Here is a 57,671-nt window from a genome sequence, read left to right on the forward strand (position 1 = left end):
TGCCGTGCTGATCGACCATTTGCAGACTGCGTTCCAGGTCCGGGATCACCCCGTATTGCAGTTCCGCCATGCGATTAAGGTCGCCTTTGCGGCGGGCTGCTTCCAGTTCCTGACGAGACTGTTCGATTTTCTGCTGGATTTGCGCCGAACCCTGGACTTCGGCTTTTTCCGCGTTCCAGATTTCTTCGAGGTCCGAGTATTCACGTTCGAGGCGAGCGATTTCTTCCTGGAGTTTTTCCAGGCGTTTCATCGCCGCTTCGTCGCTTTCTTTCTTCAGTGCCTGAGACTCAACCTTCAGTTGAATCAGACGGCGTTCCAGACGGTCCAGCACTTCGGGCTTGGAGTCGATCTCCATGCGGATACGGCTGGCGGCTTCGTCGATCAGGTCGATGGCCTTGTCCGGCAGCTGACGATCAGTGATGTAGCGATGGCTAAGCTTGGCCGCCGCGATGATCGCGCCGTCGGTGATCGCGACTTTGTGGTGAACCTCATAGCGTTCTTTCAAACCACGCAGGATGGCGATGGTGTCTTCTTCGCTTGGCTCTTCCACCAACACTTTCTGGAAACGCCGTTCGAGGGCGGCGTCCTTCTCGATGTACTGGCGGTACTCGTTGAGCGTAGTCGCGCCCACGCAGTGCAATTCACCGCGAGCCAGTGCTGGCTTGAGCATGTTGCCGGCGTCCATCGAGCCTTCGCCCTTACCGGCGCCGACCATGGTGTGCAGTTCGTCGATGAACAGAATGATCTGCCCTTCTTGCTTCGACAATTCATTGAGCAACGACTTGAGGCGTTCTTCAAACTCGCCACGGTACTTGGCACCGGCAATCAGCGCGCCCATGTCCAGCGACAGCAGACGTTTGCCTTTGAGGCCGTCAGGCACTTCGCCGTTGATGATGCGCTGGGCCAGGCCTTCAGCAATCGCGGTTTTACCCACACCGGGCTCACCGATCAGCACCGGGTTGTTTTTAGTGCGCCGTTGCAGGACCTGAATCGTCCGGCGAATTTCGTCGTCACGACCAATCACCGGATCAAGCTTGCCTTCCTCGGCGCGCTTGGTCAGGTCGACGGTGTACTTATCCAGAGCCTGGCGTGACTCTTCGTGATTGGCGTCATTTACCGCTTCGCCGCCGCGTAAGTTAGTGATCGCATTTTCCAGCGCTTTTTTGCTGACGCCCTGGCCCAGCAGCAACTTGCCGAGCTTGCTGTTTTCGTCCATGGCAGCCAGCAGCACCAGCTCGCTGGAAATGAACTGATCGCCCTTCTGCTGGGCCAGACGGTCGGCCTGGTTGAGCAGGCGCGCCAAATCCTGTGACATGTTGACGTCGCCGGTGGGATTCTGGATTTTCGGTAGCTGGTCGAGCTCTTTGGTCAGTTCTTTACGCAGGCTGTTGACGTCAAAGCCAACTTGCATCAACAGCGGCTTGATAGAACCACCCTGCTGTTCAAGCATCGCTTGCATCAAGTGCGCGGGCTCAATACCTGGATGATCAAGGCCGACCGCCAGGGATTGGGCATCGGACAACGCTAATTGCAGCTTGCTGGTTAAACGGTCTATACGCATGGGTCACCTTCCTTTTGAGCAGGCCGGACCAAAGAAACCATCCTGAATGAAGAAGCCTGCCGGATACCTCACTAGATGTGGTCGATTCTGGGAGATTCAAGCGTTATGACGTTGATGCAGGTCAGACAACTCTAGAGTTCGTGGACTCAGCGCGACAACCAGACAAGGGAAGCGAACCGACCGGTACGTGGACTGCGGCGGTAAGAAAAGAAGCGAGGATCGGTCACGGTGCATAAACCGCCACCATACACAGCGGTGACTCCTTGAACAGCGAGACGCAAACGCGCCAGCTCATAGATGTCCGCCATGAATTTGCCGGCATTCTGACTCGGGACGAAGGCTTTGGCGGCTTCAGGCAACTGCTGGAGGAAGACGTCGCGCACTTCCGGACCGACTTCAAAGGCTTGCGGGCCGATGGCAGGGCCGAGCCAGACCAGCACCTCTTCCGGCGCCACGGCCAGACTGTCGAGGGTCGCTTCCAGCACACCCGCCGCCAACCCGCGCCAACCGGCATGGGCAGCGGCAACGCGAGTGCCGGCGCGGTCGCAAAACAATGCGGGCAAGCAATCCGCAGTCATCGCCGCGCAGGCGACCCCGGGGGTTGCCGTCCAACTGGCATCGGCAGTCGCTACCCGGCCTGGATCAGCAGGCGCCACGACGATGCCGTGAACCTGCTGCAACCAGGCCGGTTGAATAGAAAAATGATCGGTGAGGCGACGGCGATTTTCAGCGACAGCTTGAGGGTTGTCATCGACGTGATCGCCGAGGTTGAGGCTGTCGAACGGCGCCAGACTGACGCCGCCCGCACGGGTGGTGACGCAGGCTTTCACCCCGGCCGGCGCAGGCCAGTCAGGAATCAGCCAATCACTCATCCGATGAACGCCTCGCGATCTTGCTTGAGCAGCGTGAGCAACCAGACAAAATCGTCCGGCAGCGGCGATTCCCAGCTCATGCGTTTACCGGTCGTCGGATGATCCAGCTCCAGGAAGCGTGCATGCAGTGCCTGACGCGGGAACGCCTTCAGCGATTCGACCATGGTCACACTCGCGGCCGGCGGGATGCGGAAACGACCGCCATAGGCGGGATCTCCGACCAACGGGAAGTTAATGTGAGACATGTGTACGCGAATCTGGTGCGTGCGACCGGTTTCCAATTTCACCCGAACGTGGGTGTGGGAGCGGAAACGCTCGAGCACGCGGTAATGGCTGACAGCCTGCTTGCCACCTTCCATCACCGCCATGCGCTGGCGTTGCTGGCCGTGACGACCGATCGGCGCATTGATCTTGCCGCCGGCGGTGACCACACCAATCACGATGCACTCGTAGATCCGGCTGACGCTACGGCTCTGCAACTGTGTTACCAGTTGCGTCTGCGCCTGAATGGTCTTGGCCACCACCATCAGACCGGTGGTGTCCTTGTCCAGACGATGCACGATGCCAGCGCGAGGCACATTGATAATGTCCGGCACGTGGTGCAGCAGGGCGTTAAGCAAGGTGCCATCAGCATGACCGGCAGCCGGGTGTACCACCAGGCCCGCAGGCTTGTTGATGACCAGGATGTCGTCGTCTTCGTAGACGATGTCCAGTTCGATGTCTTGAGCGATCCATTCGCCTTGAGCTTCCTGCTCGGCATTAAGCTCAAGAATGGCGCCACCATGAACAATGTCTCGCGGGCGGATTACCGCCCCATCCACAGTCAGGCGGCCGTCTTTGATCCAGGCGGAAAGGCGCGAGCGCGAGTGCTCAGCGAATAATTGTGCGGCGACTTGATCGAGGCGTTGGCCGCCCAATTCGGACGGCACCTCTGCGCTAAGTTCAATTTTATCGGACATGCTCAGACTAGGCGTCGGCACAGCCTTTGGTTTCGGCTGCGCGCTTGTGGTTAAATACGGCGTCTTTTGCCCCGAGGCTATTCAACGGGGCGCTCATCATAACAGGACGGCCCCGCCCAAGACAGCGGCCGTCATAGGGACGCAAGCCGCCATGCAAGTGAAACACCTGCTGCTGATCGCCATCCTCGCATTGACCGCTGCTTGCTCATCGAAGGAAGTCGTAGACGAAAACCTGAGCGAAGTTGAGCTGTACCAGCAGGCTCAGACCGATCTGGACAATAACAGCTACACCAGCGCCACAGCGAAGCTGAAGGCTCTGGAGTCGCGTTATCCATTCGGCCGGTACGCCGATCAGGCTCAACTCGAGCTCATCTACGCCAACTACAAGAACGCCGAGCCTGAGGCTGCAAAGTCTGCCGCTGAGCGTTTCATTCGTTTGCATCCGCAGCATCCGAACGTGGATTACGCGTACTACCTCAAGGGCCTGACCTCTTTCGACCAGGACGTTGGCCTGCTGGCGCGCTTCCTGCCGCTGGACATGACCAAGCGTGACCCGGGCGCTGCCCGCGACTCATACAACGAGTTCGCACAGCTCACCAGCCGCTACCCCAACAGCCGCTACTCGCCGGACGCCAAGCAGCGCATGATTTATTTGCGCAACCTGCTGGCGTCCTACGAGATCCACGTCGCCGACTACTATTTGACCCGTCAGGCGTATGTCGCCGCCGCGAACCGCGGTCGTTATGTCGTGGAGAACTTCCAGGAAACCCCATCGGTCGGTGACGGCCTGGCGGTGATGGTGGAGTCCTATCAGCGCCTGCACCTGGACGAACTGGCTAACACCAGCCTCGAAACCCTGAAGCTCAACTTCCCGAACCACCCAAGCCTGGTGGACGGTCAGTTCAAGCCATCGGTCGCCGAAGCTGATAACCGTTCGTGGTTGAGCAAGGTCACCTTGGGCATGATCGAATCCCGTCCGCCGCTGCCGCCGGGCGAAACCCGCGCCAACCAAGACGTGCAGAAGCAGTTCCAGGACGCCAAGGACGCGATTCCCAGCGATCTCAAGCCTAAAGATGGCAACGGCGATGCCGTCGAAGAAGAGCAGCACGAAGCGGAAGGCAACAACAGCGACCGTTCCTGGTTCAGCTACATGACCTTCGGCGTGTTCGACTGATACCGCAACTCATGCAAAAAGGGAGACTCTCGAGTCTCCCTTTTTTATGGCCATTTTTTAGGGCGCACGCTTATTACGCTGTGCGCTGGTCATGTCCTTGGATAAACTGCCAGCTCACTCGTCAAAAAGCAGCTCACCATGCTTCGTTTAGTGTTCTGGATCGTCCTGATTGCCGCTGCGGTATGGTTTTGGCGAAAATTCAAGGGCTCGGCGTCTGCCAGCCGTCCCTCCGCAGAACTGGAAGCAGCCCCCATGGTTCGTTGCGCCCACTGCGGTGTACACCTGCCCCGCGACCGGGCGCTCAGCCTTCAACAACAGTGGTATTGCAGCCAGGCTCACCTTGAGCAAGGCCCGGGCACCCGTGATCGCTGATTCCAATAGCGTCGCCAGCAAACAGGCACAGCGACTGCTGCGCCTCTACCATCTTTACCGCTTAAGCATCGGCATCACGCTGGTGCTACTGATCTCCAGCAACATGGACAACCAGTTGCTGACGTTCTCCAATGGCAATTTGCTGCGCAATGGCAGTTGGTTCTACCTGGTGTTGAATATCCTGCTGGTGGTGTTCATGGAGAACATCCGGCGCCCAGTGCAACTGTTCAGCCTCGCCCTGACCGATGTGTTGCTGCTCAGTGGCTTGTTCTATGCGGCGGGCGGTGCCGCCAGTGCCGTTGGCAATTTGCTGATCGTGTCGGTGGCCATCGGCAACACCCTGTTGCGCGGAAGGATCGGCCTGCTTATTGCCGCAGTCGCCGCACTGGGCATCGTCGGCTTGAGCTTCCTCCTGAGTTTCAGTCGCCCCATCAGCCCCAACGACTACCTGCAAGCCGGCACCCTAGGCGCGCTGTGCTTCGCCGCCGCGTTACTGGTGCAGGGGTTGATCCGGCGCCTGGAAGTCAGCGAGCACCTTGCCGAGCAGCGAGCCAGCGAAGTGCTCGGGCTGGAAGTGCTCAATGCGCTGATCTTGCAACGCATGCGTACCGGCATCCTGGTGCTCGATGACCAGCGACGAGTACGACTGGCCAACCACAGCGCCCTGACCTTGCTTGGCCAGGACCGTCTCGACGGCGAAATAATCGATGACTATTCGCCGGCCTTGGTTGATCGTCTGCAATTGTGGTTCAGCAATCCGACCTTGCGCCCGCAAACCTTGAAAATCGCGGGCTCGGGACTGGAACTGCAACCGAGCTTCATTTCGCTCGACCAGGGCCCGCGCCACCAAACGCTGGTCTTTCTCGAAGACTTGGCGCAGGTCACTCAACAAGCCCAACAACTGAAACTTGTTGCCCTCGGGCGTCTCACTGCCAGTATCGCCCATGAGATACGCAACCCACTGGGCGCCATCAGCCATGCCGCTCAGTTGCTGTATGAGTCCGAGGAACTGACCAGCGCCGATCGACGCTTAAGCCAAATTGTTCAAGACCACTCCCAGCGAATGAACCGTGTGATCGAAAACGTCCTGCAACTGTCCCGCCGCCAGCAAACAACGCCGCAACGGCTGGATCTGCCACCGTGGCTGGAGCAGTTCGTCACCCAGGCCCGTGAGCAAGCCCGAGAGGGTCAGCACATTCACCTGAACATCGGCTCGGGAAACATCACAACTTTGATGGACCCGAACCAGTTGACGCAGATTCTCGATAATTTGTTGCGCAATGCCTGGCGTCATGGCGCGATGAGCGCGGGCCCCGCCGAGGTCTGGCTTGAGTTATTTATCGACCCCAACAGCCTGCTGCCAGTCCTTGAAGTGCTAGACAACGGCCCCGGTGTGGCGCCGGACCAGCAGGTTCATTTGTTTGAACCGTTCTTCACCACCAGCAGCCAAGGCACAGGCCTGGGACTTTATCTGTCCCGTGAGCTGTGCGAAAGCAACCAGGCCCGCCTAGACTTCAAACCACGCCAAGATGGCGGCTGCTTCCGCATCACTTTTGCGCACGGACGGAAACAAAGTTGAACATGAGCCCTCGGCAAAAAATCCTGATCGTCGATGACGAACCGGATATCCGCGAACTCCTGGAAATCACCCTGGGACGGATGAAGCTTGACACCCTCAGTGCCCGAAACCTCGGCGAAGCCCAGGCGTTACTAGCCAGGGAGGCTTTCGACTTGTGCCTGACCGACATGCGCCTGCCCGATGGCACCGGCCTGGAGTTGGTGCAGCACATCCAGCAACGCTACCCCCACGTGCCCGTAGCAATGATCACCGCCTACGGCAGCCTGGAAACCGCCATCAATGCGCTAAAGGCCGGAGCCTTCGACTTTCTGACCAAACCGGTGGACCTGACTCGCCTGCGAGAGCTGGTCACCAGCGCCCTGCGCCTGTCAGCTCCGGGTGGCGCCAGTAGCGCCATCGACCGTCGATTACTCGGCGACTCGCTGCCCATGCGCAGTCTGCGTAAACAAATCGACAAACTGTCCCGTAGTCAGGCTCCGGTGTACATCAGCGGCGAATCCGGCAGCGGTAAGGAGCTGGTGGCCCGACTGATTCACGAACAGGGCCCTCGCGCCAGCCGGCCCTTCGTCCCGGTCAATTGCGGGGCGATACCGTCAGAGTTGATGGAAAGCGAGTTTTTTGGCCATCGCAAAGGCAGCTTCAGCGGCGCCTACGAAGACAAACCCGGACTGTTCCAGGCCGCTCAGGGTGGCACGCTGTTCCTTGATGAAGTGGCTGATTTGCCGCTGGCGATGCAGGTCAAACTGCTGCGAGCGATTCAGGAGAAAGCAGTTCGCTGCGTCGGCGGGCAACAGGAAGTCGTGGTGGATGTGCGTATTCTCTGCGCGACCCATAAAGACCTTGAGGCCGAGGTTGCCGCCGAACGCTTTCGCCAGGATTTGTACTACCGCCTCAACGTCATTGAGCTGCGGGTTGCGCCGTTGCGCGAGCGCCGAGACGATATAGAGTCCCTGGCCAGTAATGTGCTCAAGCGCCTCGCCGTCGGCACGGGGCACCCTCCGGCAAAACTGCATCCGCTAGCCCTTGAAGCGCTCAAAAGCTACCGTTTCCCTGGCAATGTCAGGGAGTTGGAAAACATGCTCGAACGGGCTCATACCTTATGTGAGAACCAACAGATTGAGGCGGGGGACTTGCGTCTGGCCGAAGGTAACTGCGCCGCCGATGTCGGTGCAACGGACCTGACACGGATCGACAGCCTTGAAGACTATCTGGAAAACATTGAGCGCAAACTCATCCTCCAGGCCCTGGAGGAAACCCGCTGGAACCGCACGGCGGCGGCGCAGCGGTTGAATTTATCGTTTCGGTCGATGCGCTACAGGCTCAAAAAACTGGGCCTGGATTGACTCCCCATCGCGAGCACGCTCGCGATCGCCATCTGACAGGCCGTCAAAATTCCCCAGCTAGATCCGCCCAGCCGGCGCGTAAGGCGCTGGATCGATTATCGGCTCACGACCCAGCAGAACATCAGAAAACAACTGGCACGACGCAGGCGCCAGCACCAACCCATTACGGTAATGCCCGCAGTTGAGCCACAACCCGTCAAAACCCGGCACCCGTCCAATATAGGGAATTCCCTCTGGCGAACCTGGCCGCAGCCCGGCCCAATGCCCCACCACCTGCGCATGCGCCAATGCCGGAAGCAACTCCACCGCCGAAGCCTTCAGACTTTTTAGCGCCGAGTCGGTGGGCGTCTTGTCAAAACCTTCGTGCTCCAACGTGCTGCCAACCAGAATGTGACCGTCACGCCGCGGAATCGCGTAACGCCCCTTGGCCAACACCATGCTCGGCAGGAAGTCCGCTTCACACTTGTAGAGAATCATCTGACCTTTGACCGGTTCGACCGGCAGGTCCAGGTCCAGAGTCTTGAGCAAGTCACCGCTCCAGGCTCCCGCCGTCAGCACCACCTGCCCCCCACGAATAACGCCAGCCGAAGTATTTACTCCAACCACCGTGGTGCCTTCGCGAATAAATCCGCTGACTTCACACTGCTCGTGAATCGTCACATTCGGCAGTGCCAGCAAAGCGGCCTTAAGCGATTTCACCAGGCGCGGGTTACGCACATTGGCCACATCGGCCATGTAGATCGCCCGTGAAAAACCGGCGCCCAACACCGGCACGGCATCATGCACCGCCGAGATATCGACCCCACGTAGCGGGCGATTTTCCTGTTTGGCCCAGGCCAATGCCTCGGCCTCATCGTCAAGATCCAGCCAGTACAACCCGGTGGTGTGTACCTCGGGATCGACACCGGTGACGGCGAAAAGACGCTCAGCCAGTTGTGGGTAAAAATCCTGGGACCAGTGAGCCAGCGCAGTGACAGCCGGGCCATAGCGCCAAGGGTAAAGCGGCGAAACGATACCGCCACCCGCCCAGGATGACTCCTGACCGACGTTAGAACGATCCAGCAGCACAACGCTCTGCACCTCGGACGCGAGATTGAATGCCGTTAGCAGACCGATCACTCCGCCGCCGACAATCACCACTTGCTGTTGCCTGGTCATGTTCTGATCCAACAGTTAAATAGACAGAGGGCGTAAAAAGCGCCCGAAAATGAAGCTCAGCGACCCCAGCAATCTTTTGTGACCAACCCCGCCGTCGCGTTCAGCATGCCTCTGACCCCGGTATTGGTAATGGTGAAATCCCCGCATTTGTCATTGGACATGCTCGTACCGGCCTTACGCACCGCCGTCACCAGAAAGGTCTGATCGGTGATGGTCGGAGTAATCGTGTAATAGTCGTTACCGGCGCTCAGGCCTGTGACGTTGGTATAAACGTTATTCTTCGAATAAAACCGCTCAAGAATCTGCGCCTGATCGGAAAGCAGCCCGACAATGTCGGCGCGACGGCCCTTTTTCACGTACTCGGTGAGGCTCGGGTAAGTGATGGTGACGACGATCCCGATGATCGCAACCACAATCATCATTTCTATCAGGGTAAAACCTCGGTTTGATCTGCGCATGCCTCAACTCTCGCTCACTGTATTTGTCGCCACATGATGCGACGGCTACCGCCGCCGGATTTTTCCACCAGGCTGGTGATGGTGCCACTGGAGTCGTTTACGATCTTGCGGGAAGCACCGTTGATGATCGCGTTCAGGGTCGGAATACCGCCGGTGAAAATGACCCCGCTGGAAATCGTATCGTTGCTATCGACCACGCCATCACCGTTGGTGTCGAGAACGGCATAGTTGAGCATCTTACCGCTGAAGGCATCCAGCTCGATCAGTTTGCCAGTGCCGAAGCTGGCGCACGGGTCCGTGGTGTCTACACTGGCGGTGGTGAACACGATCCGACCAAGCACCAGGGCGGCCTGATTGATGACGCGCTCACCGGTCAGCACGTTGTTGTACACCAGCGGAAGAAACCATCCCTTCTGTGCAGGGTACGTCGTCGTATTCTGGGTGGTCGTTATGAACTGCCCGCCGGCGGTGCCGGTGAAGACTCCGGTAATCGCCTGGGCCTGTAAATTGGACACGGTGATCTGACCAGAGCCGCCAACGGCGTCCCATACCGCATAGAAGCCCTGCAAGTCCTTGGTGGTCTTGTCGGCCGTCTCGTTGAATTTACCGGTGCCAAAAAACACTTCTTTGCCACCAAGAGAGTTATCCGCCAGCAAGGGTTGCGCGGTGATCGGCTGAGTCGCGCCTCCGGGAGCTGTAAACAGTGGTGTACCGGAAAACGCGACCCCCCAAGTATCGGTAGTCGCTCCGCTCAGGTCGAATTTCCACAGACGTCCTTTCAGGTCGCCACCGTAGGCTGCCTGCACTACGTTCTGCGAGTTGACGGTGAGTTTCACGGAGGACAGGCCATTGGTGGTTTCTGTGGTGTCGATAACGATTTTCTTGATCAGCGAACCATCGCGAATATCCACCACGTACAACGCTGCTACCCCAGAGTTACTGCCATAACCGTTGGAAATGAATGCAGCCCAACGACCGTCGGCCAAGCGTGCCACTTCCGGACGGGCGTAGGCATAACCCAGATCATTGAAAGCGTTCGCCGTACTCGCAGTGGCTGGAGCACTGATTTCCCACAAGGCCTTGAAGGCGTTCCCAGCTGACGCATCGAACAATTGAACCGCATAAAACGTCTTGCCTCCCGCCCCGACCCCACCCAGCGCCACCGTTTTCCAGGCGCTGTTCAGTTGCGTGTCGTATACCCCGACCTGACCATCAACCAGAAATTTGTGGCTCACGCCATTGACGTAGTTGGGATCGGCGATGTAGTGCAACGACGGCAGCACACTCGAAGGCATGTAGGCATAAAGCCGGGCACCGTTGGCTGCGCTGATGACATTGAGAAAGCCATCATTGGCGTTCACCACCAGACTGGCGTTCATGTTGGCCGCTTTAGTCGCCAGATAAGCGGTGTAAGTGCTGTCGCCCACCAGGTCCGAAGCTGTTTGCACCGTTGGCGATGCCACTGCCAGCGGCGAGTTGATGATGTCGCCAAGCAATACCGTGCGCACTTTCAGACCGGTCTTGTTGGTGCCTTTGCTCCACTCCACCAGGTCGTTGCCGACGATACCGGTAGGCAAATTCTGACCCAGAGAGGTCTGCTGGGTCGGGGAAAAGTTGCTATAGGCCAGAGTGATCGCGGCATTGGTCAAGGTGTTCCAGGACTGATAGGTCGGTGCCGCGGCTCCGGGCACTATGGCCGTGTCGGTGGTCCAGAGCACCGACGCGGTATTGACCGAACCGCTGCTGGTGAAACCGAAGGACTTGATCGTCCCGCGCCAGTCCTTGGGGTCGTAACTGGTCTGGTAGTAGCTCGAGCCACTGGTCACTGTCGCGCCGCTGGAGGCACCACTACCGCCCGAGCCTGCCTTGGAGGTGATGTTGCTCAGGGCTGAAGACAATGCGGAATTCAGACCGGCGGCGTCGTTAGCCTGGGAATACAGCCCCTGGCCGTAAGCCGCCGCATCTTGCATCATTTGATTGGTAGAGGTGAAACCGACCGTGTAGGTGTTCATGTTCTGTTTGGGAAAGTCCGCCGCGTCCCAACTTTTGCCCGCGGCATCAGTGCCGGTCGAGCGCATGTCGATGTCGAAGGCAAACTTGGCGATATCGTCCAGATAAAGCGTATCGCCCTCGTTGTCGCCATTCAGGTTATTACCGTCGTTGTTGATACCGTCCCAGTTAGGCAGCCGGCTCCCGCCCAACGGATCATTGGTCGGGAACGTGCGGTCGTAGGTCGGCAAACCATCAGAAACCACCACGCCGTAGTTTTTCTGACAGCGGTACTGGATCGGGCTGGTGTAGGTCGTCGGTGTCGAGTTGTAGTAAGGCGTCATGCCTCGCATGTAACGTGTAATTTCGTAGTAGGTTTCGGCCAATGGCGTGTTGGCGATCGCACTCAGGCCATTGATAGAGTTGATTAGAGCGTTGTAATTGGCATCAGCCTGGGCCTGGGTCACGCTACCCGTAACGACCGCCAGATCGCTGATGGAACGCGCAATGTATCCGCCGTTGGCGGGGCTGTTGTTGGTCGGTGGATTGAAGGTTGAAAGACCGAAGCGCAGGTTACGGTTGCTGGTGACCAAGGCTGCCGACACTGTACGCGCTACGTTGATGCGGTAATCCGAGGGAATCGAGCCTGTGGTGAAGTCGCGGTTGCTGCCATTCGCCAGCCCACTCAGGTACGACAGGTAGTCACCGGTATACCGAGTGTTGCCGTTGCCAACGGGGTCGGGCAGTTTCAGGCATTGCGGGGTCAGGCTGTTGTTGTAGAACGCGTAGTAGCCGCTGGAACAACCCGAGGTTGGGAGACTGGACAGGAAAATCGTATCGCCGACTAGGGCAGAGCCGCTGAAGCAGAGCCCGAAAAAAGTATTGCACTGCTGCGCAGGCGTGCGCCCGGTCACGGTCGGATCGAAGCCGGCCGCGTAGATGATGGTGTTCATGCTCCCCGAGTCATCGATCAGCAACATCACGTTGGGCGGCACCGCTGCGGCGCTCAACAGCGGTGAGTCCGAGGGGGTGAACGCGAAGGCCGGTGCCGCCAGATACAGACTCAACAGCGCGCCTAACAGCCTCTGCATCCAGCGTCGGCGCCAGCCACCGCGGGCGTCAATATTTGGCATAGATGCTCTCCACCACACTGCGAATGTTGTTGCCGACGATGCCCACGGCCGTGACCCGATACAGCGTCGCGGAGGTGTTGCTCGGAACATTGACGGCGGTCAGCGTAGTGCCGATGTTCTGTACGCCGTAAAAACCGCTGCCGGCGGCGATCCAGGTGACCCCTGACGCGGAGTTGAGCCCGGCGCCAGCAACGGTCGAGGACTCCGCCGGGGGGGCGCACTTAGCGGGGGTTGCACACACCGCCAGCGTATAGGTCGATACCTGAACTGCGCTTTCACCGATGCGCAAGGTCGCCTCGGCCAGTTGAAACGATTGATTACGGAAGGTCACGCTACCGGCCATTTTTTCCTGGAGGGTCGCGTTCTGCATCGATGAAATACCGATCAGCGTCAGCAATAGCAGGAACACCAGACTGACCAGCAACGCCATGCCGCGCTGGGTACTGGCCATTTTTGTGGGCATCCTCATCCAGTCATTACCTACTGCAGCCGGTTGCGCAAAGCGGCAACCACATTAAAGATTTGATTGCGCACGCCCTTCTTCGGATCGTTCAGGGTCAAGGTTAGACGGACACTGCGAATCAGCGAAGGATCAGACGGGTTGGCGCTGTAGCTGGACGCCGCGACATCGGTCGTACTGACGGCCATGCCGAAAGTCACGCTGAATGCACTGACGTTATTCACCAGCACGGCTTGGGTTGGCGTCCCGCTGCCGGTGCCCATCAACAGTTGGTTATTGCTGAAGCTATAAACCAGTCGGCGAATCGGGAAAGCTACTTGCCCGGAGGCTGGCGCCTGGGCGCCGGTATACGCGGTGGCACTGTTTCGGCAGTCCGACACCACGGTCCACGTCGGTACCCCGCCATTGCCCCCGACATCAGTCGTCACCAGGGTAAGTTTGAGGTTGGCGTTGTCCCAACTGATCGGCGTGAGTTTGGCCGCATTGAAGTCCCCCGCCGAACTGGCATCAGTCACCGTTCCCAGACAACCGAACATGCCGACGCCGCGAATTTCCTGAATCATTTTGCTCAGCACAAAACGCGCATCTTCCTGCATCGCCGCAGAAGCGTTTTGACTGACGAAGGTATTTTTTGCCGAAATGAAGATTTGCACCACACCGAGAATCACGATCAGACTCAACGTCAGCGCGACCATCAGTTCGATAAGACCAAAACCACTGGATCGATTTTTCATGAGCCGGTCACCGGGTCCACCGTGGCACGGCTGGTCAACACGAAATTACGCAGGGTGCCGTTTGCACTCGCCGCCCGAGAGTCATTCCAGGTGATGGTGATGGTATAAACCCGCTGACTCAGGGTAATGGTGCCCGTCGCCGTGGCGCCGCCGAAGCTGACGATGTTGGTGGTGAAATCATAGAGGTCCTGATCACGGGCGACGCTCAGGTTGCCAGCAGTCGGTGGCGTGACGGTGTAGTCGGCACCGGAGTTGGCGCGGATGCGATCCATCATGTCGTAGGCGATAAAGCTCGCCTGACTGGTCATCAGCGAACTGTCGGTGTATTTCAACGCTTTAAGCTGGATCGCCGCTGCGCCCAGCAGCCCTACGGTCAGAATCACCAACGCGACCAAGACCTCGATCAGCGTCATGCCCTCCTGTGTACGCTTGCCCCTTCGCATCATCCGCAATTTCCACCCAATACGATTCGTCCGTTGAGGCAAACACTCAGCGTCCGGCTCTGTGCTCCCAGCACATAGTTGATAACCACCGCCGTGGACGGCGACGACAATCCACCCAGATTGTTGAAATCGATGGTGGTCACTCCTGAGGTTAGCGTGAGAGTCGCACCACTGCTCATCGCAGGAACAACCCGCAATATATTGGCCGTATTGCCAGTACTGTCGTAGACCGACAACTCCCCGGTCCAGACACTGCCGCCGGCAGTCGGCCGGATACGGGTGGTAATCCCGCGATCAATGGCCTCCAGTCGAGCGTAATTGAGCCCGCGCTGCAGATCGCTCATTTCCGTGTCCGCCCGAGAGCCCTGCACCGAACTGGTAAAAGCTGGCACTGCCAACGTCAGAAGAATAACCATGATCGCTAACGTGATCGATACCTCGATCAGCGTGAAACCTTTTGAACGATGATCCATCGGTGCGCTCCGCTGCCGTCGGCTATACCTGACCTACACGCTAGAACATTCGGCCGACTGTTGTAAGGTTGTTTTGCCATTACTCGCGCCAGGATCGCGTGAGCCGACACATTCCAGGAAGGAAAATGTCATGTCAGCACAAGGTTTCAGCCTGATAGAACTGCTCACGGGGCTGGCAATTGCCGGCACTGTTTTGCTGCTGGTCAGCCCGGCGTTTAAACCCCTTATCGACTCTACTCATCGCGAGCAGGCTGCGCAGTCGATTGCCAGCGGCATGCGCAATGCACGCACCGAAGCCATCGCACGCAACCAGACCATCGTCATTCACGGCATCAACGACGACTGGGGCCAGGGCTGGCGGATTATTCTGGATAAAAACGGCAAGGGGCACGAAGACAGCAGCAACCCGCTGCTCATCGAACGTCAGAGCAATCATCGGGTGTCGATTGTCGGGAATCGGCCGGTTAAACATTTTGTGCGATTCAGCAACCAAGGCGAGCCCCTGTTACCCAGCGGTGCGTTTCAAGCGGGAACGCTGCACATCTGCGCCGACCGCGAACCGATCAGTCAGCACCAGATAGTGTTGTCCCGGACCGGTCGCGTCAGCCTGCGCAGCGACCTGACCGAGCACGCATTGTGCGCAGCAGGTGAAGCGTCAGAGCAGAGAACGGACACGTAACTCTTTAGGCATCGAGAACGTGATGTTCTCTTCACGGCCGGCCAGCTCATCAGCACCGGTAGCGCCCCACGCCTGCAATTGCTGAATAACCCCACGCACCAGCACTTCCGGGGCGGAAGCACCCGCCGTGATGCCGATGCGCTCGACGCCATCGAACCAGCTCTGCTGCAGGTCTTCGGCACCGTCGATCAGATAGGCAGGCGTGGCCATGCGTTCGGCCAGTTCACGCAAGCGGTTGGAGTTGGAGCTGTTCGGGCTGCCCACCACCAGCACCACATCGCATTCATCGGCCAGCTGCTTGACCGCGTCCTGACGATTTTGTGTGGCGTAGCAGATGTCGTCCTTGCGCGGACCACCAATCGCCGGAAAGCGCAGGCGCAGGGCGTCGATGACGCGGCTGGTATCGTCCATGGACAGCGTTGTCTGGGTGACGAACGCCAGTTTTTCAGGGTTATGCACCGTCAACGCGGCCACGTCCTTTTCGTCCTCAACCAGGTAAATCGCACCACCATTGCTGCCATCGTATTGGCCCATGGTGCCTTCGACTTCAGGATGACCGGCATGGCCAATCAGGATGCACTCGCGACCGTCACGGCTGTAGCGCGCCACTTCGATATGCACCTTGGTCACCAACGGGCAGGTGGCGTCGAACACTTTCAGGCCTCGGCCGGCAGCTTCGGTGCGCACGGCCTGGGAAACCCCGTGGGCGCTGAAGATCACAATGACGTCGTCCGGCACCTGATCCAGCTCTTCGACAAAGATCGCCCCTCGGGCGCGCAGGTCTTCGACGACGAATTTGTTATGCACCACCTCGTGACGCACGTAAATCGGCGGCCCAAAGACTTCCAAGGCACGGTTGACGATTTCGATCGCCCGGTCCACACCGGCGCAAAAGCCACGGGGGTTGGCGAGTTTGATTTGCATGCTGTGCCTCGTGTCTTGCGCGCAAGAAATAGCGAAAACAGTGAAAAACTTACAACGGCAGCGAGGGGGCTCGCTACCGCCATGTTTTAAAGCGCTTTGACGCTGATGATCTCGACGTCAAAGGTCAATGTCTTGCCGGCAAGCGGGTGATTGAAATCGATGGTCACTTGCGCGTCATCGAACGCTTTCACCACGCCCGGCAGCTCAGTATTGGCCGCGTCGTTGAAAATCACCAACAACCCGTGCGACAGCTCCATGTCCTGGAACTGCGAGCGCGGGATGATCTGTACGTTTTGCGGGTTAGGCTGGCCGAAAGCGTTTTCCGGCAAGATCTGCAGGTTGCGCTTGTCACCAGACTTGAAGCCGAACAGGGCCGCTTCGAAACCTGGCAACAGGTTACCGTCACCGACCTTGAAGGTCGCCGGGGCTTTATCGAAGGTGCTGTCGACGGTGTCGCCATTCTCCAGGCGTAATGCAAAGTGCAAAGTGACTTCCGTGTTCTGACCGATGCGTTGCTCAGTCAATACCTGTTCAGTCATGAACGGTTTCTCCGGTCTTTTTACTTTTGAACATATCCAGCGCCAGCATTACCGCACCCACGCTGATAGCACTGTCGGCAAAGTTGAACGCCGGGAAATACCAGCGGTTCTGCCAATGCACCAAAATGAAGTCGATCACATGGCCCAGTGCAATGCGGTCATACAGGTTGCCCAGCGCACCGCCCAACACCAACGCCAACGCAACAGCCAGCCAGGTTTCGTTGCGTCCAAGACGCTTGAGCCAGACCACCAGCACCGCACTGACCACTACCGCGATCAGGGCAAACAACCAGCGTTGCCAGCCGGAGCTGTCGGCCAGGAAACTAAAAGCAGCGCCTGTGTTGTAGGCCAGGGTCCAGCTGAAGTAATCAGGAATTACGACGATTTGCTGGTACATGCTCAGCGAGCTTTCGAAGTGGAACTTGCTGGCCTGGTCAATGACCAGGACCAGCACGCTCAACCAGAGCCAGCTCAACCGTCCGAAACGACCCGTCGCATTAGGCATAGTGACGAACCTCGCCCGCACCGCTGATGTTATCGACGCAACGACCGCAGATTTCCGGATGCTCCGGGTTCACGCCGACGTCTTCACGGCAGTGCCAGCAACGGGCGCACTTGGCGAAGGCCGACTTGACGATCTTCAACTTCAGACCGCTAACTTCGGTGACCACCGCATCGGCCGGCGCCTGCACGAACGGTGCAACACTGGCAGTCGAGGTGATCAACACAAAGCGCAGTTCGTTGCTCAGTTGAGCCAGGTCAGCGCTCAGCGCTTCTTCGGCGAACAGCGTCACTTCAGCTTGCAGGTTGCCACCGACGGCCTTGGCCGCGCGCTGGATTTCCATTTCCTTGTTGACCGCAACCTTCACTGCCATGACACGCTCCCAGTAGGCGCGGCCCAGCTCGAAACCTTCCGGCAGTTCGGTGAGGCCTTCATACCAAGTGTTGAGCATCACCGAGTCGTTACGCTCGCCCGGCAGGTATTCCCACAGCTCGTCGGCGGTAAACGCCAGGATCGGCGCGATCCAGCGCACCAGCGCTTCGCTGATGTGGTACAGCGCGGTTTGCGCCGAACGGCGAGCCTTGCTGTTGGCGCCAGTGGTGTACTGACGGTCCTTGATGATGTCCAGGTAAAAACCGCCCAGCTCCTGCACGCAGAAGTTGTGGATCTTGGAGTAGACGTTCCAGAAACGGTATTCGCCGTAGTGCTCTTGCAACTCGCGTTGCAGCAGCAGCGTGCGGTCCACGGCCCAACGGTCCAGCGCGAGCATTTCTTCGGCGGGCAGGATGTCGGTGGCCGGGTTGAAACCGGTCAGGTTCGAGAGCATGAAGCGTGCGGTGTTGCGAATACGCCGGTAGGCGTCCGCACTGCGTTGCAGGATCTGCTCGGAAACCGCTATTTCACCCGAGTAGTCAGTGGACGCTACCCACAGACGCATGATGTCGGCGCCCAGAGTGTCGTTGACTTTCTGCGGCGCAATCACGTTGCCCAGCGACTTGGACATCTTGCGGCCGGACTCATCCACAGTGAAACCGTGGGTCAGCAGCTCGCGGTAAGGCGCGTGGTTATCAATCGCGCAACCGGTCAACAGCGACGAGTGGAACCAGCCGCGGTGTTGGTCCGAGCCTTCCAGGTACAAATCGGCACGCGGGCCGGTCTCATGCCCCATCGGGTGCGAACCGCGCAGTACATGCCAGTGCGTGGTGCCCGAATCAAACCAGACGTCCAGGGTGTCACTGATCTTGTCGTACAGCGGCGCTTCGTCACCGAGCAGCTCGGCAGCGTCCATCTTGAACCAGGCTTCAATACCTTCGACTTCAACACGCTGGGCGACGATTTCCATCAGCTCAACGGTGCGTGGGTGCAGTTCGCCGCTTTCCTTGTTGAGGAAGAACGGGATCGGCACGCCCCAGTTGCGCTGACGGGAGATGCACCAGTCGGGACGGTTGGCGATCATAGAGTGCAGGCGCGCCTGACCCCAGGCCGGAACGAACGCAGTTTCTTCGATGGCTTTGATCGCCCGCTTGCGCAGGGTTTCGCCAGAAGTCGGTTCTTTGTCCATGCCGATGAACCACTGCGCAGTGGCGCGGTAGATCAGCGGGGTCTTATGACGCCAGCAGTGCATGTAGCTGTGTTCGATCGTTTCGGTGTGCAGCAGCGCGCCGACTTCCGCCAACTTGTCGACGATGGCCGGATTGGCTTTCCAAATGAACTGGCCGCCAAACAATTCCAGCGACGGCACGTAAACGCCATTGCTTTGTACCGGATTGATAATGTCGTCGTTGACCATGCCGTACTTTTTGCAGGTCACGAAGTCGTCCACGCCGTAGGCCGGTGCGGAGTGAACCACGCCAGTCCCAGCGCCCAGTTCGACGTACTCGGCCAGGTAAACCGGCGACAAGCGATCATAGAACGGGTGACGGAAGTTGATCAGTTCCAGCGCTTTACCCGTGGTGGTCGCGATGACCGAACCTTGCAGGTTGTAGCGGACCAGGCACGATTCGACCAGTTCTTCAGCCAGTACCAGCAGCTTGTCGCCGACATCGACCAGGGCGTAGTTGAATTCCGGATGAACGTTCAGCGCCTGGTTGGCCGGGATGGTCCACGGCGTGGTGGTCCAGATCACGATCGAAGCAGGCTTGGCCAGCGACGCCAGACCAAAAGCGGCTGCCAGCTTGGCTTCGTCGGCAATCGCGAAGGCTACGTCGATGGTCGAGGATTTCTTGTTCTCGTATTCGACTTCGGCTTCGGCCAGGGCCGAACCACAGTCAAAGCACCAGTTCACTGGCTTAAGGCCCTTGAACACGAAACCGCCCTTGACGATTTCCGCCAGGGCGCGGATTTCACCGGCTTCGTTTTTGAAGTCCATTGTCTTGTACGGGTTGGCCCAATCGCCCAGCACACCCAGGCGAATGAATTCGGACTTCTGGCCTTCGATCTGCTCGGTGGCGTAGGCACGGCACAGTTCGCGGGTTTTGTCGGCGCCCAGGTTCTTGCCGTGGGTCACTTCGACTTTGTGTTCGATCGGCAGACCATGGCAGTCCCAGCCCGGCACATAAGGCGCATCGAAACCCGACAGGGTTTTCGAGCGGATGATCATGTCCTTGAGAATTTTGTTCAGCGCATGACCGATGTGAATCGTGCCGTTGGCGTAAGGAGGACCGTCGTGCAGAACGAACTTCGGACGATCCTTGCCAATCTCGCGCAACTTACCGTACAGGCCAATGCTGTCCCAGCGCTGCAGAATCTGCGGTTCGCGCTGAGGCAGGCCGGCCTTCATAGGGAAGGCAGTGTCCGGAAGGTTTAGCGTGGCTTTATAGTCGGTCATTTAAGGCTCTTCATTAGCGATTGGCGCTATGGGTACGTGCAACTTCGGCACGGGCGGCGGCGACATCCGCGTTGATCGCCGTCTTAAGCGCCTCCAGAGAGGCGAAACGCTGCTCTTCACGCAGCTTGTGGTGGAAAACCACCGTCAAACGCCGGTCATACAGATCGCCGGCAAAATCTAAAAGATGCACTTCCAGGTGAGCTTTTCCATCCCCCTGAACCGTTGGTCGCACGCCAATATTGGCGACGCCTGGCCAGGTCTTGCCGTCAATATCCACGTTAACCAGGTAAACCCCGGTCAACGGTACGCGACGACGCTTGAGTTGCACATTGGCTGTTGGCGTACCGAGTTGGCGCGCCAGCTTCTGACCGTGCAGAACCCGCCCGGCAATGCGGAACGGACGACCGAGCAAACGCTCGGCCAAGGCAAAATCGGCAGCCGCCAGGGCATTGCGGACCTGAGTGCTGCTGACACGAATGCCGTCCAATTCCACCGTCTGCGCGGCTTCGACAGTGAACCCTTGAACGATACCCGCCTGTTGCAGGAAATCGAAATCCCCTACCCGGTCGCAACCGAAACGGAAGTCGTCACCGACCTCCAGGTGCTGCACGCCCAGACCGTCCACCAGAATCGTATCGACGAATTCGCTGGCGCTGAGCTTGCTCAGACGCTGGTTGAACGCCAGGCATAGAACCCGGTCGACGCCTTCGTCGGACAACAGTTGCAGTTTGTCCCGCAACCGGGCCAAGCGGGCAGGCGCCGTGTCGGGGGAGAAAAACTCCCGTGGCTGCGGTTCAAAAATCACCACGCAGCTGGGCACGCCCAACTCGAGCGCACGCTCACGCAGCCTCGCCAGAATAGCCTGGTGACCACGGTGAACACCGTCAAAGTTGCCAATAGTGGCGACACAGCCCCGATGCTGGGGGCGCAGATTGTGGAGGCCTCGAACCAGCTGCATAACGCGCTTCTTGCTCATAAAGTGGCCGATTATAACCACACCCGGCGGCCGACGACAGGCAACACCGTAACCCAAAGTGATCGAGCCGACAAAACCGCCGGCCCACCCTTGCTTATCGAGCCCGAAGCCTCAGCTCAGCGCCTTGCGATTAAAGTCGCGCAAACGGAAGCCCATCAACAGCAGCATGCCGAAATACACCACGACGCCCGCACCCACCAGAGCGCCCAAACGCAGGAATCGTTCGAGCATATGCCCCTGATCCCAGGCTGGCATGAAGTGCATCCCGAGCAACAACACAGCCGACATTACCAACACGGCCACCACCAACTTAGCGCCGAACTTGGCCCACCCCGGCTGCGGCTGATACATCTGCTGTTTGCGCAGTTGATAGAACAGCAAACCGGCATTGATGCAGGCCCCGGCACTGATCGCCAACGCCAGCCCGGCATGGGCCAGAGGACCGATCAGCACCAAGTTGAACAACTGAGTAACCACTAGGGTGAAAATTGCGATTTTTACCGGTGTACGGATGTTTTGTTGTGCATAGAAGCCCGGCGCAAGCACTTTGATCACGATAATCCCGAGCAACCCAACCGAATAGGCGACCAACGCCCGCTGGGTCATCGACGCATCAAATGCGCTGAACTGGCCGTATTGAAACAACGAAACCGTCAGTGGCTCGGCCAGAATCCCCAGCGCAAAAGAACACGGCAACACCAGTACGAAGCACAACCGCAAGCCCCAATCGAGAATTCGCGAGTATTCGTGACGGTCCTTGCTGGCGTAAGTCTTGGCCAGGGTCGGCAGCAGAATCGTACCCAATGCAACGCCTAGCACGCCGGACGGCAATTCCATCAACCGGTCGGCGTAGTACATCCAGGACACTGAACCGGCCACCAGGAACGACGCAAAAATAGTGTTGATGATCAGGGAAATCTGACTGACGGAAACCCCGAGAATCGCCGGCAGCATTTGTTTCATCACTCGCCAGACACCGGTATCGCGCAAGTTCAGGCGCGGCAGCACCAACATGCCAATCTTTTTCAAATGCGGCAGTTGATAGAGCAATTGCGCCAGGCCACCCACCAATACGGCCCATCCAAGCGCCATGACCGGCGGATTGAAGTACGGCGTGAGGAACAGCGAAAAGATGATCATGCTGACGTTGAGCAGGGTCGGCACGAAGGCCGGCACCGAGAACCGGTTATACGTATTGAGGATCGCACCAGCCAATGAAGACAGGGAGATCAGCAATATATAAGGAAAAGTCACCCGCAGCAGGCTCGAGGTCAGCTCGAATTTTTCCGGCGTATCGGTGAATCCCGGCGCGGTGGCCCAGATCACCCAGGGGGCGGCGAGCATGCCCAATACCGTGACAAGCGCCAGCACCAGTGTCAGGAGGCCCGAGACGTAGGCAATAAAGGTTCGTGTCGCTTCCTCGCCTTTCTGGCTTTTATATTCAGCCAGAATCGGCACGAAAGCCTGGGAAAAAGCCCCTTCGGCAAAGATCCGCCGCAGCAGATTGGGCAGTTTAAAGGCGATAAAGAAGGCATCGGTCGCCATCCCGGCACCAAATGTACGTGCGATAAGCGTGTCACGAACGAACCCCAGAACACGGGAAAGCATCGTGATAGAGCTGACGGCGGCCAACGATTTGAGCAGATTCATTGAAAGAGTTTGTGCCTGTCGATAAACAGCAGGCGAACAAAGCGCCTACTTATGCGATACTCCGCGCCGCAGCAGCACAGAGCCAAAGCTCGCGAGTTTACAGGTCAAGCGCCGGAAATAAATATCCCGCCTCTTTAGATCGACCACTCAGCGGAACGCATCAACCGCCCTTGACAACTCATCAACTCATCGGCATGATTCGCGGCCTATTTTGTTTGCTATTTCCTAAAAAGTCTTTCGAGGAGCTCGACGGTGGCCAACACACCTTCCGCCAAAAAACGTGCAAAACAGGCTGAGAAGCGTCGCAGCCACAACGCCAGCCTGCGTTCCATGGTTCGTACCTACATCAAGAATGTAGTTAAGGCCATCGACGCAAAAGACGCTGAAAAAGCTCAAGCTGCTTACGTTCTGGCTGTGCCAGTTATCGACCGTATGGCCGATAAAGGCATCATCCACAAGAACAAGGCTGCTCGTCATAAGAGCCGCCTGAACGGTCACGTCAAGGCTCTGAACCTTGCTGTTGCCGCATAAGCGATAAGCTTGTTAAAAAACCGACCCTAGGGTCGGTTTTTTATTGCCTGCGATTTATTGAATACACCGCAAAAAAAATGTGGGAGCGAGCCTGCTCACGAAAACAGTCCAACCAGCGACATTAATATCGACCGATAGACCCTCGTCGCAGGCAGCCTCACTCCCACATTTGGATTTTCGTTAACTTATTGAGCGTGCGCCCACGGCAAGATCGGAATCGCGGTCACCGCATTCTGTGGACTGCCCTCGATCAAGCGGTCGCTGTAGACCAAATACACCAGCGTATTGCGCTTCTTGTCGAGGAAGCGCACCACCTGCATGGTCTTGAACACCAGCGACGTGCGCTCCTTGAACACCTCTTCGCCCTCCTTGAGCTCGCCCTTGAAGCTGATCGGCCCGACTTGGCGACAAGCAAGGGAGGCTTCAGCGCGATCCTCTGCCAGGCCTAGCCCACCCTTCACACCACCGGTCTTGGCGCGCGACAGATAGCAGGTCACGCCATCAACCTTCGGATCATCGAATGCCTCGACCACGATCCGGTCATTGGGGCCGACAAACTTGAACACGGTCGATACCTGGCCAATTTCTTCAGCCGAGGCCAGCAGCGGCATTGCCAACAGCAGCCCCAATAATCCTTTTGCTATGCGCATGCAGTGTTCCCTCAAACCAGAATCAGGTTATCGCGATGAACCAACTCAGGCTCAGCCATGTAACCCAACAGACTCACAATCGCTTCAGACGACTGACCGATGATTTTTTGTGCTTCCAGCGCGCTGTAATTGGCCAAGCCACGCGCTATTTCGCGACCATCCGGAGCCACGCACACCACCATTTCACCGCGACGAAAGCTGCCCTGGACCAGCTTGACGCCCACTGGCAACAAGCTCTTATTGCCCTGGGACAGCGCCGTCACAGCACCAGCATCCAGCACTAGCGTACCGCGGGTTTGCAGATGCCCCGCCAGCCACTGCTTGCGCGCCGCCAACATCCCACGCTCAGGCGAGAGCAACGTGCCGATGCGCTCACCGACCTTAAGACGGTCCAGCACTCGATCAATGCGCCCACCGACGATGATGGTGTGCGCACCGGAACGCGCCGCCAGACGCGCTGCGCGCAACTTGGTCTGCATGCCACCACGCCCCAGCGCTCCGCCGGTGCCGCCCGCGACAGCATCGAGCGCCGGATCATCGGCGCGCGCTTCGTAGATCAGCTTGGCATCAGGGTTGTTGCGCGGATCGGCGTCGAACATACCGTCGCGATCAGTCAGGATTACCAGCAGATCCGCCTCGACCAAATTAGCCACCAATGCCGCGAGGGTGTCGTTGTCACCAAAGCGAATCTCATCGGTAACCACGGTGTCGTTCTCATTGATCACAGGGATGACCTTGAGCTCCACCAGCGCACGCAGAGTGCTGCGGGCGTTCAGGTAACGCTTGCGATCAGACAGGTCGTCGTGAGTCAGCAGAATCTGCGCAGTGCGCAAGCCATGCTCGCCAAAACTCGACTCCCACGCCTGCACCAGACCCATCTGACCGATGGCAGCAGCCGCCTGTAACTCGTGCATTGCACTGGGTCGGACTGTCCAGCCCAGGCGACTCATCCCTGCCGCAACCGCCCCTGAAGACACCAGCACCAGCTCGACACCAGCCTCATGCAAAGCCACCATCTGCTCGACCCAGACACTCATTGCCGCGCGGTCCAGACCTTTGCCGTCCGCCGTCAGCAACGCACTGCCAATCTTCACGACCCAACGCTGCGCACCTGTCACCTTGCTCCGCATCATCTTCAACCTTAGCTTGAGGACAGCGCGACCTGGCACTGCCCGTGACGTTAATCGTGGCTATTCGTGACCAACGATCGATTTCCAGATACTAAAACGCCGCTCAATTGAGCGGCGCTTAAGTTTACTGCAACGAATCAGTCACGCACGTAAATGATTTCCGGACCGTCTTCGTCATCCACATCTTCTTCATCCCAATCATCGTCACCGATGTCGTGGACCGATTTCACGCCGCTGCGACGCAGAGCACGCTGGTCATCCAGCGCCTGCAACTGGGCACGAGCCTCATCTTCAATGCGCTGATCGAGATCAGCCAACTCTTCCTTGTACGCTGGGTCATTAGCCAGGCGATCAGCACGATCTTCCATGTAACGCATGATGTCGTGGCACAGACGCTCAGTACCCAGCTTGGAGATAGCGGAGATCACATAGACCGGACCTTCCCACTCCAGACGATCAACGATTTCCTTGACGCGAGCATCGTGCTCTTCTTCAAGGATCTGATCGCACTTGTTCAGCACCAGCCAACGATCACGCTCAGCCAGGGACGGACTGAACTTGGTCAGCTCATTGACGATCACTTCAGCCGCATCCGGAGCACTGGCGTCATCCAGTGGCGCCATGTCCACGAGATGCAACAGCAGACGGGTGCGCGACAAGTGCTTGAGGAAACGAATCCCCAGGCCAGCGCCATCAGAAGCCCCTTCGATCAGACCCGGAATGTCCGCGACCACGAAGCTTTTCCAGCGATCGACGCTGACCACACCCAAGTTCGGCACGAGCGTGGTGAACGGGTAGTCGGCAACTTTCGGCTTGGCGGCCGACACCGAACGAATAAAAGTACTCTTGCCTGCGTTTGGCAAACCCAGCAAGCCGACGTCCGCCAAGACTTTCATTTCGAGTTTCAGATCACGCGCCTCACCCGGCTTACCCGGAGTGGTCTGACGCGGCGCACGGTTGGTACTGGACTTGAATCGGGTGTTACCCAGACCGTGCCAGCCACCATGAGCAACCAACAGACGCTGACCAGCCTTGGTCAGGTCGCCAATCACTTCCTGAGTCGCGGAGTCGATCACCGTGGTGCCGACCGGAACCCGCAGAACCAGCTCCTCACCTTTCTTACCGGTGCAGTCAGTGCTGCCGCCGTTGGAACCGCGCTCTGCATCGAAATGCCGGGTGTAACGGTAGTCCACCAAGGTGTTGAGGTTTTCGTCGGCGATCATGTAGACCGAACCGCCATCACCACCGTCGCCGCCGTTAGGGCCGCCATTTTCAATGAATTTCTCGCGACGGAAGCTCATGCAACCGTTGCCGCCGTCACCGGCCTTTACTCGAATCGATACTTCATCAACAAACTTCATAACAAAACGCCTCTCGCCATACGGACGAGCCGAAAAAACCTAGACATAAGACTCTTGCAAAAATGAGCGCAGCGACCTCAAGCAACAACCGCAGAATCCAGCTGCTTTCGCCCATTACAAACAGCTTTGCAAGAGACTCACCCCACAAACGAAAAAGCCCCGTCGCGAGACAGGGCTTTTCCAGCAACTACGTAATTATGCCGCGACGACTGCAGTCTTCGGGACGATGCTCACGTAACGACGACCGAAGGCGCCTTTTACTTCGAACTTGATCACGCCGTCGATTTTAGCGAACAGAGTGTGATCTTTGCCCATGCCAACGCCGTAACCAGCGTGGAATTGGGTGCCGCGCTGACGCACGATGATGTTGCCCGGAATGATAACCTGGCCGCCATACATCTTAACGCCAAGGCGTTTGGCTTCTGAGTCGCGACCGTTACGGGTACTACCACCAGCTTTTTTGTGTGCCATGAGTTCAATTCTCCTAGTGAGGAATTAGGCTGAAATTAAGCCTGAATACCGGTGATTTTGATCTCGGTGTACCACTGGCGGTGGCCCATACGCTTCATGTGGTGCTTACGACGACGGAACTTGATGATGCGGATTTTATCGTGACGACCTTGGGAGATCACTTCAGCCACAACGGTTGCGCCAGGAACAACTGGAGCACCGATATTCACGTCATCGCCATTGGCGACCAACAGAACGCGATCAAAAGTAACGGATTCGCCAGTAGCGAGTTCCAGTTTTTCAATCTTCAGGTATTCACCTGGGGCGACCTTGTATTGCTTGCCACCAGTAACGATTACTGCGTACGACATGGTATTTCTCCGATAATCCTGCTCACCCAGCTCTTTATAAGAAGAGGTATTGGCTGGCATGGCTGCATAGGGCTGGAAGGCCTGATTGCAATTGCGTAAGGCAGGTGCTGCCCAGGAAGTTCAGGGTGCGCGATTGTACGCAAGCTGCGAAGACGATGCAATAGGCCGTCTATCGCGCCTTGACAGGCCTGAACGTGGGTCCTAGCATGCCGCGCAACCCTTCTGGAGCAACTGTCACTGATGCAACCCCAAGCTTTCTACCGCGCGGTGGCGGACGATTTCAGCGCCGTCGACGGCATCATCAAGAAGCAGCTGACTTCCCGAGTGCCGCTGGTATCAAAAATCGGCGACTACATTACCTCGGCGGGCGGTAAACGCCTTCGCCCCTTATTAGTGTTGTTGTGTGGCAAGGCTTTGGGTCGCGAAGGCGACGACATGCGCCTGCTGGCAGCCACTATCGAGTTCCTGCACACCGCGACCCTGCTGCATGACGACGTGGTCGACATGTCTGGCATGCGCCGTGGCCGTTCGACCGCCAACGCTATGTGGGGCAACGCACCCAGCGTGCTGGTAGGCGATTTTCTTTATTCGCGCTCCTTCGAAATGATGGTCGAGTTGGGCTCGATGCCCGTGATGAAGATCCTTTCGCAAGCAACGCGCATTATTGCCGAAGGCGAAGTGTTGCAGTTGTCGAAGGTCCGTGACGCCAGCACCACCGAAGAAACGTACATGGAAGTCATTCGCGGCAAGACAGCGATGCTTTTCGAAGCCTCGACCCACAGCGCAGCAACCCTGGCCGGCGCGTCGCTGGAACAGAGCGAAGCGCTACGCACCTTCGGCGATCACTTGGGCGTCGCTTTCCAGTTGGTCGACGACCTGCTGGATTATAAAGGCGACGCAGAAACCCTGGGCAAGAACGTCGGTGACGATCTGGCCGAGGGCAAGCCAACCCTGCCGCTGATCTACACCATGCGCGAAGGCACTCCGGAACAGGCGGCACTGGTGCGCCGGGCCATTCAGAAAGGCGGCATCGAAGACCTGGAAAGCATACGTGAAGCCGTTGAGGCCTCAGGTTCGCTGGAGTACACCGCACAACTGGCTCGCGATTACGTGGCCCGCGCAATCAAATGCCTCGACGCCCTGCCGGCCAGCGAATATCGAGATGCGCTGGTTGAGTTGAGTGAGTTTGCAGTAGCCCGCACCCACTAAAACGAACCGCGGTGAGGCGAGCCTGCTCGCGAATGCAATCTGCCAGTCGAGATCATCGCTAACTGGCAAGCAGCTTTCGCGAGCAGGTCCGCCCCACAGGTTTTTCAGCGCCTCGCCTACCCCGCCTAAAACCCTATACAATGTGCGACTTTTAGCGATCCTCAAACCAAGGAGCTTTAGTGAGCACGTTGCCACCCTGCCCAAAATGTAATTCCGAATACACCTACGAAGACGGCGCACAGCTGATGTGCCCCGAGTGCGCCCATGAGTGGTCTGCCAGTGGCGAGGCTGAAGTAGCGTCCGACGACACCGTTAAAAAAGATTCGGTGGGCAATGTTCTGCAAGACGGCGACACCATCACCGTGATCAAGGACCTCAAGGTCAAAGGCACATCGCTGGTGGTCAAGGTCGGCACCAAGGTTAAAAATATCCGCTTGTGCGATGGCGATCACGACATCGACTGCAAAATCGACGGTATCGGACCGATGAAGCTCAAATCCGAGTTCGTCAGAAAAGTCTAAGCGCTACCTGCCATCCTGCGCCAGGCGCGGGATGGTGCTTCGCCCTCCTCTCATCGCCCGACACCTCTTCGCCGTAGCCCAATGCCAGTCGTTTTGATCTTCCGCAACCGTCCCTCAGAAAAAAAACAAACCGCCAATAGTCACTTGCTATTTGATGAATAAGAATTATTCTCATTGAAACCCTTCAATGGAGATGAGACTCATGACTTATTTGATCGATGCCTGGCTGGACCGCCCACACCCTTACCTCAGAATCCTGCATCGGGAAACCGGTGAAGTCTGTGCGGTGCTTGAAGAGGAAGCCTTGAACGAGCTACAGGATCAGGGCGACCTGGACGTCAATGGCTTGAGTTCCAGCGAGCCAGTGGTGCTCAAGGAACTGGTACGTAATCTGTTTTTATTCTGCTACGCCCGAGCATTGCGCCCGACCTGCGACCTGAACCATAAGATCGAGGTATGAGAAACCGTAAAAACTGTGGGAGCGAGCACGCTCGCTCCCACATTAGCCTGTCAATACCGAACAGGTCTTACAGAACGTCGAGCAATTCGACGTCGAACACCAGCACGCTGTGCGGCGCAATGCTGCCAACGCCTTGAGCGCCGTAGGCCAGTTCGCTCGGCACGTACAAACGCCATTTGCTGCCGGCATTCATCAGTTGCAGGGCCTCGGTCCAGCCAGCGATCACGCCGCCCACTGGGAATTCTGCAGGCTCGCCGCGCTCATAGGAGCTGTCGAACACAGTGCCGTCGATCAGCGTGCCGTGGTAGTGAGTGCGCACTTGATCTTCACGGGATGGCTTGGCGCCTTCACCCTGAGTCAGGACTTCAAATTGCAGGCCGGAAGCCAAGGTGGTGACGCCATCACGCTTAGCGTTGTCCGCGAGAAAGGCCAAGCCTTCGCCAGCAGCTGCTTCAGCCTTGGCGGCCGCTTCGGCTTGCATGATTTCGCGGATCACTTTGAAGCTGGCGGACATTTCTTCCTGGCCGACACGGCTTTCTTTGCCAGCGAAAGCGTCAGTCAGGCCAGCCAGAATGGCGTCCAGGTTAACGCCCGGTGGCGGGTTGTCGCGCAGTTGGTCGCCCAACTGGCGGCCGATACCGTAGCTGACACGGGTTTCGTCGGTGGACAGGTTTACTTCGGACATGACACTGCTCCGCTGTGCGGACGGCCCTGGAACTTGCCGTGCGTACACAGCGCGTCCCGGAGCGCGCCCGGAATCAAAAGGGCGAGCAGACTAGCACAGATGCCAGGGCCTTGATCAGGGCAGTCAAACCTGCCAGCGCGAATGAAAAGTAATCGGCAGCTTCAGACTTTGCTCAGCACTGGCACCGAAACCACACATTTCGTCGTGAACCGACGTGTGGACCAGGTGGAATGGCAGTTGAGGCGTTCCCTCAAGCATTTTGCGGGCATGCTCCACAGAGCGTAAGTGCAGCGTTTTGCCGTGACCATCGTCCAGCGGAAAAGCTGAGCCATGCATCCGTGCTTCAAGGACGTAGATCCCGCCTTCCAGCGAAATAAGATTAAGTTCATCAACCTTTCCGGCGATGGCGTATGCATTCAACTCTTGCAGATTCATAAAGACACCTCATGCAGTAGCGAGCAAAGACTCTTACAGGGATAGGCTTCGACGCATCAAAGTACAAGTCGCGACGACCACCGTTTGTCAGTTACCGCCGACTGGGTGACAGCGAGCCTGTCCGGATAAAGCCGCGTAGCCATCGCCAAATCCGCCAGGTTGCCGATCAGTGCTTGGTCAACTTATCCAGGTAACCCATCGCAAAGGCCGACACGACGAAGGTCATGTGAATGATTACGTACCATTTCAGGTGCTCGGGATCGACGTTTTTCGCGTCCATGAAAACCCGCAACAAGTGGATCGACGAAATCGCCACGATGGAGGCTGCCACCTTCATCTTCAATGAAGATGAATCCATGGTGCCCAGCCAGTTGAGTTTCTCTTTGCTTTCGTCGATATCCAGTTGGGACACAAAGTTTTCGTAACCGGAGATCATCACCATCACCAGCAGGCCACCCACCAGTGCCATGTCGATCAACGACAGCAGCACGAGGATGAGGTCCGACTCAGCAATCGAGAACACGTTGGGTATAACGTGGATGACTTCCTGGAAAAACTTCAGCGCCAGCGCCAACAGCCCTAAAGACAGACCGAAATAGATCGGCGCCAGAAGCCAACGGGAGGCATACATTGCGTTTTCGATAAAGCGTTCCATTCACTCTCACACCACGGTTGTTAAATGGGCGGCAGTATACCAGCGAGCGATCACGGCCCGGAAATCGCCCAAAAATCCGTAACCTGCGCGCGTGTAACAACGTTTTTCTGCTAGTGTCAAAAACATCGACAGGTCAGCGCTATCGGACAGGAAGAACGGAAATGGATGTGCGATTGCCTATAACGAGTGCCGCTCTTGGCTTGATGTTGCTGATCAACGGCTGCTCGGCCGACGATGAAAAGAAACCTGTCAGCCTCGAAGAAAAGACCGCGCAATTCGAAAAATCGCTCGATACCATTGCAGACCCGCCACTCAGAAGTGCTATTGCCGACCTCGGTGGCTCGCTGCTGCTGCTCGAACGGGCAGAGCTCAAGCTCAAGAGCAAGCCGATCGAAACCGAGTATGGCGAGGACGCCATGGTTCTGCTCAAGCACTACCCAACGCCACAAGCCCTGGTACACACCTACCTAAACGGCCTGTTTGTGCTACGCAAGGACTCCAGTTCGGATTACCTGACGGACCTGTCGCCGATGTTTCCGCTGAGCTTTAACATGCCGGCGCAATTCCCTTTCCCCCATGGGCTGGAGTGGCAGTCCGTGACCCTGAGCAACAACAAAGTTATCCCTTTCCAGCCAGAGTGGTCGGAAACCGACCCCGGTATTCAGCTCAGCCCCTCAAGCTCCAACGTCGACAATCCAGACGACCTGACGGTGACGTACCCGTTCATCGAGGGCCTGGAAGTCCCCAATAAAAGCCAGCCGCAACCGGTGATGCTCCAGGGCAAGGTTGAAGTCATCGCACCGCGCCGGGTTTTCACCCTGGTGCTGACACAACAGGATGTGGGCAAACCTCGCACCGACGACAACATCAGTGTCACGCTGCTTAGCCTCGGCGAGAACGTGGCAGAGCTCGAAGTCACCAACACGGCGGCGCTCATACCGGAAGTCAGCGAGACGCCGTTCAACCCATTGATCGTCCAGGCCAAGGACACCACTGGAGCATTCCTATCCCGCTCGGGATCGATCAATGAAAGCGCGGCACAAGTCGCGTTTTACAGAACGCAGCTCAAAGAAATGCAGCAGCAGAAAGCCTGGAGCGACACGTTCGAAAAACAGCTGCAGGATGAGCAGCAAGCCTTCGAGCAGCAACATCCCCGACACTACACCCGCGTGTATTTCAACGGGCCTGTGGACACTGTAGAAGTCAACGTTCTCGATTTCTCGCAGGCCACCGTGATCCATAAAGACCTGCAATTACCGATCCTGCGCTTTGATCCACACACCACGCAGAAGAACATTGCGCCACTGGTTCTCCCCGTCGTCGTGTACGACGATGAGGCGGCTTCCTGGCTCAAGGGCGCGACGCTGCGCGAGGAACAACTGCAGAGGAATGTGAGCATCACCCAGTCGGTGGATGATCCGAGCGCGGCCCGTATCGAGTTCGGCCATATCAAGACGTTCAACGATGAACTGCTTGGCTCATCGTTCAGCCCAGGCGATATCCCGGTCACGTTCTTTACCCAAGATGACAGCGGCAAGCGCGGCGAACCGATCGAACTGCCGCCAGAGGCGTATCAGGTTGATCCGCTGCGCGGCACCATCACCTATGATTTGAACCTCTTTGCCCAGACACCCGCTTACGCTGTGGGCTCCATGCCGTTATTCCTGGCCACCATCGAGCGCAAAAGCATCGACGCCCACTCACTGCCCAAGGGCCTGAAACTTGAGGGCAACGCACTGGTGGTCGATCTGAAAATATTTCCCGCCCAGGACTGGCGCTTTTTCGCCAAGGACGACAGCGACAATTATCTGAAAGAGATTCTGTCGGTCAGTCATGACGCAAGCGCAGAAGGCCCTGCGTTATTTGGCGTCCACTACTTCTATGGTCACCCCACCAAGCTGGAAACCTATCAGCGAACTAACCTCACCACCGTGGAATATGGTTTTGAGATCAAGCTCGACAAGGCTGAAGCGTCCGACCCTGCGCAATAGCCCTGTTCAGTGATCAGGCCGAAACTCGAAGCCGCCAGGGCTGCGACAACGGCCGCCGTTGATTTCCCGCAGTTGAGCTTGCAAATGCAGGCACCAGATTTGCGGGTCATCCGCTAGCTCGTAGCCATGCAATGTCAGGCTTTCAACGATGGTGTCTAGAATTGATTCAGCCACGAACGGGCCATGGAATGGACCTTGAGCCTTGATGGCTGAAGGTTGTTCGCCAGCCATTCCGGCGGCGAAAAGCAAAGTCCACATGCCCGTATCGCCCGCCAATGGGCGAATGACGCACTCGATACGGGTCACTAGACCCAGGCATTGACGGGTGAGGCAGAGGTTGCGCGACATGGCGGCGACCCTCGGTAGATCCGGTGTTCAGCCCCCGTGCGAAGACTGTCTCGATCCAATGATTGCTGTCTCTATCCTTGAGCTGAGAATAGAAGAAAAGTTCACCCCGCAAGCGAAGCGAGACCAGAAGGCGCCGAATGGTCATTGTGTGAATATTGACGCCAGAGTGATGGCGCATTTCACGCTGAATGACGATTTTCAGACTACATAAAAACGGAGGGAGCAGGCTTGCTCGCTCCCTCCGTTTTTTGTGGCCTCACTTCGGCGGTGCATCACGCCGGCTTGGCTTCGACCAACGCTTCCTGCGCCATTTCCTTCTCGGCTTCCTTGAGGTCTTCCTCACTGATCATTTCAGCAATGACCCGCAAGCGCTCAACCACTCGCGCATTGACGCTGCCTTCAGGGAACTGACCGTCGGCATCCGGCGCACCGGCCGGCTCGCCCACCAGCAGGCTCAACGCCTCGTCGGCCTGACGCACCGCGTAGACATGGAACTGCCCCGCACGCACCGCCGCCAGGACCTTCTCGTCGAGCATCAACGTGGCAACGTTGGCTTGCGGAATGATCGCGCCCTGTTGACCGGTCAAACCACGTGCTTCACAGAGACGGAAGAAGCCTTCGATCTTCTCGTTGACCCCGCCCACGGCCTGCACTTCACCGAACTGATTGATTGAGCCGGTAATCGCAAAACACTGCTTAAGCGGGGTTTTCGACAGGGCCGAAATCAGCGTGCATGCCTCACCCAGCGACGCACTGTCGCCATCGACGTAACCGTAAGACTGCTCCAGCGCGATGCTCGCCGAAATCGCCAACGGGAATTCCTGTGCGTAACGGCTGCCCAGATACCCGGTCAGAATCATCACGCCCTTGGAGTGAATAGGTTGCCCGAGATTGACCTCGCGCTCGATGTCGACAATGCCGCTGCCCCCCGGATAGACGGTGGCAGAAATCCGCGCTGGCACACCGAATGCCGAGTCACCGACTTCCAGCACCGTCAGCCCGTTGCATTTGCCGACCGCTGCGCCATCGGTATCGATCAGGATGATCCCGGCCAGCATGTCATCCAGAATCCGTGCCGAAACACGCCCGGTGCGAGTGGCCTTGGCCTTTAGCGCACGTTCGATGTGACCAGCGTCGGTCATGTCGTCACCTGCCAGGTCGCGAATGAAATCCGCTTCGCTGACCAGCTGGAACAAATCACCGATACGCGCCGACAAACGCCCTTGATGTTCCGCCAGACGTGCGCTGTAGGTCGCCAGACGTGCCACTGCATCCGCGGTCAACGGTGCCATACCCTCTTCGGAGGTACGGGTTTTGAGCAACTGGGCAAACTGCTCCAGGCTCTCATCGACCATGGGAATGTCTTCATCGAAATCTACCAGGACGCGGAACATCTCCTGGAAGTCCGGATCGAGGTCTTGCAGCGTGTAGTAGAGCTGCCGCGCGCCGATGATGATGACTTTGACCTGCAACGGAAGGTGCTGCGGGGTCAGCGTTACCGTGGCCAGACGACCCAGTTCGCCCAGCGGCGACTCCATTTTCAGCTTGCGCGATTGCAGGGCGCGCTTGAGCGCATCCCACACGAACGGTTCACTGAGCATTTTTTCCGCTTCGAGAATCAGAAAACCGCCGTTGGCCCGGTGCAAGGCACCCGGCCGAAGCTGACGATAAGTCGTGTAGAGCGCGCCTTGATCGGTGCTGTACTCAATACGGCCGAACAGATTTTCATAGGTCGGATGCGGCTCGAACACCACCGGCGCACCGCCACTGGCTGAATGACCGACCACCAGGCTTGGTGCGTATTGTTCTTCCAACAGTTTGCGGGCGATGGCGTCGGTCTTGCTGTCGTCAACCAGTTGCTCGACCACGGTTTTCAGCAAGTACACCTGCATCGCTTGAAGATAACCGCAGAGCGCTGCGTTTTCCGCGTACTTTTCCGACAAAGGAGAGAGCAGTGGCTGCAGGGCCAGAGTGATGGTTTCTTCGTTGAGCTGACGCATTTGATTGCTCGACTCACGCTTCCACTGCGGCAGGCTGGCGAGTTCCTCGTTCAGTCGCTCTTCCAACCACGAAATATCAACGTGGAAACGCTCACGCTCGACTTCCGGCAACTGGGCGAATTCCGCTTCGTCCAGCGCTTTGCCTTCACTCATTGGCGTGAACGCGATGTTGGTACTGTCGCGGTAAAGAGCGACTTCTTTCTCCAGCGCCAAGCGCTCAATCACGTCCAGCGCGCGGTCATAACGCTGATTGAACGCACGGTCGATGGCGCTTTTCTTCTGCTGGTAGGACGGGTGTTCGAACACCGCAGGAAACGTCGCCAACAGGTTATCGATCAAACCGTTGATGTCACCGATGAAGGCACCGGCCGTTCCCGACGGTAATTCAAGGGCACGCGGTTCGCGGGGCTCATCAAAATTGTTGACGTAGACCCAGTCCGCCGGGGTCTGCAAGCGCTTGGCTTCCGCTTTAAGGTAGCGTTTGACGAATGAAAACCGGCCGGTGCCGGGCTCGCCCATGACGAATACGTTGTAACCGGGGCGTGGCATGGCCACACCGAACTGCAAGGCTTCGACTGCACGTTCCTGGCCAAGCACGCCGCGAAAGGGCTCCAGATCATTGGTGGTAGAGAAGCTGAACTGTTCAGCGGAAAACGGACGGGTCAGCGCTTCGGGCGCTAGACGCAAGCTGGCAGCAACAGGATCAGGCATCGGGCTTCCTTACATCAGGCGGGGCAGATAGCGGCATTCTGGCGCTGCCCATACCCCACTGGCAAGGCGCGCTTCCTGCCAAAGCGTAGACAAACCGCTGCGCCCAGCCCCGGCAGGCGTAAAACCGCGCCTCACGCGATGTTTTTCAAAAAATCACGGAACCCTTGGATCGTGCCTAAACTCAAAAGTGCGCGGCTGGACTAATAACCGGCCCACTGGTGCCAACGTGGTTCCAGCCCCCCTTGTCCATTGGTATGCACACAAAGAGAACACAGCTATGAAACGGATTCTTCTCGGTACTCTCTTCACCGTTGTCTCCCTCAACGCCATGGCGCAAGCGCCAGGCGGCCCGGATTGCGGTTGGGGCAACATGCTGTTCGAAGGTCAGCGTGGCACCCCGGCCCACTTCCTGGCATCCACCACTAACGGCACTTCGGGTAACGCAACGTTTGGTATGACCTCCGGCACTAACGGTTGCTCGACCAACTCAGCGCTGACCTACGGCGGCAAATCCTGGATTGCCATGAATGGCATGATGAACGAGCTGTCCGAAGACATGGCCAAGGGTCAGGGCGAAGCGCTGACCACTTACGCCGTGGTACTGGGCGTGGCGCCGGAAGACCGTGCGCACTTCGCGACAGTGACTCACGAGCACTTCCAGCAGATTTTCAGCAAGGCTGATGTGACCGCTGACGACGTGCATACCAATACCCTGGCCGTTCTGAAGAGCGATCCGCGTCTGGCCAAGTACGCCACTCAAGCTTAAGCTCGAACCGCCCGCTCCTTTCGGGGAGCGGGTTTTGTTTTTGGACCTCCTCCCCCTGGGTCTTTATTTCGAATTCTAAGTTGCCCACTATGCTCAAACGCCTTGCCTGGCTGGCGCTCTGTGTCTGCGTCCCGCTGTCCGCCGCGCCACACGTTGACGCTCAACGCTTGCAGCAACTGGCCAACGAGCCGTTCTGGATTTCCCTGGGCCACTACGAAACCGCGAAGCTTGGCGGCTGGCGCAGCTACGTCAGCGACCAGAAATTTTTCCTTGCGCCAGACGGCAACGAGCACCCCGATAGGGAGCTGGCGGCGACAGTGCAGGCGTTGTATGCCCCGGCCAATGCCGGCGAAAAACACGCGCAATGCGTTTATCCAGCACGTACCCGCTGGTTGAAAGCGCAGCTCAATCTCAACGATTTACCGACGCCGGACTGCACCGGGTTCAAGCAGTGGTTCAAAGACGTTGCGCCACATAGCGCGGTGCTGATTTTCCCGGCGGCCTACCTCAACAGCCCGTCGTCGATGTTCGGTCACACGCTGTTGCGCATCGATCAGGCTGACGTACAACGCGACAAGACCTCTCTGCTCAGTTACGCGATCAATTTCGGCGCCTACATCGAAGGCTCGGACAACAGCATTCTTTACGCGTGGAAAGGTTTGATGGGCGGCTATCCAGGGCTATTCGCGCTGGTGCCCTACCAGGAAAAACTCTCGGAATACCGCAGCCTGGAGAACCGTGACCTGTGGGAATACCGGCTAAACCTGACGCAGCCAGAAACCGAGCGCATGGTCGAGCACGTCTGGGAACTGAAGCAGGTCCGGTTCGACTACTTTTTCTTCGACGAAAACTGCTCCTACCGCTTGCTCGAACTGCTGCAAGTGGCACGGCCCAGCCTGCGCCTGACAGAGCAGTTCCCGCTCACCGCGATCCCGACCGATACGGTCAAAGCGGTGAAAGACGCCGGACTGGTGGAGTCCATCGAATACCGCCCATCCCGTGAGCGCGAACTGCTCAGTCGCGCCGAACCGTTAACCGGCGAAGAACAGCAATGGGTGCTGAAGGTCAGCGCCGACCAGAACCAACTGCAGGCCCCGGCCTTCAAGGCTCAACCCAAGGCTCGCCAAGCGCTGATCATCGATGCAGCCTACCGCCTCGAACGCTACCGCGCCAATGGCCAGGAACGCGACCCGGCAGGCGCCCAGCGCAGTTTTGAACTGCTACGGGCGATCAATCAAAATCCGCCACCGGAACTGGACATTCCGCGCCCCGGCCTGCCCGAAGATGGCCACGAATCGCGCACTTGGCAGGCCGGTTTCGGCACCCGGGGCGACCAGGCGTTCGGCGAATATGGCTTGCGCATGGCCTATCACGACCTCAACGACAACGCTCAGAGCTTCCCGCTTGGTGCGCAGATCGAAATTCTGCAAATGAAACTGCGCCAGTACGAAGGTAATCACTGGCAGTTGCAGCAATTGGACCTGGCAACCATCCGCTCCCTGACCCCACGCAACGAGCTGCTGCAACCACTGTCATGGCAAGTCACAGGCGGCCTGGAGCGCGTGCCGGGCAAACATAACGACGAAACGTTGGTCAGCCACGTCAATGGTGGTGCCGGCGGCACCTGGCAACTGGGCGAAGACGTGCTCGGCTTTGCGCTGGGCACGGTGCGCATCGAACATAACAACGACTTCGCCGGGTTCGTTGCCCCGGCCGCCGGCTTCAATAGCGGGGTGTTGTGGAAGAACCCGCTCGGCAACTTCAGCCTCGAAACCAAGGGCGATTTTTTCACCAACGGCGAAGTACGTCGTAGCTTGAGCTTGAATCAACAGTGGGAATTGTCGCGCAACCTGGGCCTGCGCCTGAGTGCCCAACGCGAGTTCAGCCATCTCGCCTCGCCCGAGAACGAAGTGATGCTTGAGGTGAAGTGGTATCACTACTGACCTGACACATCCTCATCCCGGCGGGATGATTCCAAGGTTCAAGGGAAGCCTGCACGCTTAAATACGGCGGGTATTCGCGCTGATTTTTATACGCGCGAATGCCAGTCGAATCACGAATAGGTCGCTGGCAGACATCCGTCGAAACTAAAAACCTGCGAGCATGGCCCAAACCCTATAACGGGAGAAAACCATGAGTCGTGCCTTCGTCAATGAGGATAACGCCGCCGCGCAAGCCGACCCGCCAGTGGAACGGCAAATCAGTGCGCAGCCCAACTACGTCACCCCGGCCGGTCTCGCCCTGCTTCAGGCAAAGGTCGCCGAAGTACAGAGCTTGCTCAATCAACAGAGTGCAAAAGGTGAACTGGCCGATAAACAGCGCCAGGCTGATCTTGAGCGCGACTGGCGGTATTTCAATCAGCGACTGCACAGCGCGCTCGTCGTTACCCCGGCGTCTTCCACCGACAAGGTGCAGATTGGCTGTTGGGTAACGTTTGCCGATGAGCACGGTAATGAACAACGTGTGCAGTTGGTCGGCGAGGATCAGGCGGATGCTGCCAGCGGGTTGATCAATTGGGGGTCGCCGTTGGGACGGGCGCTGCTGGGGTCGCAGGTCGGGGATGAAGTGCTGTGGAAGCGGCCTGCGGGGGATTGGGTGATTGAGGTCATGGGTATAGACGTCGGGTAATTTGGAGGCCGTCTTCGCGAAGACCGCACCTCGCTCCGCCTGACTAAAAGCCATAAAAAAACGGAGCCCTTGAAGGCTCCGTCTTTTAGGCAACCGACCTGAAATCAGGCCAGTTTCTTGTGCCGTACACGGTGCGGCTGGGCAGCTGCGTCACCGAGGCGCTTTTTACGATCAGCTTCGTACTCGCTGTAGTTACCTTCGAAGAACACCGCTTGCGAGTCGTCTTCGTAGGCCAGGATGTGCGTCGCGACGCGGTCAAGGAACCACCGATCGTGAGAGATCACAATGGCGGCGCCCGGGAAGTCCAACAGGGCTTCTTCCAGGGAGCGCAGGGTTTCAACGTCGAGGTCGTTGGACGGTTCGTCGAGCAGCAGGACGTTGCCGCCCTCTTTCAGGGTCAAGGCGAGGTGCAAACGACCACGCTCACCACCCGACAGGTCCTTGACGAACTTTTGCTGATCACCGCCCTTGAAGTTGAAACGACCGACGTAGGTACGCGACGGAATCTCATAGTTGCCAATGCGGATCTGGTCGGAACCGTCGGAGATTTGCTGGAACACCGTCTTGCTGCCATCCAGGTCTTCGCGACTTTGATCGACGCACGCCAGTTGCACGGTTTCGCCGACTTCGATGGTGCCCGAATCCGGTTGTTCCTTGCCCATCAGCATGCGGAACAAGGTCGATTTACCGGCACCGTTACCGCCGATCACGCCAACGATGGCGCCCTTGGGCATCGAGAACGACAGGTTGTCGATCAACACGCGATCGCCATAGCCCTTGGTAACGTTCTTGAATTCGATGACCTTGTCACCCAGGCGCGGACCGGCCGGGATGTAGATCTCATTGGTTTCGCTGCGCTTCTGGAATTCCTGCGACTGCATTTCCTCGAAGCGTTGCAGACGAGCCTTGGATTTGGACTGGCGGGCCTTGGCGCCTTTGCGCACCCACTCCAGTTCTTCCTTCATGGCTTTTTCGTGGGCCGACTGCTGCTTGGATTCGGCGGCCAGACGGTCGGACTTGGCTTCGAGCCAACCCGAGTAGTTGCCCTCGTAAGGGATACCCGCGCCACGGTCAAGTTCGAGAATCCAACCCGCGACGTTATCCAGGAAGTAACGGTCGTGCGTGATCGCTACCACGGTGCCCGGGAAATCGTGCAGGAAGTGCTCCAGCCAGGCGACAGAATCAGCGTCCAAGTGGTTGGTCGGTTCGTCGAGCAGCAGCATATCCGGTGCGGACAGCAGCAAACGGCACAAGGCCACCCGACGCTTTTCACCACCGGACAGGAATTCAACCTTGGCATCCCACGCCGGCAGGCGCAGCGCATCGGCGGCGACTTCCAGTTGGCGTTCCAGGTTATGGCCGTCGCTGGCTTGCAGGATGGCTTCGAGCTTGGCCTGTTCGGCGGCCAGTTTATCGAAGTCGGCATCTTCTTCAGCGTAGGCGGCGTAAACCTCGTCCAGGCGGGCCTGGGCGTTCTTGATTACGCTGACCGCTTCCTCAACCACTTCACGCACGGTCTTGGTAGGGTCAAGAATCGGTTCCTGCGGCAGATAGCCGATGTTCAGGTCCGGCATCGGGCGGGCCTCGCCTTCGAACTCGGTATCGACGCCGGCCATGATTTTCAGCAGCGTGGATTTGCCCGAACCGTTGAGGCCGAGTACGCCGATCTTGGCGCCGGGGAAGAACGACAGCGAAATGTTTTTCAGGATTTCCCGCTTCGGCGGAACAACTTTGCCCAGCCGATGCATGGTGAAGACGTATTGAGCCATGGAGAACCTTGGGTCAGTGACAGATGAATGATTGGAGCGCAGGCGATGCCCGGCCAGGCCATGCGCGTCGCACGGTTGAGGTTATCAAGGTGTGCGCGCTGAAAAAGCCTGAGTGTAGGAGCTGGAACGCTCCCGCGTAACCGGCAAAGCTACCTGAATGATCAAAGGCAGTCCAGCCGCGAGGGACTGGCACTTTGCCACAACTCAAGGCATGCTAGCCGCCCTTCGGGCGTCCGGCTTATAGTGAACGTCGCGCCAGTCCAGCCAAACCGCAGGATTACAGTTTGTCCAATGCCACTACGCACCTGTCCAGCCGCACACCGACTGTAGCGTCCGGCTCCCCCCTGCGCGGCACATTAAAGGGCGCACTGGCCACACTCGTGCTGTTGTTGCTCGCACTGCTGTTCTGGCAGTTGCTGGATCAGCTTCGAGAAACCCAGAAAACCCAACGTCAGTACACCATCGACTACACCGCAGACTTGGCTTCGCAGGTCAGCCTGAACATGGCGCTGAACGCGCAAATAGCCCTCAACCTGCTACCGATCGTCGAACAACCGCAAAGCGCCGACGAACAGCAGGCACTGCTGCACAAACTCCAGCAATCGTTACCCGACCTGCGCAGCCTCGCATTGCTCAGCCCGTCCGGAAAGATCCTCAGCGACAGCGCCACCGATAGCCAGGACACCGACTACCTGAGTGATCTGGTGCGGCGAAGCCGTGCTCAAGCTCACTATTTCAGCAATGCCAATGACGGCTCGGTGGTGCATCTGTTACTGCATCAAGCCAGCGGTAGCAGCCGTGGTTACTGGGTCTTGCGCCTGACGCCGACGTTTTTCTCGTCCCTGACCAAACAGGGTGAAACCGGTATCCGCCCCCTGTGGCTGGTAGAAAACAGCGTCAATCACCAGATCATCAGCCGTGACGAAGCCCTGTCCAGTTCCAGACCGGACATGCTGACAGCCGAAGACCTGGCCAACAGCGTACTGACGGTGCCCCTTAGCAGCAGTGACTGGCAATTACGCGGCTTGTTCGACCGCCAACAGGTGATCGAACAACTGCTGCCTGCGTTCATTGCCAAATGCCTGCTGGGTCTGGCGCTGTCGCTGCTGCCATTCATCGCGCTGCTAAGCATGCGTCGACGTCAGCATCAGTTGCATGAAGGGCGCCGACGCTATCAGGACATTTTCGATGGCACCGGCGTTGCACTGTGTGTGCTCGACCTGTCCGGGCTGAACAGTTTTTTCGAAAAGGCGCAGTTGAACAACAGCGAGCAACTGCAGGCCTGGCTCGCCATCCCGGACCAACGTCAGCAATTACTGCAAGAACTGCGTATTACCGAAGTCAACCAGGTTGCCCTGCAACTGCTTAACGTCAACGCCTGCGATCAGGCCTGGAAACTGCTGATAGATGGCTGTCCCCTGGACAACAAGGCCATCGGCAATCAAGTGCTTGAAGCGGTGCTCAACCAGCAACAACAGCTTGAGCTGGAAATCAAAATTCAGGACACCCACGGCCGCGACCAGCACCTGTGGCTGGTACTGCGCCTGCCGGAAGAACAGCACGACTATAAATCGGTGATCCTGAGCATCAACGACATCACCAGTCGCAAGCTCATCGAACTGTCATTGCTGGAACGCGAGGGGTTTTGGTCCGATGTGGTGCGCACCGTACCGGATCACCTGTACGTACAGGACGTGATCAGCCAGCGCATGATTTTCAGCAACCACCACTTAGGGCAGACGCTCGGTTACAACCGCAGCGAATTGCACCAGATGGGCGAGTACTTCTGGGAAATCCTGCTCAACCCCGAGGATGCCGATTACTACCATCGCTCGCGTCAGACCCAGCGTTACGCCGGTTACAGCCAATTGCTGCAATGTCAGTTGCGCTTTCGCCATCGTGACGGCAAATGGCGCCGTTTTGATATCCGCGAACAAGCACTGGCGCGAGACAAGAACGATCAGGTCACCCGAATCATCGGCGTGGCCAAAGACATCACCGAGCAAATCGAGGCCAGCGAATCCCTGCGCGACAGTGAGCGGCGCTACCGGATGCTCGCCGAAAGTATCAGCGATGTGATTTTTTCCACAGACCGCAAGATGACGCTCAATTACGTCAGCCCGTCGGTGTACGCGGTACTGGGCTACGACGTCGACTGGGTATTCCAGAACGGCTGGCAATCGACCATCGCCAATCCGCAACAGCTAAGCGGGATTTCCGCCCTGATGGACCGGATCAGCAAAGCCCTGGATAAACCCGAGCAACTGGCGCTGCTGCGCAATCAGGTGCAGACGCAGTTGTACCTGTTCGACTGCCTGCGGGCGGACGGGCGCAAGATACCGATCGAATTGCGCCTGGTACTGGTCTGGGACGAACACGGTGCTTTCGAAGGTGTGCTCGGCGTCGGTCGCGATATCAGCCAGCAACGCCGCGCCGAGAAAGACCTGCGCATGGCCGCCACGGTATTTGAACATTCGACCTCGGCAATCCTGATCACCGACCCGGCCGGTTACATCGTCCAGGCCAACGAAGCGTTCAGTCGTGTCAGCGGCTACGCCGTGGAGCAGGTACTCGACCAGCTACCGAACATGCTGACCGTCGACGAGCAGCAGGACGCCCATCTGCGTTACGTACTCAAGCAACTGCACCAGAACAACACTTGGGAAGGCGAAGTCTGGCTCAAGCGGCGCAGTGGCGAGCATTACCCGGCCTGGGTCGGGATCACCGCCGTACTCGACGACGAAGGCGACCTGGCCAGCTACGTGTGTTTCTTCAGCGACATCAGCGAACGCAAGGCCAGTGAGCAACGGATTCACCGTCTCGCCTATTACGACGCGCTGACCCACCTGCCCAACCGCACACTGTTCCAGGATCGCCTGCACACCGCGCTGCAATCGGCAGAGCGGCAGAAGTCTTGGGTGGTGCTGATGTTCCTCGACCTGGATCGCTTCAAGCCGATCAACGATTCGCTGGGGCACGCCGCCGGCGACCGAATGCTCAAGGAAATGGCCATCCGCTTGCTGGGCTGTGTCGATGACGACGACACCGTGGCGCGCATGGGCGGCGATGAGTTCACCCTGTTGCTACAACCGCGCATCAATCGTGAAGTAGCGCTGAACCGAGCGATCAATGTCGCCGAGCAGATCCTCGCCAGCCTGGTGAAACCTTTTGTGCTCGAAGGCCGCGAGTTCTTCGTCACGGCCAGTATCGGGATCGCCCTGAGCCCGCAGGACGGCAACGAACTCAGTCAACTGATGAAGAACGCCGACACGGCGATGTACCACGCCAAGGAGCGTGGAAAGAACAACTTCCAGTTCTATCAGGCGGATATGAACGCCAGCGCACTGGAGCGTCTGGAGCTTGAAAGCGACCTGCGTCATGCCTTGGAGCAAGACGAATTTGTGCTGTACTACCAACCGCAGTTCAGCGGCGACGGCAAACGCCTGACCGGCGCTGAGGCCCTGCTACGCTGGCGCCATCCGCGACGCGGCTTGGTACCTCCCGGAGATTTCATTCCGGTGCTTGAGGAACTCGGGCTGGTCGTGGACGTCGGTGACTGGGTGATCAGCGAGGCGTGTCGGCAGCTTAAGGCGTGGCACCTGGCCAAGGTGCGCGTACCGAAGGTCTCGGTGAATATTTCGGCGCGGCAGTTCTCCGACGGCCAACTCGGCACGCGAATCGCTACCATCCTTAGGGAAACCGGCCTGCCGCCGGCGTGCCTGGAGTTGGAGCTGACCGAAAGTATCCTGATGCGCGAAGTCAGCGAAGCGATGCAGATTCTCGCCGGTTTGAAAAACCTTGGCCTGAGCATTGCGGTCGATGACTTCGGCACCGGTTATTCATCGCTCAACTACCTCAAGCAATTCCCCATCGACGTCCTGAAAATCGACCGCACCTTCGTCGATGGACTCCCGTCGGGCGAGCAGGATGCGCAGATTGCCAGGGCAATCATTGCCATGGCTCACAGCCTGAACCTGGCGGTAATCGCCGAGGGCGTGGAAACCCACGAACAGCTCGAATTCCTGCGTGAGCACGGGTGTGATGAGGTTCAGGGGTATCTGTTCGGTCGGCCGATGCCGGCGACCCGGTTCGAAGCACAGTTCAGCAATGAAGCGCTCTTCATGTTCGACTGAGATGTTGCTGTGTGCCTGATGACGCTATCGCGAGCACGCTCGCACAGCGATTGCATTCCAAATCAGCGCGCGAGCCTGCACGCGATGAGGCCAGCACCCTCACCGCTGATCCCGTCATGAAGGCCACTTGTCTGCGACATGATGTCCTTTCATATGCCATCTAAAACCCGTTGGGTTAGAATGCGCCTCTTTTCTGCCCCGATCCTTGAGGACCGCCATGTTCAGCCGTGATCTGACTATTGCCAAGTACGACGCCGATCTCTTTGCCGCCATGGAGCAAGAAGCTCAGCGCCAGGAAGAACACATTGAGCTGATCGCTTCGGAAAACTACACCAGCCCTGCGGTGATGGAAGCTCAAGGCTCGGTACTCACCAATAAGTACGCCGAAGGTTATCCGGGCAAGCGCTACTACGGTGGTTGCGAGTTCGTCGACGTGGTTGAGCAACTGGCCATCGACCGCGCCAAAGAACTGTTCGGTGCTGATTACGCCAACGTTCAGCCGCACGCAGGTTCACAAGCCAACAGCGCCGTTTACCTGGCCTTGCTGCAAGCGGGCGACACCATCCTGGGCATGAGCCTGGCCCACGGCGGTCACCTGACACACGGCGCCAGCGTGTCCTCGTCCGGCAAGCTGTACAACGCCGTTCAGTACGGTATCGATGCCAATGGCCTTATCGACTACGACGAAGTCGAGCGTCTGGCCGTTGAACACAAGCCGAAAATGATCGTGGCCGGTTTCTCTGCTTACTCGCAGATCCTCGACTTCCCGCGTTTCCGCGAAATCGCTGACAAGGTTGGCGCCTACCTGTTTGTCGACATGGCACACGTGGCCGGTCTGGTCGCCGCTGGCGTCTACCCGAACCCGGTCCCTTTCGCTGACGTCGTGACCACCACCACGCACAAGACCCTGCGCGGTCCACGTGGCGGCCTGATCCTGGCTCGCGCCAACGCCGACATCGAGAAAAAGCTGAACTCCGCCGTATTCCCTGGCGCACAGGGTGGCCCGCTGGAGCACGTGATCGCGGCCAAAGCGATCTGCTTTAAAGAAGCGCTGCAGCCTGAATTCAAGACCTACCAGCAGCAAGTAGTGAAGAACGCCAAGGCCATGGCCGAGGTGTTCATCAAGCGCGGTTTTGACGTAGTGTCGGGCGGTACTGAAAACCACCTGTTCCTGCTGTCGCTGATCAAGCAGGACATCTCCGGTAAAGACGCCGATGCCGCACTGGGCAAAGCGTTCATCACCGTGAACAAGAACTCGGTGCCTAACGATCCACGCTCCCCGTTCGTCACCTCCGGTCTGCGTTTCGGTACTCCTGCTGTGACCACTCGTGGCTTCAACGAAGTTGATTGCCAAGAATTGGCCGGCTGGATCTGCGACATCCTGGCTGATCTGAATAATGAAGCGATGATCGACGCCGTTCGTGAGAAGGTCAAAGCCATTTGCAAAAAGCTGCCGGTATACGGCGCTTAATAGCGGTTGCTTTAAACACAAGAAACCCGGCTCTTAAGCCGGGTTTTTTTAAATTAAAATATAAGATTTTATTACCTGACGGCCCCGCGCTACTGCTCAGCGCTACTGGGCGCCCATCCTTTGCTCGTCTTGCGCTCACGCCAGAAAATCCTGTCTAATTTTTTGAAATATATACCCCCGCGCTCTTAGCAAAAAACTACTAGCCTCTTCTTTGCAGCACAGGAAACCACATCATAAGTTTAATAAAAACATTGAGATACTTTCATGACCAGTTCTATTCAAAAGTCCTTTAGCGCCGCCCTTGAAATACCTGGCAGGGCATCAAACCTCCTTGCAACGCTCTACGGAAAGCCGGCCATTTCAACACCCTTTGCAGGCAGCGGCGGCTTCTTCAGCGGCCGTCCACAGGAGCGTGATGACTCGCATTTACTGGGCTCCCGCCCGAACAAGGACGTCAGAGACATCCCGCCACTCAAGCTGTATTTTTTTTATACATCAAAGGGTTACGAAATTTATATCCGGGATAATGACCCCCATCCTCCAAACTTTCGCCTTAGTAAAGGCATCAGTGGAATTCTGGGTGCGGTCGATAGAAACGCTGAAGCGCTCACGCTATTTGAGCTGCTAGATGCAAACAATAACGTTATCACCTTGGACAACTTGCGTGGCAATCACCATTACGTAAAGCTCAAAGCTATCGATGGCGGTTTTATTGGCAGAGCTAAAATACACGGCTCACGATTTTCTTACACGGCCGACACGGGTACAAAAAGTATCGTAACGTTCAATTTAACTATTTTAGCGACCCACCTTCCTGATCGTTCACAGGTGTAAAGAACTCAACTTTCTCGGCCGGTTACTTTCACCATAAGTCTTCCAGTGAAGAGCACATTGCTGAACACGACCTCCACTCAGAAGTGTGCTGCCGGTCAGATCGATAACAAAAGCAATCGAGGACGATTGCTCCTCACCTATTGGATAAGCGCCCCCTCGTGGGAGCTTGCTCACAAAAAGTCCGTTCAACACACAGAAGAAGCCTTGACCTTACTCGGCCGCCACCCGTGCAAACCCCGCACGAATCTCCTCCTCCGGTAAATCATCGGCAATAAACACGATCACACTTTCCCGCGCCTCGTCCTTCATCCATTCAGTGTCCCAATCAAAACCGTACAGTTTCAGCACGCCTTGAAAGACCATACGACGCGACTCGCCAGCGATGTTCAACACGCCTTTGTAGCGCAGCAATTGCTTGCCATGGTCTTCCAGCAGTTGGTTCATGAACTCGCTGAGTTTGTCGATATCCAGTGCTTTTTCAGTACGCAGTACCAAGCTGGTGATGCGGTCAATGGAGGGTGCTTTGCTCACCGGACGCAAGCTCACGCCACCGCCCAGGTCGGCATTGAGGTTAAAACCACGAACATCGAGTAATTCGGCAAGGTCGATCTTGCCGTGTTCAACCACACGAATCGGCGCGCGACGGTTGATCCGAGTCAAACGTTCGCTCAGCGCAGTGAAAGCCAACTCGTCCACCAGATCCCGTTTGCTCACCAGCAGGCGATCAGCAAAACCTACCTGCGCCTGGGCGATAGTCTGCGTCAGGTGCGTGTCGGCATGCGCAGCGTCCACCAGCGTGATGATGCCATCGAGGATGTAACGTTCGCGCAGCTCTTCATCAATGAAAAAAGTCTGCGCCACCGGTGCCGGGTCAGCCAGGCCTGTGCATTCGATCACCAGACGATCGAAAAAGATTTCGCCGCTGTCCAAACGCTCAAGCAGCAGGTATAGAGCCTTGGTCAGGTCGGTGTGAATAGTGCAACAGACACAACCGTTGGACAACGTCATCACTTGCACCGGCTCGTCGCCCAACAACTGAGTGTCGATACCCGCGTCGCTGAATTCGTTTTCAATCACGGCGATTTTCAGGCCGTGCTCGGCTTTGAGCAGATAACGCAGCAGCGTAGTTTTTCCCGCACCAAGAAAGCCGCTGAGGATCGTCACAGGGATGGGAGAGGACAAACGCGTTCTCCTGATTCACAAAAATGAATGGAATGGGCCAAACAAATGTGGGAGCGGGCTCGTCCGCGATTGCAGACTGACAGCCAACACGGATGTTGAGTGCTCAGTCGCTATCGCGGGCAAGCCCGCTCCCACCGGGTCAAACAAAGCTGCTCAGCAGATCAACAACACTTGGGGCCACCCTTGCCACCGTAACGGGCTTCCTGACGTTCGCGAAAGAACATCTCGTAGCTCATCACCGGTTTGTCCGGGTGTTTGGTTTGCATATGCTCGACGTAATTGTCGTAGTCGGGCATGCCGACCATCAGGCGCGCGGCCTGACCGAGGTATTTACCGAGGCGACTCAGGTCATTGAACATGTTTGCAATCCTCGATTACGCGTCAGGAACAGCCTGGAATGGCGCTTCTTTATCCGTGCGCTCTTTAGTACCCCAAGCGGCGATACCGACCTTAAGCGCATAGAACAGAATACTGAACACCACGAACAGGAACAGCGCCGTCAGCGTTGCGTTGGTGTAAGCGTTGTAGATCACGTGCTGCATCTGGTTGATGTCCTTGGCCGGCGCCAGGATCTGGCCACTTGCCAGAGCATCACTGTATTTCTTGGCCAGCGCCAAGAAGCCGATGGCCGGGTTGGCGTCGAACAACTTTATGAAGCCTGCGGTGACGGTGCAGATCAGCAACCAGACAGCGGGCAGCATGGTGACCCAGATGTAGCGTTGCCGTTTCATTTTGATCAGGACGACCGTCGCCAACATCAGCGCGATCCCCGCCAGCATCTGGTTGGAGATACCGAACAGCGGCCACAAGGTATTGATGCCACCCAGCGGATCAATCACGCCCTGGTACAGCAAGTAACCCCACATCGCCACACAACCACCGGTCGCGATCAGGTTGGCGGTCCAGGATTCAGTGCGTTTGAGCGCAGGCACGAAGGAGCCGAGCAAGTCCTGCAACATGAAGCGTCCGGCGCGGGTGCCGGCATCGACGGCGGTCAGGATAAACAGTGCTTCGAACAGAATCGCAAAGTGGTACCAGAACGCCATGGTGTTTTCACCCGGCAGCACGCTGTGCAGGATCTGCGCGATACCGACCGCCAGGGTCGGAGCACCGCCAGCACGCGCCAGAACAGTGGTTTCACCAATGTCCCTGGCCACCGCTTGCAGCGCTTCCGGGGTAATTGCAAAACCCCAGCTGCTGACGGTTTGCGCAACTTGCATCACATCACCGCCGACAATAGCCGCCGGACTGTTCATGGCGAAGTACACACCAGGCTCGATCACAGAAGCGGCAACCATCGCCATGATGGCCACGAACGACTCCATCAGCATGCCGCCGTAACCGATATAACGGGCATGGCCTTCGCTCGCCAAAAGTTTCGGCGTGGTGCCGGAAGCAATCAGCGCGTGGAAACCCGAGACCGCGCCACAGGCAATCGTGATGAACAGGAACGGGAACAGCCCGCCCTTCCACACCGGTCCCGTGCCATCGATGAACTGAGTCAGCGCCGGCATTTTCAACACGGGCATAGTGACCAGGATGCCGATCGCCAGCGCGACGATGGTACCGATCTTGAGGAAGGTAGACAGGTAATCACGGGGCGCCAGAATCAGCCACACCGGCAGTACCGCCGCGACAAAACCGTAGCCGATCAGCATCCAGGTGATCTGGATCCCGGTGAAGCTGAAGGCTTTGGCCCACACCGGGTCAGCGGCAATCTGCCCACCCAGCCAGATCGAGCCCAGCAGCAACAGCACGCCGACAACGGAGATTTCACCAATGCGACCCGGTCGGATGTAGCGCATATAAATGCCCATGAACATCGCGATCGGGATGGTCGCCATCACCGTGAAAATACCCCATGGGCTTTCAGCCAAGGCTTTGACCACGATCAGCGCCAGCACCGCGAGGATGATGATCATGATCAGGAAGCAGCCAAACAACGCAATGGTGCCAGGAATACGGCCCATTTCTTCACGGACCATGTCACCCAGCGAGCGGCCGTTGCGACGTGTGGACATGAACAGGACCATGAAGTCCTGAACCGCACCGGCCAGTACCACGCCGGCAATCAGCCAGAGCGTACCCGGCAGGTAACCCATCTGTGCCGCCAGCACCGGCCCGACCAAAGGTCCCGCGCCAGCGATGGCTGCGAAGTGGTGGCCGAAGAGGATGTGTTTGTTGGTAGGGACGTAATCCAGACCATCATTGTTGACCACGGCGGGCGTGGCACGTCGCGGATCAAGTTGCATCACATTGTTGGCGATGAACAGACTGTAATAACGGTATGCAACCAGATAGATGGCCACGGCAGCGACCACAATCCACAAGGCGTTGATCGCCTCGCCTCGGCGCAATGCCACTACGCCAAGGGCGCACGCGCCTACGATTGCCAGCAGCAGCCAGGGTAAGTGGCGTAGCAGGCTATTATTGTTTTTCATTTTATTATCCCAGCCAGGGTGGACAAGAAAGACAGCCACCCCGAGTTTAGCGCTAACGACGGCAAAGACCATACCCGACATTGGTCTAGCGCCTTGCCTGCGGTGGCGGTCTTTAGCGCAGCGGGTCTATAGTCAGCCAACCCTTATGAGGATTGCGCCATGAGTGAGCACCCTGCCAATCGCCGCCGCTTCAAACGTATTGCGTTCGATGCCCGAACCGAGCTGAGCCAGGAGGGACTCACTTGGCCAGTCAAGCTGATAGACCTTTCGCTCAAAGGGCTGTTGATCGAGAAGCCCGAGCCGTGGCTGGGCAATCGAGAGCATCACTTTTGCGTCGATGTTCATCTGACTGATGACGTCGCGATCAAGATGGATGTGCTACTGACGCACGATGACCACGGTCAGCTTGGCTTCGTCTGCAAACACATCAGCCTGGAGTCCATCGAGCGCCTGCGGCGGTTGATTGAATTCAACCTGGGAGACCCCCAGGAACTGGAGCGTGAACTGGGCGCCCTGATCGACATCTGAAGACGGGCTCCCTTTCAAAATGTGCAAGCTCGTTCGCCAAGGGTCATTCGAACAAGGCATCTAGCGCCTGTTCGAGGCGGGTCACGGCAATGATCTGCAACCCAGGCGGCGCTTCTTTAGGCGCGTTACCCTTGGGCACGATAGCGCGCTTGAAACCGTGTTTGGCCGCCTCTTTCAAGCGTTCCTGGCCACTTGGCACCGGGCGCACTTCACCCGACAACCCCACTTCCCCAAAAACCAGCAAATCGTGCGGCAGCGGCCGGTTGCGTAAACTGGACATTACAGCCGCCATCAGCGCCAGGTCGGAAGCCGTCTCCAGGACTTTGACCCCACCCACCACATTGAGAAATACGTCTTGATCGTGGGTCGGTATGCCGCCGTGACGGTGCAACACCGCCAGTAACATGGCCAGTCGGTTCTGATCCAGCCCCAGCGTCACCCGACGTGGATTGGCCAAATGGCTGTCGTCGACTAACGCTTGAACCTCCACCAGCATCGGCCGAGTACCTTCCCACGTAGCCATGACCACGCTGCCCGGAACCTCTTCCTGAGCACGGGTGAGAAAAATCGCCGATGGATTGGAGACTTCTTTCAGGCCCTTGTCCGTCATGCCAAAGACACCCAGCTCATTCACCGCGCCAAAACGGTTTTTTACAGCCCTGAGCAAGCGCAACCGACCATCGGATTCGCCTTCGAAATACAACACGGTATCGACCATGTGCTCCAGCACCCGAGGGCCCGCCAACGCGCCTTCTTTCGTCACATGACCGACCAGAAAAATCGCCGTGCCACTCTGCTTGGCGTAGCGCACCAACAGCGCCGCGCTTTCGCGTACCTGAGAGACGCCACCCGGTGCCGATTGCAGTTGCTCGGTGAAAATCGTCTGGATCGAGTCAATCACCATGACCTTGGGCTTTTCCTGGCGGGCCGTGGCAATGATGGTTTCGATGCAGGTTTCGGTCATCACCCGCAGTTTGTCCTGAGGCAAGCCCAAGCGACGGGCACGCATGGCCACCTGCTGTTGGGATTCTTCGCCCGTGACGTATAGCGCCGGCATGCTCTTGGCGAGGTTGCACAAGGTTTGCAACAGAATGGTCGATTTGCCAATGCCGGGATCACCGCCGATCAGCACCACCGAGCCGTCGACCAGACCACCGCCCAGTACACGATCGAGTTCACTGGAGGCCGTAGAAAAGCGCGGGATTTCCTCGACACTGACTTCAGCCAGGGTCCTGATCTGTGCCTGCTGGCCGGTCCAACCGGTACGGCCGCTGGGCGCTACCGCCCCGCCGCTCTCGACCATGGTTTCGGTCAGGGTGTTCCAGGCTCCGCATTCGCCGCACTGGCCGGCCCACTTGGGGAAAGTTGAGCCGCACTCGGTGCAGCCATACATGCGCTTGGCCTTGGCCATCTGAACTCCCGGCAAAAAACGCGATGATAGCCCAGGTAGAGACGATCAGCGCGGCGCGGCGGTACGGATTTCACCGCCGGCCAGACGTGCGGCGCTGTTGCCTAAGGGGTCTTCAGCATTCATATCGGCGCCTTTTGCCTTGAGGGCGTCGAGTAATTCAACGCGCTTGAACAACCCGGCGTACATCGCCGCTGTCTGCCCGGCGCCATTGCGTTGATCAGGACTGCAATTGGCGGATAACAGCGTCCGGGCGATCTGCGCTTCGCCTTTGAAAATAGCGCCCATCAGCGCTGTATTACCCCGTTGATCCTGAGCACAGGCGTCTGCCCCGGCGGCGAGTAAACGGTCTACCGCAGCGCTCTGGCCGTGGTAAGCCGCCAGAATTAGTGCGGTGTAACCTTTGTCGTCACGGGTATCAAGGGAATAGCCGGCCTCGATAAAAGTATCGAGCATCGGCACATCGCCACGGCGGGCGGCGTCAAAGTAATAATCCTGCAACTGGGCTTTCAGTGCCGCAGGATCCTTCGCAACGCCGACACTCGGATCGGCGAAAACACTGAACGACAAACAGGCCAATAACACAGAGGAATAAAAACGCATGACAGATTCCTTGGTCGAACGGGACCTCGAATGAGGTCCCGCTTTCAGGCTAACGGGATCAGTCGGCCAATTTTGCAGCCAACGCCTTCACGCGATTCAGATCACCCTTGGCGACCTTGGTCACGCCAGTCCCGTATTCCGGGTCGGCCTTGTACAGGAAAGACAACATGATGTGCTTGCTCTCGTCGTCGGTCGTGGCCAGAGAGCCGCCGAAGCTGTCGATCAGATCCTGGCGTTCCTTCTGGCTGTAAGAGCGATACAGATCACCCGCCTGCTTGAAGTTCTGCTCATGCTGGATCTTTGCCTGCTGAGTGCTGCCAAACAAGGCTAACTGGCTGTAGCGCGCGGTCGGCTGCTCGTCCCGAGGCTCCAGGCGGCTCGGTTGGTAATTGACGCCAGTGCTCGTCGCACCGCTGTTCATCGCGCCATCCTGATTACCGTTATTCACCGCAACCTTAGGTGCATTGATCGGCAACTGCAGAACGTTGGCGCCGACACGATACAGTTGTGCATCGGCATAAGAGAACACTCGGCCTTGCAACAAACGGTCTTCAGAAGGCTCGATACCGGGAACCAGATTGGCCGGGGCCATGGCAACTTGCTCGGTTTCCTGGAAGACATTCGCCGGGTTACGGTTCAATACCATTTGTCCAACTTTTCGCTCCGGGATGCCTGGCCAAATCTTGGTCGCGTCCAATGGATCAAAATCAAAGTTAGACAAGTCTTGCGATTTTACGACTTGAACGTACAAGTCCCACTTCGGAAAATCACCCTTATTGATGTGCGTGACGAGGTCGTTGGTGAGATGACTGTAGTCTTGCCCCTGAACTTTAATAACTGCCTTGGGATCAAGATTATTAATCCCCTGCAAACTTTTCCAGTGAAATTTCACGTAGTTAACGTCGCCTTTGGCATTCACTAACTTGTAGGCGTGAACACCATTGCCGTCCATTTGCCGATAACTGGCCGGCGTGCCCGAGTTGGAATACAACTCGGTCAGGGTGCGGGTGGCTTCCGGAACATGGGAGAAGAAATCGAAGCGACGGGAATCATCATCGAGATTGGTGCGTGGGTCAGGCTTAAACGCATGAACCATGTCGGGAAATTTGATGGCGTCGCGGATGAAGAAAGTCGGGAAGTTGTTGCCAACCAAATCCCAGTTACCGTCGGCGGTGTAGAACTTGGTGGCGAAACCGCGGGGATCCCTTAGGGTTTCTGGCGAATGGTTGCCATGCACCACCGCCGAAAAGCGCACAAACACGGGCGTGCTTTGACCGCCTGCGAACACTTTGGCCTTAGTCAGGTCGCTCAGATCGTCGGTAACGGTGAAGGTGCCATGGGCGCCTGTACCACGGGCATGCACCACGCGCTCTGGGATACGTTCGCGGTCAAAACGCTGGAGTTTCTGAATCAGTTGCACGTCTTGCAGCAGCACCGGGCCCGTGGCACCGGCAGTTTGCGAGTTCTGGTTGTCGCCGACGGCAGCGCCGTTATCCCGGGTCAGCGTTGCGGCGCTGACGGAGAACGACAACAAGCTGGCGGTAAAGACGCCAAAGGCGCGACGGAGGGGAAAAGCCCCTAGGCCAAGGGTGGTAGTCATATCAGGATCCTCTGTTTTTTTGGGAGCGCATCCAGGTGCGCTCAACAGAGGCTAGAGGCCAGCCATGCAGAACATAAATAGAAAAAACGTAACGCAATGATTGATAGTTTTTTATGGCTTATCAGCGAGTTGAAGCGTATTTCGCGCGCGATTAGTGGCATTTTGCAAACTAATTACCTATAGATGTGTCGATAAGAACGAGTTTTGTAATGAGGTGTTTCGCGCAAGACGCGTTTTGCTGATTTACACTGCGGTCACTAACCTCATCTGTAACAAGGAAATAACCTATGGGCGTGCTCAGTGAGTTCAAGGCCTTCGCTGTAAAAGGCAATGTGGTCGACATGGCCGTCGGTATCATCATCGGTGCCGCCTTCGGCAAAATCGTTTCGTCGTTCGTCGGCGACGTGGTCATGCCACCTATTGGCCTGCTGATCGGAGGGGTGGACTTCGCTGACCTGGCCATTACGCTAAAGGCTGCCAATGGCGGCATACCGGCGGTGGTGCTGGCCTACGGCAAATTCATCCAAAGCATCATCGACTTCGTGATTATCGCGTTCGCCATCTTCATGGGCGTGAAAGCCATCAACCGTTTGAAGCGCGAAGAGGCTGTGGCACCGACGTTGCCGCCGGTTCCCACCAAGGAAGAAGAGCTGCTGAGCGAGATCCGCGACCTGCTCAAAGCGCAGAACAATCGTTCCTGAACCCTGGCTGCAAACTGCCAGGTTGTAACAAGGCGCTCGCCGGGCGCCTTGTTACCAGTAGGTTTCCACGGCGACTTGTCCGGGTCGCCGACTCAGGCTCAGTTGCATATCGCGCTGCTTGAGCCTGTGTCGGGTGTCCTCGATCATCTGCGGATTGCCGCACAGCATGACGCGCGAATGCTCAGCGCTCAGCGCCACACCCGCGACCCGCTCCAGCTCGCCATTGTCGATCAGCGTGGTAATGCGCCCGTTGAGAGCGCCGGGGTGTTCATGACGAGTGACGGTGGCGATGAACTGCAACTTGTGCGCGTACTCGGCCAGGTAGTCGCGCTGATACAGCTGCGCAATCAACTCCTGATAAGCCAGTTCCTGCGCGTCTCGCACGCTATAGACCAGGATAATTCGCTCGAATTTTTCCCAGACCTCGAAGTCCTGGAGGATCGACAGAAAAGGCGCTACGCCGGTGCCGGTGGCTAACAGCCAGAGGTCACGGCCATCGACGAAACGATCGAGTGTCAGGTAGCCAAAGGCCTGGCGGTCTACCAGCAGCGTATCGCCCACTTCCAAGCGACTCAGTTCACCGGTGAATTCACCTCCTGGCACAACGATGGAAAAGAACTCGAGGAACTCATCATAAGGTGACGACACCATGGAATAGGCGCGCCACACAGTGCTTCCATCGGCCTTGGCCACACCCAGCCGGGCAAACTGCCCCGCGCGAAAACGAAAGCCTGGATCCCTGGTAGTCCGCAAGGTGAACAGGTTAGCGGTCAGCGGGCGGACATCGAGCAGCGTCTGACGAGTGAATTTTTCTGCGCTGGCGCTCATAAGGTGCTCCGTTTAACCGAAGGACCAGTGTGCAGCAATGCAGGGCATTGAAACACCGACTGTTTGTAGTGGCTTTTTATAGTGCGCTGGCGGTCGGCGATCAATTAATTTTTCAAAGTTCAAAACACCGCTCGATTTCAATATCAAATAGCCACCTCACGCATCAATATTAAATATTTATTATTTAAATGAAACTCATAATGCTTGAGCAAAAAAACGCTCAATTCGCTAAGAACCAGTTATTCAATTTATACGTGCATCAAGAGCTAAAAAATTAAAGCGTCTGCGTAAGAATAGTCCTACACTCCAAATCTTGTTGGATCTTGGATCCAATCAATGCCGCGTAAAAAAACGCCGTGGAGTACGCCTAATGGAAATATGGAAAGAGTCACAGTTGACGCAACTCTCTTACACAAAAGAAATGGAGACGGCCTATCAAATATCTTTGAGCTTCATTAAAAATCTC

At 57.5% G+C, this 57,671-nt stretch carries 53 protein-coding genes (2 of these 53 only partly in view); 19 read left to right on the plus strand and 34 right to left on the minus strand.

The features are described 5' to 3' along the window. From clpB to rluD, 3 genes are all read right to left on the minus strand, one after another. On the minus strand, window positions 1-1,561 hold the 5' portion of the coding sequence (gene clpB, locus RHM68_RS21440; protein WP_322218938.1) for an ATP-dependent chaperone ClpB. 1,004 nt of this gene lie to the left of the window's left edge; 1,561 of the gene's 2,565 nt are visible here — the first part of the coding sequence; its start codon is at window positions 1,559-1,561; its stop codon lies off the left edge, out of view. 146 nt (window positions 1,562-1,707) lie between these two features. Further along, the gene (gene pgeF, locus RHM68_RS21445; RefSeq protein WP_322218940.1) at window positions 1,708-2,433 is read right to left on the minus strand and encodes a peptidoglycan editing factor PgeF; all 726 of its coding nucleotides are present in this window, start codon (window positions 2,431-2,433) and stop codon (window positions 1,708-1,710) included. Then, window positions 2,430-3,392: a 23S rRNA pseudouridine(1911/1915/1917) synthase RluD gene (gene rluD / locus RHM68_RS21450; RefSeq protein ID WP_322218942.1), complete on the minus strand. Its 963-nt coding sequence runs from the start codon at window positions 3,390-3,392 to the stop codon at window positions 2,430-2,432. Before rluD ends, pgeF begins: the two co-directional genes overlap by 4 nt. Before the next feature lie 151 nt (window positions 3,393-3,543). On the opposite strand from rluD, the gene RHM68_RS21455 reads away from it, so the two are divergent. The 4 genes from RHM68_RS21455 (at window position 3,544) to RHM68_RS21470 (ending at window position 7,860) form a co-directional block, all read left to right on the plus strand. After that, entirely contained in the window at window positions 3,544-4,566 is a 1,023-nt protein-coding gene (locus RHM68_RS21455) for an outer membrane protein assembly factor BamD (protein ID WP_322218944.1), read from the plus strand. Window positions 4,567-4,704: 138 nt separating this feature from the next. Then, window positions 4,705-4,938, plus strand: coding sequence for a PP0621 family protein (locus tag RHM68_RS21460; protein ID WP_322218946.1), 234 nt, complete (start codon window positions 4,705-4,707; stop codon window positions 4,936-4,938). Further along, window positions 4,907-6,517: a sensor histidine kinase gene (locus RHM68_RS21465; RefSeq protein WP_416195210.1), complete on the plus strand. Its 1,611-nt coding sequence runs from the start codon at window positions 4,907-4,909 to the stop codon at window positions 6,515-6,517. The genes RHM68_RS21460 and RHM68_RS21465 overlap by 32 nt, the downstream gene beginning before the upstream one ends. 2 nt (window positions 6,518-6,519) lie before the next feature. Continuing rightward, window positions 6,520-7,860: a sigma-54 dependent transcriptional regulator gene (locus RHM68_RS21470; RefSeq protein ID WP_322218949.1), complete on the plus strand. Its 1,341-nt coding sequence runs from the start codon at window positions 6,520-6,522 to the stop codon at window positions 7,858-7,860. A gap of 57 nt (window positions 7,861-7,917) precedes the next feature. Here the strand turns inward: RHM68_RS21470 and thiO are convergent, their stop codons facing one another. From thiO to RHM68_RS21505, 7 genes are read right to left on the minus strand one after another with little or no spacing between them, the layout of a single operon-like run. Further along, on the minus strand, window positions 7,918-9,018 hold the full coding sequence (thiO, locus tag RHM68_RS21475) for a glycine oxidase ThiO (RefSeq protein ID WP_322218950.1): 1,101 nt from the start codon (window positions 9,016-9,018) through the stop codon (window positions 7,918-7,920). Between the two features lie 56 nt (window positions 9,019-9,074). Then, window positions 9,075-9,476: a type IV pilin protein gene (locus RHM68_RS21480; protein ID WP_322218952.1), complete on the minus strand. Its 402-nt coding sequence runs from the start codon at window positions 9,474-9,476 to the stop codon at window positions 9,075-9,077. A 14-nt stretch (window positions 9,477-9,490) separates the two neighbouring features. Further along, complete coding sequence (locus tag RHM68_RS21485) at window positions 9,491-12,598, minus strand: pilus assembly protein (protein WP_322218954.1); 3,108 nt, start codon at window positions 12,596-12,598, stop codon at window positions 9,491-9,493. Further along, window positions 12,585-13,049, minus strand: coding sequence for a pilus assembly PilX family protein (locus RHM68_RS21490; RefSeq protein ID WP_322218956.1), 465 nt, complete (start codon window positions 13,047-13,049; stop codon window positions 12,585-12,587). The genes RHM68_RS21485 and RHM68_RS21490 overlap by 14 nt, the downstream gene beginning before the upstream one ends. A 29-nt stretch (window positions 13,050-13,078) precedes the next feature. Beyond that, window positions 13,079-13,792, minus strand: coding sequence for a PilW family protein (locus RHM68_RS21495; protein WP_322218958.1), 714 nt, complete (start codon window positions 13,790-13,792; stop codon window positions 13,079-13,081). Then, window positions 13,789-14,235, minus strand: a complete 447-nt coding sequence (gene pilV, locus RHM68_RS21500; RefSeq protein WP_322223902.1) for a type IV pilus modification protein PilV — start codon at window positions 14,233-14,235, stop codon at window positions 13,789-13,791. The genes RHM68_RS21495 and pilV overlap by 4 nt, the downstream gene beginning before the upstream one ends. Continuing rightward, on the minus strand, window positions 14,235-14,708 hold the full coding sequence (locus RHM68_RS21505; RefSeq protein WP_322218960.1) for a GspH/FimT family pseudopilin: 474 nt from the start codon (window positions 14,706-14,708) through the stop codon (window positions 14,235-14,237). Before RHM68_RS21505 ends, pilV begins: the two co-directional genes overlap by 1 nt. A 130-nt stretch (window positions 14,709-14,838) precedes the next feature. Here RHM68_RS21505 and RHM68_RS21510 point away from each other — a divergent pair, with 130 nt between their 5' ends. Beyond that, on the plus strand, window positions 14,839-15,387 hold the full coding sequence (locus RHM68_RS21510; RefSeq protein WP_322218962.1) for a GspH/FimT family pseudopilin: 549 nt from the start codon (window positions 14,839-14,841) through the stop codon (window positions 15,385-15,387). On the opposite strand, the gene ispH is transcribed toward RHM68_RS21510, so the two are convergent. The 6 genes from ispH to murJ all read right to left on the minus strand — a co-directional run bounded on the left by ispH (window position 15,364) and on the right by murJ (window position 22,805). Further along, a complete protein-coding gene (gene ispH, locus RHM68_RS21515; RefSeq protein ID WP_322218964.1) occupies window positions 15,364-16,311 on the minus strand; it encodes a 4-hydroxy-3-methylbut-2-enyl diphosphate reductase in 948 nt (315 codons plus the stop codon). The genes RHM68_RS21510 and ispH overlap by 24 nt on opposite strands. Window positions 16,312-16,397: 86 nt before the next feature. Then, complete coding sequence (locus tag RHM68_RS21520; protein ID WP_322218966.1) at window positions 16,398-16,850, minus strand: peptidylprolyl isomerase; 453 nt, start codon at window positions 16,848-16,850, stop codon at window positions 16,398-16,400. Continuing rightward, window positions 16,843-17,355 carry a signal peptidase II gene (lspA, locus tag RHM68_RS21525; protein WP_322218967.1) on the minus strand — a complete coding sequence of 171 codons (513 nt, stop codon included), beginning with the start codon at window positions 17,353-17,355 and terminating at the stop codon, window positions 16,843-16,845. The genes RHM68_RS21520 and lspA overlap by 8 nt, the downstream gene beginning before the upstream one ends. Further along, window positions 17,348-20,179 carry an isoleucine--tRNA ligase gene (ileS, locus tag RHM68_RS21530; RefSeq protein WP_322218968.1) on the minus strand — a complete coding sequence of 944 codons (2,832 nt, stop codon included), beginning with the start codon at window positions 20,177-20,179 and terminating at the stop codon, window positions 17,348-17,350. Before ileS ends, lspA begins: the two co-directional genes overlap by 8 nt. A gap of 13 nt (window positions 20,180-20,192) precedes the next feature. Beyond that, window positions 20,193-21,137 (minus strand): bifunctional riboflavin kinase/FAD synthetase, encoded by a 945-nt coding sequence (ribF, locus tag RHM68_RS21535; protein WP_322218969.1) that lies wholly within the window; start codon window positions 21,135-21,137, stop codon window positions 20,193-20,195. Between the two features lie 129 nt (window positions 21,138-21,266). Beyond that, a complete protein-coding gene (murJ, locus tag RHM68_RS21540; RefSeq protein WP_322218970.1) occupies window positions 21,267-22,805 on the minus strand; it encodes a murein biosynthesis integral membrane protein MurJ in 1,539 nt (512 codons plus the stop codon). A gap of 252 nt (window positions 22,806-23,057) precedes the next feature. On the opposite strand from murJ, the gene rpsT reads away from it, so the two are divergent. Beyond that, on the plus strand, window positions 23,058-23,336 hold the full coding sequence (gene rpsT, locus RHM68_RS21545; RefSeq protein WP_008154937.1) for a 30S ribosomal protein S20: 279 nt from the start codon (window positions 23,058-23,060) through the stop codon (window positions 23,334-23,336). A 185-nt stretch (window positions 23,337-23,521) separates the two neighbouring features. Here the strand turns inward: rpsT and RHM68_RS21550 are convergent, their stop codons facing one another. From RHM68_RS21550 to rplU, 5 genes are all read right to left on the minus strand, one after another. Further along, window positions 23,522-23,986, minus strand: a complete 465-nt coding sequence (locus RHM68_RS21550) for a CreA family protein (protein WP_322218971.1) — start codon at window positions 23,984-23,986, stop codon at window positions 23,522-23,524. 11 nt (window positions 23,987-23,997) lie between these two features. After that, window positions 23,998-25,116: a glutamate 5-kinase gene (gene proB, locus RHM68_RS21555; RefSeq protein WP_322218972.1), complete on the minus strand. Its 1,119-nt coding sequence runs from the start codon at window positions 25,114-25,116 to the stop codon at window positions 23,998-24,000. Window positions 25,117-25,253: 137 nt separating this feature from the next. Then, on the minus strand, window positions 25,254-26,477 hold the full coding sequence (cgtA, locus tag RHM68_RS21560; protein WP_322218973.1) for an Obg family GTPase CgtA: 1,224 nt from the start codon (window positions 26,475-26,477) through the stop codon (window positions 25,254-25,256). Between the two features lie 195 nt (window positions 26,478-26,672). Continuing rightward, complete coding sequence (gene rpmA / locus RHM68_RS21565) at window positions 26,673-26,948, minus strand: 50S ribosomal protein L27 (RefSeq protein WP_071553243.1); 276 nt, start codon at window positions 26,946-26,948, stop codon at window positions 26,673-26,675. 35 nt (window positions 26,949-26,983) lie between these two features. After that, on the minus strand, window positions 26,984-27,298 hold the full coding sequence (rplU, locus tag RHM68_RS21570) for a 50S ribosomal protein L21 (RefSeq protein ID WP_322218974.1): 315 nt from the start codon (window positions 27,296-27,298) through the stop codon (window positions 26,984-26,986). Between the two features lie 240 nt (window positions 27,299-27,538). Between rplU and RHM68_RS21575 the strand changes: the two genes are divergently transcribed. The 3 genes from RHM68_RS21575 (at window position 27,539) to RHM68_RS21585 (ending at window position 29,488) form a co-directional block, all read left to right on the plus strand. Beyond that, complete coding sequence (locus RHM68_RS21575) at window positions 27,539-28,507, plus strand: polyprenyl synthetase family protein (RefSeq protein ID WP_322218976.1); 969 nt, start codon at window positions 27,539-27,541, stop codon at window positions 28,505-28,507. Window positions 28,508-28,686: 179 nt separating this feature from the next. Next, window positions 28,687-29,028, plus strand: coding sequence for a zinc ribbon domain-containing protein YjdM (locus RHM68_RS21580; protein WP_322218978.1), 342 nt, complete (start codon window positions 28,687-28,689; stop codon window positions 29,026-29,028). Between the two features lie 202 nt (window positions 29,029-29,230). Further along, complete coding sequence (locus RHM68_RS21585) at window positions 29,231-29,488, plus strand: hypothetical protein (RefSeq protein ID WP_322218980.1); 258 nt, start codon at window positions 29,231-29,233, stop codon at window positions 29,486-29,488. 67 nt (window positions 29,489-29,555) lie between these two features. Here the strand turns inward: RHM68_RS21585 and RHM68_RS21590 are convergent, their stop codons facing one another. From RHM68_RS21590 to RHM68_RS21600, 3 genes are all read right to left on the minus strand, one after another. Continuing rightward, entirely contained in the window at window positions 29,556-30,173 is a 618-nt protein-coding gene (locus RHM68_RS21590) for an FKBP-type peptidyl-prolyl cis-trans isomerase (protein ID WP_322218982.1), read from the minus strand. 123 nt (window positions 30,174-30,296) lie between these two features. Next, window positions 30,297-30,608, minus strand: a complete 312-nt coding sequence (locus RHM68_RS21595) for a DUF6482 family protein (protein WP_322218984.1) — start codon at window positions 30,606-30,608, stop codon at window positions 30,297-30,299. Between the two features lie 166 nt (window positions 30,609-30,774). Then, window positions 30,775-31,263, minus strand: coding sequence for a TIGR00645 family protein (locus tag RHM68_RS21600; RefSeq protein ID WP_322218986.1), 489 nt, complete (start codon window positions 31,261-31,263; stop codon window positions 30,775-30,777). 161 nt (window positions 31,264-31,424) lie between these two features. Between RHM68_RS21600 and RHM68_RS21605 the strand changes: the two genes are divergently transcribed. Continuing rightward, the gene (locus RHM68_RS21605) at window positions 31,425-33,254 is read left to right on the plus strand and encodes a hypothetical protein (protein WP_322218988.1); all 1,830 of its coding nucleotides are present in this window, start codon (window positions 31,425-31,427) and stop codon (window positions 33,252-33,254) included. A gap of 6 nt (window positions 33,255-33,260) precedes the next feature. Here the strand turns inward: RHM68_RS21605 and RHM68_RS21610 are convergent, their stop codons facing one another. Both RHM68_RS21610 and RHM68_RS21615 read right to left on the minus strand, forming a co-directional pair. Then, window positions 33,261-33,602 carry a hypothetical protein gene (locus tag RHM68_RS21610; RefSeq protein WP_322218990.1) on the minus strand — a complete coding sequence of 114 codons (342 nt, stop codon included), beginning with the start codon at window positions 33,600-33,602 and terminating at the stop codon, window positions 33,261-33,263. Between the two features lie 272 nt (window positions 33,603-33,874). Beyond that, window positions 33,875-36,313, minus strand: coding sequence for a Lon protease family protein (locus RHM68_RS21615; protein ID WP_322218991.1), 2,439 nt, complete (start codon window positions 36,311-36,313; stop codon window positions 33,875-33,877). 277 nt (window positions 36,314-36,590) lie between these two features. Here RHM68_RS21615 and RHM68_RS21620 point away from each other — a divergent pair, with 277 nt between their 5' ends. The 3 genes from RHM68_RS21620 to RHM68_RS21630 all read left to right on the plus strand — a co-directional run bounded on the left by RHM68_RS21620 (window position 36,591) and on the right by RHM68_RS21630 (window position 39,707). After that, entirely contained in the window at window positions 36,591-37,079 is a 489-nt protein-coding gene (locus RHM68_RS21620) for a DUF3015 domain-containing protein (protein WP_322218992.1), read from the plus strand. A gap of 89 nt (window positions 37,080-37,168) precedes the next feature. Then, window positions 37,169-39,022, plus strand: coding sequence for a DUF4105 domain-containing protein (locus RHM68_RS21625; protein ID WP_322218994.1), 1,854 nt, complete (start codon window positions 37,169-37,171; stop codon window positions 39,020-39,022). 190 nt (window positions 39,023-39,212) lie between these two features. After that, on the plus strand, window positions 39,213-39,707 hold the full coding sequence (locus RHM68_RS21630) for a GreA/GreB family elongation factor (protein ID WP_322218995.1): 495 nt from the start codon (window positions 39,213-39,215) through the stop codon (window positions 39,705-39,707). A 104-nt stretch (window positions 39,708-39,811) separates the two neighbouring features. Here the strand turns inward: RHM68_RS21630 and ettA are convergent, their stop codons facing one another. Beyond that, window positions 39,812-41,476, minus strand: a complete 1,665-nt coding sequence (gene ettA, locus RHM68_RS21635; protein WP_322218997.1) for an energy-dependent translational throttle protein EttA — start codon at window positions 41,474-41,476, stop codon at window positions 39,812-39,814. Between the two features lie 284 nt (window positions 41,477-41,760). Between ettA and RHM68_RS21640 the strand changes: the two genes are divergently transcribed. From RHM68_RS21640 to RHM68_RS21650, 3 genes are all read left to right on the plus strand, one after another. Next, entirely contained in the window at window positions 41,761-45,609 is a 3,849-nt protein-coding gene (locus RHM68_RS21640) for an EAL and GGDEF domain-containing protein (RefSeq protein WP_322218998.1), read from the plus strand. Between the two features lie 217 nt (window positions 45,610-45,826). Beyond that, window positions 45,827-47,080 carry a serine hydroxymethyltransferase gene (gene glyA, locus RHM68_RS21645; RefSeq protein ID WP_322219000.1) on the plus strand — a complete coding sequence of 418 codons (1,254 nt, stop codon included), beginning with the start codon at window positions 45,827-45,829 and terminating at the stop codon, window positions 47,078-47,080. Between the two features lie 264 nt (window positions 47,081-47,344). Next, entirely contained in the window at window positions 47,345-47,914 is a 570-nt protein-coding gene (locus tag RHM68_RS21650; RefSeq protein ID WP_322219002.1) for a hypothetical protein, read from the plus strand. A gap of 210 nt (window positions 47,915-48,124) precedes the next feature. On the opposite strand, the gene yjiA is transcribed toward RHM68_RS21650, so the two are convergent. The 3 genes from yjiA to RHM68_RS21665 form a co-directional block, all read right to left on the minus strand. Continuing rightward, complete coding sequence (gene yjiA / locus RHM68_RS21655) at window positions 48,125-49,096, minus strand: GTPase (RefSeq protein ID WP_322219004.1); 972 nt, start codon at window positions 49,094-49,096, stop codon at window positions 48,125-48,127. A gap of 161 nt (window positions 49,097-49,257) precedes the next feature. Next, window positions 49,258-49,455 (minus strand): YbdD/YjiX family protein, encoded by a 198-nt coding sequence (locus tag RHM68_RS21660; protein ID WP_007895266.1) that lies wholly within the window; start codon window positions 49,453-49,455, stop codon window positions 49,258-49,260. A 15-nt stretch (window positions 49,456-49,470) separates the two neighbouring features. Further along, a complete protein-coding gene (locus tag RHM68_RS21665) occupies window positions 49,471-51,537 on the minus strand; it encodes a carbon starvation CstA family protein (RefSeq protein WP_322219008.1) in 2,067 nt (688 codons plus the stop codon). A gap of 159 nt (window positions 51,538-51,696) precedes the next feature. Here RHM68_RS21665 and RHM68_RS21670 point away from each other — a divergent pair, with 159 nt between their 5' ends. After that, a complete protein-coding gene (locus tag RHM68_RS21670; protein ID WP_322219010.1) occupies window positions 51,697-52,065 on the plus strand; it encodes a PilZ domain-containing protein in 369 nt (122 codons plus the stop codon). A gap of 43 nt (window positions 52,066-52,108) precedes the next feature. Here the strand turns inward: RHM68_RS21670 and radA are convergent, their stop codons facing one another. Genes radA through katB form a run of 3 tightly spaced genes read right to left on the minus strand, consistent with a single transcriptional unit; the run spans window position 52,109 to window position 55,676 of the window. Then, complete coding sequence (radA, locus tag RHM68_RS21675; protein ID WP_322219011.1) at window positions 52,109-53,476, minus strand: DNA repair protein RadA; 1,368 nt, start codon at window positions 53,474-53,476, stop codon at window positions 52,109-52,111. 45 nt (window positions 53,477-53,521) lie between these two features. Next, window positions 53,522-54,076, minus strand: a complete 555-nt coding sequence (locus RHM68_RS21680) for an ankyrin repeat domain-containing protein (protein WP_322219013.1) — start codon at window positions 54,074-54,076, stop codon at window positions 53,522-53,524. A gap of 58 nt (window positions 54,077-54,134) precedes the next feature. Further along, entirely contained in the window at window positions 54,135-55,676 is a 1,542-nt protein-coding gene (gene katB, locus RHM68_RS21685; protein ID WP_322219015.1) for a catalase KatB, read from the minus strand. Window positions 55,677-55,963: 287 nt separating this feature from the next. On the opposite strand from katB, the gene mscL reads away from it, so the two are divergent. After that, window positions 55,964-56,377, plus strand: a complete 414-nt coding sequence (gene mscL / locus RHM68_RS21690) for a large-conductance mechanosensitive channel protein MscL (RefSeq protein ID WP_322219017.1) — start codon at window positions 55,964-55,966, stop codon at window positions 56,375-56,377. Between the two features lie 51 nt (window positions 56,378-56,428). On the opposite strand, the gene RHM68_RS21695 is transcribed toward mscL, so the two are convergent. Next, a complete protein-coding gene (locus RHM68_RS21695) occupies window positions 56,429-57,205 on the minus strand; it encodes a ferredoxin--NADP reductase (RefSeq protein ID WP_322219019.1) in 777 nt (258 codons plus the stop codon). 370 nt (window positions 57,206-57,575) lie between these two features. Between RHM68_RS21695 and RHM68_RS21700 the strand changes: the two genes are divergently transcribed. Then, window positions 57,576-57,671, plus strand: the beginning of a protein-coding gene (locus RHM68_RS21700) for an autoinducer binding domain-containing protein (RefSeq protein ID WP_322219021.1). It continues 618 nt past the right edge of the window; the window shows 96 of its 714 coding nt (coding positions 1-96); it begins with the start codon at window positions 57,576-57,578; its stop codon lies off the right edge, out of view.

The organism is Pseudomonas sp. DC1.2, from assembly GCF_034351645.1.
Taxonomy (GTDB): Bacteria; Pseudomonadota; Gammaproteobacteria; order Pseudomonadales; family Pseudomonadaceae; genus Aquipseudomonas.

Excerpts from the sequence above, each read along its gene's own strand:
- cgtA (WP_322218973.1), bottom strand. The coding sequence starts at position 26,477 with ATGAAGTTTGTTGATGAAGTATCGATTCGAGTAAAGGCCGGTGACGGC.
- RHM68_RS21495 (WP_322218958.1), bottom strand. The coding sequence starts at position 13,792 with ATGAAAAATCGATCCAGTGGTTTTGGTCTTATCGAACTGATGGTCGCG.
- mscL (WP_322219017.1), top strand. The coding sequence starts at position 55,964 with ATGGGCGTGCTCAGTGAGTTCAAGGCCTTCGCTGTAAAAGGCAATGTG.
- katB (WP_322219015.1), bottom strand. The coding sequence starts at position 55,676 with ATGACTACCACCCTTGGCCTAGGGGCTTTTCCCCTCCGTCGCGCCTTT.
- RHM68_RS21480 (WP_322218952.1), bottom strand. The coding sequence starts at position 9,476 with ATGCGCAGATCAAACCGAGGTTTTACCCTGATAGAAATGATGATTGTG.
- RHM68_RS21660 (WP_007895266.1), bottom strand. The coding sequence starts at position 49,455 with ATGTTCAATGACCTGAGTCGCCTCGGTAAATACCTCGGTCAGGCCGCG.
- RHM68_RS21520 (WP_322218966.1), bottom strand. The coding sequence starts at position 16,850 with ATGACTGAACAGGTATTGACTGAGCAACGCATCGGTCAGAACACGGAA.
- RHM68_RS21615 (WP_322218991.1), bottom strand. The coding sequence starts at position 36,313 with ATGCCTGATCCTGTTGCTGCCAGCTTGCGTCTAGCGCCCGAAGCGCTG.
- pgeF (WP_322218940.1), bottom strand. The coding sequence starts at position 2,433 with ATGAGTGATTGGCTGATTCCTGACTGGCCTGCGCCGGCCGGGGTGAAA.
- RHM68_RS21470 (WP_322218949.1), top strand. The coding sequence starts at position 6,520 with ATGAGCCCTCGGCAAAAAATCCTGATCGTCGATGACGAACCGGATATC.
- RHM68_RS21695 (WP_322219019.1), bottom strand. The coding sequence starts at position 57,205 with ATGAGCGCCAGCGCAGAAAAATTCACTCGTCAGACGCTGCTCGATGTC.
- RHM68_RS21620 (WP_322218992.1), top strand. The coding sequence starts at position 36,591 with ATGAAACGGATTCTTCTCGGTACTCTCTTCACCGTTGTCTCCCTCAAC.
- RHM68_RS21490 (WP_322218956.1), bottom strand. The coding sequence starts at position 13,049 with ATGGCCAGTACCCAGCGCGGCATGGCGTTGCTGGTCAGTCTGGTGTTC.
- RHM68_RS21455 (WP_322218944.1), top strand. The coding sequence starts at position 3,544 with ATGCAAGTGAAACACCTGCTGCTGATCGCCATCCTCGCATTGACCGCT.
- pilV (WP_322223902.1), bottom strand. The coding sequence starts at position 14,235 with ATGCGAAGGGGCAAGCGTACACAGGAGGGCATGACGCTGATCGAGGTC.
- ispH (WP_322218964.1), bottom strand. The coding sequence starts at position 16,311 with ATGCAAATCAAACTCGCCAACCCCCGTGGCTTTTGCGCCGGTGTGGAC.
- radA (WP_322219011.1), bottom strand. The coding sequence starts at position 53,476 with ATGGCCAAGGCCAAGCGCATGTATGGCTGCACCGAGTGCGGCTCAACT.
- proB (WP_322218972.1), bottom strand. The coding sequence starts at position 25,116 with ATGCGGAGCAAGGTGACAGGTGCGCAGCGTTGGGTCGTGAAGATTGGC.
- RHM68_RS21485 (WP_322218954.1), bottom strand. The coding sequence starts at position 12,598 with ATGCCAAATATTGACGCCCGCGGTGGCTGGCGCCGACGCTGGATGCAG.
- RHM68_RS21505 (WP_322218960.1), bottom strand. The coding sequence starts at position 14,708 with ATGGATCATCGTTCAAAAGGTTTCACGCTGATCGAGGTATCGATCACG.
- RHM68_RS21605 (WP_322218988.1), top strand. The coding sequence starts at position 31,425 with ATGGATGTGCGATTGCCTATAACGAGTGCCGCTCTTGGCTTGATGTTG.
- ettA (WP_322218997.1), bottom strand. The coding sequence starts at position 41,476 with ATGGCTCAATACGTCTTCACCATGCATCGGCTGGGCAAAGTTGTTCCG.
- rplU (WP_322218974.1), bottom strand. The coding sequence starts at position 27,298 with ATGTCGTACGCAGTAATCGTTACTGGTGGCAAGCAATACAAGGTCGCC.
- lspA (WP_322218967.1), bottom strand. The coding sequence starts at position 17,355 with ATGCCTAATGCGACGGGTCGTTTCGGACGGTTGAGCTGGCTCTGGTTG.
- glyA (WP_322219000.1), top strand. The coding sequence starts at position 45,827 with ATGTTCAGCCGTGATCTGACTATTGCCAAGTACGACGCCGATCTCTTT.
- RHM68_RS21460 (WP_322218946.1), top strand. The coding sequence starts at position 4,705 with ATGCTTCGTTTAGTGTTCTGGATCGTCCTGATTGCCGCTGCGGTATGG.
- RHM68_RS21625 (WP_322218994.1), top strand. The coding sequence starts at position 37,169 with ATGCTCAAACGCCTTGCCTGGCTGGCGCTCTGTGTCTGCGTCCCGCTG.
- RHM68_RS21670 (WP_322219010.1), top strand. The coding sequence starts at position 51,697 with ATGAGTGAGCACCCTGCCAATCGCCGCCGCTTCAAACGTATTGCGTTC.
- RHM68_RS21680 (WP_322219013.1), bottom strand. The coding sequence starts at position 54,076 with ATGCGTTTTTATTCCTCTGTGTTATTGGCCTGTTTGTCGTTCAGTGTT.
- RHM68_RS21650 (WP_322219002.1), top strand. The coding sequence starts at position 47,345 with ATGACCAGTTCTATTCAAAAGTCCTTTAGCGCCGCCCTTGAAATACCT.
- rluD (WP_322218942.1), bottom strand. The coding sequence starts at position 3,392 with ATGTCCGATAAAATTGAACTTAGCGCAGAGGTGCCGTCCGAATTGGGC.
- RHM68_RS21595 (WP_322218984.1), bottom strand. The coding sequence starts at position 30,608 with ATGAATCTGCAAGAGTTGAATGCATACGCCATCGCCGGAAAGGTTGAT.
- RHM68_RS21585 (WP_322218980.1), top strand. The coding sequence starts at position 29,231 with ATGACTTATTTGATCGATGCCTGGCTGGACCGCCCACACCCTTACCTC.
- murJ (WP_322218970.1), bottom strand. The coding sequence starts at position 22,805 with ATGAATCTGCTCAAATCGTTGGCCGCCGTCAGCTCTATCACGATGCTT.
- RHM68_RS21575 (WP_322218976.1), top strand. The coding sequence starts at position 27,539 with ATGCAACCCCAAGCTTTCTACCGCGCGGTGGCGGACGATTTCAGCGCC.
- RHM68_RS21590 (WP_322218982.1), bottom strand. The coding sequence starts at position 30,173 with ATGTCCGAAGTAAACCTGTCCACCGACGAAACCCGTGTCAGCTACGGT.
- RHM68_RS21510 (WP_322218962.1), top strand. The coding sequence starts at position 14,839 with ATGTCAGCACAAGGTTTCAGCCTGATAGAACTGCTCACGGGGCTGGCA.
- ribF (WP_322218969.1), bottom strand. The coding sequence starts at position 21,137 with ATGCAGCTGGTTCGAGGCCTCCACAATCTGCGCCCCCAGCATCGGGGC.
- ileS (WP_322218968.1), bottom strand. The coding sequence starts at position 20,179 with ATGACCGACTATAAAGCCACGCTAAACCTTCCGGACACTGCCTTCCCT.
- rpmA (WP_071553243.1), bottom strand. The coding sequence starts at position 26,948 with ATGGCACACAAAAAAGCTGGTGGTAGTACCCGTAACGGTCGCGACTCA.
- RHM68_RS21600 (WP_322218986.1), bottom strand. The coding sequence starts at position 31,263 with ATGGAACGCTTTATCGAAAACGCAATGTATGCCTCCCGTTGGCTTCTG.
- thiO (WP_322218950.1), bottom strand. The coding sequence starts at position 9,018 with ATGACCAGGCAACAGCAAGTGGTGATTGTCGGCGGCGGAGTGATCGGT.
- RHM68_RS21550 (WP_322218971.1), bottom strand. The coding sequence starts at position 23,986 with ATGCGCATAGCAAAAGGATTATTGGGGCTGCTGTTGGCAATGCCGCTG.
- RHM68_RS21630 (WP_322218995.1), top strand. The coding sequence starts at position 39,213 with ATGAGTCGTGCCTTCGTCAATGAGGATAACGCCGCCGCGCAAGCCGAC.
- RHM68_RS21610 (WP_322218990.1), bottom strand. The coding sequence starts at position 33,602 with ATGTCGCGCAACCTCTGCCTCACCCGTCAATGCCTGGGTCTAGTGACC.
- RHM68_RS21665 (WP_322219008.1), bottom strand. The coding sequence starts at position 51,537 with ATGAAAAACAATAATAGCCTGCTACGCCACTTACCCTGGCTGCTGCTG.